Below are 56,299 nucleotides of genomic sequence, written 5' to 3' on the forward strand. Positions count from 1 at the left end.
CGCCCGCATCGAGCGGGTGAGCATGGCCACGGCCGGCGTCGGCATCGGGCCGAGCAGCAGCACGTCCATCCCGACCGAGGTGAAGCCCGCCACCATCGCGGTCTCGATCATGTAGCCCGACAACCGGGTGTCCTTGCCGATCACCACCCGGTGGCGGTGATCCCCGCGCTGGAACACGAGCCCGGCGGCCTGTCCCACCTTGAGCGCGAGTTCCGGCGTGATCACGCCGTTGGCCCGGCCCCGGATGCCGTCGGTCCCGAAATACTTGCGCACCGCGTCTCTCTCCCTGTCCCGTTTCGGGCCGACCGGCACCGGCCCGCCTCCCTCCCCGCAAGCCCGGTGCCGGCGCCGCGCCGTACCGGCGGGGGCCGGGTGCCATCCGCGCGAACGATCGTGCTTCGGCAGCCCCGCGGCCGGCCCCCGGGCCGGGGACCGACCATCCGGCCCCCGCGCCCGGGCGTCGTCAAACGAAGAGGGCGGCAGGATCGCTGCCGCCCTCCCGGGAACGTCGTCGGCCGTGGGCCTCAGGCCTGCGGCTGCGGCTCGTAGCCGCCGTCATTCTCCCGGGGCCGGCCGCGGCCGGCGGAGGGGACCGGCGAGCCGCGGGCCGGGCTCGGCGGGAAGTCGCCCGCGTCGCGCACCGGCGGCTTGCCGTCGAGCAGGTCCCGGATCTCGTCGCCCGACAGGGTCTCGTACTCCAGGAGCCCCCGGGCCAGGGCCTCGAGGTCGCCCTTGCGGTCCTCGAGGATGCGGCGGGCGTCCTTGAGGCCGGCCTCCACCAGGCGGCGGACCTCGGCGTCGATCTTCTGGGCGGTCGCCTCGGACACGTTCTGCTGCCGGTTGACCTGCATGCCGAGGAAGACCTCGTCGTTGTTCTCGCCGTACGCCACGGTGCCGAGCTCGGGGCTGAAGCCCCAGCGGGTCACCATCATGCGGGCGAGGCGGGTCGCCTGCTCGATGTCGGACTGCGCGCCCGACGTCACCTTGTCGTGCCCGAAGATCATCTCCTCGGCCACCCGGCCGCCCATCATGATGGCGAGCCGCGACGTCATCTGCTCGAAGGACATCGAGAGCTTGTCGCGCTCGGGCAGCTGCATGACCATGCCGAGGGCGCGCCCGCGCGGGATGATCGTCGCCTTGTGGACGGGATCGGTCGCCGGCACGTTCAGGGCCACGATGGCGTGCCCGCCCTCGTGGTAGGCGGTCAGGCGCTTCTCGTCGTCGGTCATCACCAGGGTGCGCCGCTCGGCGCCCATCATCACCTTGTCCTTCGAGTCCTCGAACTCGTGCATGGTGACGATGCGCTTGCCGCGCCGCGCCGCCAGCAGGGCCGCCTCGTTGACGAGGTTCATCAGGTCGGCGCCCGAGAAGCCGGGGGTGCCGCGGGCGATCACCTTCAGGTCGACGTCGGGGGCGAGGGGCACCTTGCGGACATGGACCCGCAGGATGCGCTCGCGGCCGATCACGTCCGGGTTCGGCACGATGATCTGGCGGTCGAAGCGGCCGGGACGCAGCAGGGCCGGGTCGAGCACGTCGGGCCGGTTCGTGGCCGCGATGATGATGATGCCCTCGTTGGCCTCGAAGCCGTCCATCTCCACGAGGAGCTGGTTGAGGGTCTGCTCGCGCTCGTCGTTGCCGCCTCCCAGGCCCGCGCCGCGGTGGCGGCCGACCGCGTCGATCTCGTCGATGAAGATGATGCAGGGGGCGTTCTTCTTGGCCTGGTCGAACATGTCGCGGACGCGCGACGCGCCGACGCCGACGAACATCTCGACGAAGTCCGAGCCCGAGATGGTGAAGAAGGGCACGTTCGCCTCGCCGGCGACCGCGCGGGCGATCAGCGTCTTGCCCGTGCCGGGCGGGCCGACGAGGAGCACGCCGCGGGGGATGCGCCCGCCGAGGCGCTGGAACTTCTGGGGATCGCGCAGGAACTCGACGATCTCCTGGAGGTCCTCCTTGGCCTCGTCGACGCCCGCCACGTCCTCGAAGGTGACGCGCCCGTGCGCCTCGGTGAGGAGCTTGGCCTTCGACTTGCCGAATCCCATGGCGCGGCCGGCGCCGGACTGCATCTGGCGCGACAGGAAGATCCAGGCGCCGATGAAGACGAGGATCGGCAGCCAGTTGACGAGGAGCGCGATGAACCACGGGGTGTTGTCGGAGGGCGGCCGGGCCGTGATGGTCACGCCCTTGCCCTGCAGCTTCGACACCAGCGAGGGGTCGCTCGGCGCGTAGGTCGTGAACGTGCCGCCGCCCGTGTAGGTGCCGCTCACCTCCTGGCCCGAGATCACGACGCTCTGGATGCGGCCCGCATCGGCGTCGTTCAGGAGCTGGCTGTAGGCGATCTCCCCGCCGCCCGACCGGTGACCCGGGTTCTGGAACAGGGTCACGAGGGCCAGCACCAGCAGGAAGATGACGACCCACAGGGCGAAATTGCGGAAATTGGGGTTCATCTGAAGAGTCAATCCCTGAGGAGCGCCGCGCCGTGCGGGCGTGCTGGAAGGGCACCGGCACTCAGGCCCCAATGTAGGCACGCACCCCACCCTTGCCAAGTAAATCGGCGGGACGTGCGGCGTCGGCTCCGGGGCGCCCCGGCATCACGATCCCGCGCTCCGCCCCGGGCCCCGGGCCGGCTCGGGCGCGAGGCGCAGCATCCCGTCGCGCCGGGCCTCCAGGAGGACGCCGCCGAGGGTGCGCCGGAGGGCCTCGCCCCGGGCGAGGGCGGGGCGGATCTGCCCCAGCAACGCCTCCTCGAGGCGCTCGAGCCGGAGCGGGCGGCTGCGGCATCCTGCCACCGCCGCGATGGCGCCGGCGGCGACCCGGAGGGCCACGGCCTCCGGCAGGGCCAGGAACCCGGCGCCGTCGAGGAGGAGCCCCCCCTCCCCGCCGCCGTCCCGCCTCAGCTCGCGCAGGGCGCTCCCGGCCGCCGCCTCGATGGCGTCCTGCGTCCGGCGCGCCCGGGCGGCGAGGCGCCCGAGGCGCTCCGGGGTCAGCCCCTCGGGCGCCAGCAGCGGCAGCAGGCTGCGCATGCGCGCCCGGCCGAAGCGGGCCTCGTCGTTGGCCGGGTCGCGCACGAAGGCCCAAGCCCGGGCCTCGCAGGTGGCGACGAGGCGGGCCTTCGGCAGGTCGAGGAACGGGCGCGCCAGGACGACGTCCCGGAGCGGCCGGGCCGGCGCCATGCCGGCGAGGCCCGCCGGGCCGCTGCCGGCGCAGAGGCGCATCAGCACGGTCTCGGCCTGGTCGTCGAGGGTGTGGGCCGTGAGGATCACCCCGGCGCCGACCTCGCGGGCCAGGGCGGCGAGCAGGGCGTAGCGGGCCTCCCGGGCCGCCGCCTGGAGGCGGGTCGCGGGCTTCGGCCCGGGCCAGGCGAGGGTGCGGTGCGGGAGCCCCAGGGCGCCGGCGACCCGCGCCACGCCCTCGGCCTCCGCCGCGGAGGCGGGCCTGAGCCCGTGGTCGACCGTGGCGACGACGACCGGGCGCGCCGGCGGCAGGAGGGCGGCGCACCCCATGAGCGCGGTCGAGTCCGGCCCGCCGGAGACGGCCAGCACGGCGCCCCGCGGCGACGCGCCCGGGCCGATCCAGGGGGCGAGGCGCGCCGCGATCTCGGCGGGTTCGAGGGGCCGCGCCCCCTCGGTCACGCCGCGCAGCGCGCGCGCCGCTGCTCCCGGTCGACGCCCTGCTTCACGGTGGCCGAGGCCTGCGGGAACTTGCGCTCGAGTTCGGCCAGGGTGGCGCAGGCCTGCTCGCGGGCCCCCAGGGCGTTGAGGGAGGCGCCGAGCTTCAGCATCGCGTCGGGCGCCTTGCGCGAGCGGGCGTAGTCCGTCGAGACCTTCAGGAACTGCTCGGCCGCCTCGCGGGTGCGGTTGCGCTGGAGGTAGCTCTCGCCGAGCCAGTAGGTCGCGTCCGGCACCAGGGCGTCGCGGGGGTGCGACTGGATGAACTGGCGCAGGCTCATCTCGGCCTGCTCGTACTGGCGCTGCAGCACGTACGCGTAGGCGGTCTCGTAGTCGGCCCTGGGGTCGCCGCTGCCGGTGGCGGCGACGCTCTGGGGCGGCCGGGCCGCGGGCGCCACCACGGCCGGCGGCCGGGGCGGGGCCTTGAGGTCGACGGGCTCGCCGTACTCGGGCGCGTCGTCCTCCTCGATGGCGGCCGGCGGGGGGGCGAGGGCCGCGCCGGCGGCCGGCGTCGCCGGCGTCGCCGCGACGGCGCGCGGCGTGGCGGACGGCGCGGTCCCGAGGGGCTGCGGCGCGCCGGGGGCGGCGGGGTTCTGGCCCGGGTCGAAGGCGTCGCTGCGCTTCTGGGGCTTGGCCGGCGGCGTGCCGGCGGCGGGGCGGCCGCCCTTCGCGTCCTGGAAGCGGAACTCGACGTCCTCCTGGAACTTGCGCAGCTGCTCCTTGAGCTGCCGGTTCTCGTACTGGAGGGACTCGATCTGCCCGGCCATCTGGCGCGACTGGTTCTCGAGCCGGTTGAGCCGCACGACGAACTCGGCGGCGTCCTGGGCCCGGACCGGGAGCGTGGCGGCGAGGACGAGACCGGAGACGAGGAGCAGGCGGCGGAGCATGGCGGGGCGCTTCACGGCTTGGGGCGGCGGTGGCCACGGGGCCCGGCGCGGTTAGCAGATGCCGCGCCTGCGGGCAAAAGTGGGGCGGCGGCGCGCCGGTTCCGGCCGCCGCCGCCGGAGGTCACGAGCCGGCGCTGCCGTCCAGCACCGTGACGGCGCGGCGGTTCTGCGACCAGCACGAGATGTCGTTGCAGACCGCGACCGGGCGCTCCTTGCCGTACGAGACGGTGCGCATCCGGCTGCCCGGGATCCCGCGCGAGGCCAGGTAGTCGCGCACGGCCTGGGAGCGGCGGGCGCCGAGGGAGAAGTTGTACTCGCGGGTGCCGCGCTCGTCGGCGTGGCCCTCGATCAGGAACGTGTAGCGCCCGTAGCGCGACAGCCACTGCGCCTGCTTGTCGAGCGTCGCGGTCGCGGTCGGGGTAAGGTCCGTCGAGTCGCTCTCGAAGAACACCCGGTCGCCGACATTGACCACGAAGTCCTGGCTGCTGCCCGGGGTGGCGGCGCCCCCGCCCGCCCCGTACGCGGAGGCGTCCGCGAGATCCTTGTTGGACGCGCAGGCCGCCATGGACAGGGCGAGCCCCAGGGCGGCGGCGAGCTTGAGCGCGCGCAGCGGCGCGGGCGACAGCGACATCGATCGTGGACTCCTCTGGCGGCGCGCCGAGGCGCATCACCGCCCGGGCGCCGTCCTGGACACTGGTATCCTCTCGGATCCCGGTTCCTCTTAGGGCCGGGCCGGTTAAGCGAAGGTTCCGTCAACCTTGACGGCGCCTCGCCGCCGGCCGGCGCGAGGGGCCGGACATCGCGGGACGGAGCCACCTCACCGCCGAATTACGGCCACGCTGCGGCGCCGGCCCCGGGCCGGCCGCGCGCCCGCCCGGTGTTGCGCCGGCGCAACGCACGCGGGGGGCTGCCGCCGGCGCCGGCCGGGTGCGCGCCGGCCCCCGGGGGCACGGCGGGACCGGGCATCGGGCCTCGGCCGCACCTCTCCTTTCGGGGGATGTCTTTCAGGGTTTGTTAACCGTTTCGGCAGACCGTCGCCCAGAACCGGCGAGTCCTCCGCGATGCCCATTCCCGAGAAGAAGACCGCCAGTGTCCTGATCGTCGAGGACAATTACCTGCTCCTCGAAGTGCTGGTGACGCTGTGCGAGCAGGAAGGCCTGCGCACCCACACGGTCTCGAGCGGCGAGGCCGCGCTCACGCTCCTGCGGCAGCGCGGGCCGGAGATCGACTGGCTCTTCACCGACATCCGCCTGCCCGGCCTGATCGACGGCTGGGCCGTCGCCGAAGCCTACCGCCTCGTCCACCCGCACCGGCCGGTGATCTACTCCTCGACCACCGTGAACCTGCGGCGGCAGCGGGTGCCGGGCAGCATCTTCGTGCAGAAGCCCTTCGTGATCGCGGACGTGGTCGGCCTCGCCCGGATGATGGCGCGCGAGCTCACGGTCGAGGCCACCTGAGGCGTGCCGCGCGCCCGGGCGGGGCCGCGCCCCGCGGGCTCACAGGCGCAACGCCACGGGGCCCTCCGCGAGCCGGACGGCGCCGGGCCGGCGGTCGGTCTCGACGCTGGCGTCGTGGAGCGCGTCGCCCCGGCTGCGGAAGCTGCTCCCGCCGAGGCCGCGGGTCTCGACGGCGAGCCAGCGGCCCTGCGCGTCCTGGCCGACCAGGAAGCTCGGGGGCGCGAGCGGCGGGCTCGTGCTGTGCGGGGACGGGATCCGTCATGGCGGCGGGTCGGGGTTCGCGCGGCCCATCCTGGGGACCGCCCCCGAGACTTGCGCCGACCCCCGTGAAGGATCGAGAGGCCTGCCCGCCCCGGTTCGTGAAAATCGCGTATGGATCGGGCGCCTGCGTGGTCTGCCACCCCACGCACCCCGCGCGCACGGGCCCGCGGTGTCGCAGCGTCAGTCGGCCTTGGCGGACGCCTCCCGGGCCCGCGCCGGGCGCGCGCCGCCGAGGAACCGGGCGCGCAGGCGGGCGGCCGCGTCGGGCCGTCCGAGCGCGTCGGCGAGGCCCCGGCGCAGGCCCGCGCAATCGCGCTCCCGCCCGGCGCGCGCGATCCGGCGCGGCCTCGCGTCGGGCGCCGCGGCGTGCCCCGGCCGGGCCCGCTCGAGGAGCGCCCTCGCCTTTCCCGGCGCGTCCGAGTCCCGCCGCTCCAGGATGGCGACCGCGCGCAGCAGGTCGCCGTCGCGCCCCACCGCGACGCACTCCTCCTCGTCCTCCTCGCCTCCCGCCGCGAGGGCGGCCGCGAGGAAGCGGCCGAACTCCGCCACCGTGTCGTCCTCCGCCTCCGCGAGGGCGGCCAGCATGGCCCGGGCCGAGGCGGTCCGGATGAGGTCGAGGCCGTCCGCCTCGCTCGCCTCCCGGCGGTAGGAATCGAGGTAGCGGGCCGCGATGTCGTCGATCACCCAGGGGGCCGCGCCCTCGAGGGCGCCGAGGAGGCCCACGGCGCGCAGGACCGCCCCCCTCGCGCCCCCGGAGGTCGGGTCGTCGTCGAGGGTCGAGTCGGGCAGACGGTCGGGCCCGACCGTGCCGGTGATGACCCCGGCCGCGCGCAGGCGGGCCGCCCCGGGCGTCCAGAGCGCGCGCGAGGGCGTCGCCAGGGCCTCGTCGACAAAATCGGCCGCGATCCCGGCGGCGAGGTAGCGGCCGCGCTCCGCGCTCGCGTCCACGGCGAACATCTCGCCGAACGCGCCGGGCTCGTAGGGCGCGTGGAAGCCGATCCGCCCGTCCTCCATCATCAGCCGCTCGCGTCCGCGCACGAAGGCGAGCGTGCAGGCGGAGACGCAGTAATCCGGCACGTAGGTGACGAGGCCCCGGGCCGCCACGAGGTCGCCCACCGCCACGCCCTCCTCCACCAGCCCGCCCTCGCTCGTGAGGTGCAGGCGCACGATCCCGGGATGGGCGTCGAGGAGGCGGGCGAGGCGGGCCGCGGCCCCGGCGGTCAGCTCGCCCGAGAGCCGCACGTCGTGGCCGCGCGGCCCGAGCGCGACGCGCGTCTCGGGGCCGTCGCCGTCGGGATGCAGCGCCTCCTCGAGGCTGCGCGACAGGGCGCCGTAGGCGGGCGCCAGGGCGGCGATGCCGGCGCCCCCCAGGGCGGCCGCGATGCCCCCGACCATGAGGCCCACGGCCGCGCGTCGCAGGATCCCGTGCCGCTCCGCTCCGCCCGCCATCGCCGACCCCCGCCACCCGGAAGACCTCAGTCAGCCACGCCGCCGGACCGATGAGAAGTGAGAAGACGGGAAGCTGCCGGGAGTGTTCAGCAAGATCCGGGCCGGACCCGGACCGGGCGAGGACCGCCGCGCCGCCCGCCCTTCTCGGCGAAGATTGGTCTTCGGCGGGGCCGCGGCGGGAGAGGATTGTTCCGGGTCCTGCGCCACCGTGTCGCCGTGCCGGGCGGGCCGGCATCGCGGGCGGCGCGCTCAGTCCTTGAGCGGGTCGTGGCCCCAGTTCATCAGCGAGTAGCGCCAGCGCGACTCCGCCTTGCCCGCCTCCGGGCCCCCCTGCGCGAGGTGGCGGCGGACGTAGCCGACGACCTTCCGCATGTGGGCGTAGTCGTCGTCCGTGAGCGCGGCCTTCCGGGCGTGCTTGATCTCGACGATCCGCCGCCCCTCGCGGTGGCCGACCGACTCCCCCTTGCCGTCCGGGGTCCAGCCGACCGACCGGCTCTCCTCGGTGGCGAGCCAGGCCTCCAGCTCCGCCGGGCTCATGTTGACGGCCTCGCGGAAGGCCGCCCAGGTGCTCTCCCGGTCGTCGTCCCGCTCCTCGGCCCGCCCCTCTGCGCTCATCCCCGTGTCCCTCCGTCGAACCCGCCGCCTCAACGCGGACGGAGCGGGCGCGGGAGCCGCGCCGGGGGCGCGACGGATGGCCTCGCCGGATGGCGCTCCGGCCGGAGCGCCGTCCGGCCGCGGCTCCTGGCGGGCCACACGCCCCGCGGGCGTCGCTTGCCGGGTGTGTCTTGGCGGGCGTCTCTTGCCGAGCGTCTCTTGGCGAGCGCCGCTCTCGCCTGCACCATGCGCCCGCGGCGCCGGTCCAGCGACGCGCCGGCGGCCGCGGAGCGAGGGCACCATGACGCAGCGTACGATCGAGGGTCGGTCCGGCCCGCTCGCGGGCATGAAGGTGGTCGAGCTCGCCCACATCATGGCGGGCCCGGTCTGCGGCCTGATGCTCGGCGACATGGGCGCCGAGGTCATCAAGGTCGAGAAGAGCGACGGCGGGGACGACACCCGCCGCATGGTCCCGCCGGCCATCGCGGGCGAGAGCGCCGCCTACATGATGATGAACCGGGGCAAGCGCGGCCTCGCCCTCGACCTCAAGAGCCCGGACGGCAAGTCCGTGCTGCGCCGGCTGCTGCGGGACGCCGACGTGCTGATCGAGAACTACCGCGCCGGCACCATGGAGCGCCTCGGCTTCGGCTACGCGGCCCTGCGGGAGACGAACCCGGGCCTGATCTACTGCTCGCTCTCGGGCTTCGGCCGCACCGGGCCCTATGCCGGGCGCGCGGGCTTCGACCTCGTGGCGCAGGGGATGAGCGGGCTCATGAGCATCACCGGCGAGGGTCCGGGCCGGCCGCCGGTGAAGAGCGGCGCGCCCGTGACCGACATCACCGCCGGCATCCTCGCCGCCATGGGGGTGCTGGCGGCCTACGCCCACCGGCTGAAGACGGGCGCCGGCCAGGAGGTCGACACCTCGCTGTTCGAGGCCGGGATCGTGCAGACCTACTGGCAATCGGCGATCGCCCTCGCCACCGGCACGCCGCCCGGCCCCATGGGCTCGGCCCACCCGCTCAACGCGCCCTACGAGGCCTTCGAGACCGCGGACGGCTGGATCACCGTCGGGGCGGCGAACCAGACCAACTGGGGCCGGCTGCTCGAGGTGCTCGGCGCGCCCGAGCTCGCCGCCGACCCGCGCTTCGCGGACAATCGCGGCCGGATGGCGAACCGGCTCGACCTGGCCGCCGCGCTCGCGCCGCACTTCCGCCGGGCCGGCTCGGCGGTGTGGCTGGCGCGGCTCGAGGCCGGCGGCGTCCCGGCGGGCCCGGTGCTCGATGTCGCCGCGATGCACCGCGATCCGCAGGCGATCGCCCGCGGCATGGTGGTCGAGGTGGACCACCCGCGGGCGGGCGCGACGACGACCCTCGGCCTGCCGGTGAAGTTCTCGGCGACCCCCGGCCGGGTGCACGGCCCCGCGCCGCTCCTCGGGGAGCACAGCCGGGCGATCCTCGCGGCCCACGGCTACGCCGCCGCCGAGATCGACGACCTCATCGCCCGCGGCGTCGTCCGCGAGACCGCGGCGTAGGACGGTCGCGGGGCCGCCCACGGCCGGCGCCCCGGAGCGAGGCGCCGGCCTAAACCCCGGGAGGCGGGCGCTCATTCCGCCGGCTCGCCGCGCGGGAACCGGTGCGCCGGCCGCGAAATCATGCTCAGTGTCCGACCGGGCCGGGCGGTGCCGGCGCGGCCCGGATGACGCAGAGGCATCGGCCGGCGCCCCGCGCCGGACCGGGCCGAGCCCGGCAGGAGGTCGCTCATGATCCGCGGAACCACGACCCTGATCGCGCATCTCGGTTACCCGACCGAGTCGTTCAAGGCGCCGATGATCTACAACCCGTACTTCGAGAAGCACGGGATCGACGCGGTCGTGGTGCCGATGGGCGTCAAGGCCGAGGAGTACCCCGACGTCTTCCGGTCGCTGTTCCGGCTGACGAACATCCGCGGCGCCCTCGTCACCATGCCGCACAAGATCACGACCGTCTCCCTCCTCGACGAGGTGAGCACCACCGCCAAGATCGCCGGATCCTGCAACGCGGTGCTGCGGCGCCCGGACGGCAGCCTTCTCGGCGACATGTTCGACGGCGCCGGCTTCGTGCGCGGGATCCAGCGCAAGGGGCGCGCCCTCGAGGGCGCCCGGGTGCTCGTCGTAGGCAGCGGCGGCGTCGGCTCGGCCATTGCGGCCTCGCTCGCGGCGGCGGGCGTCGCGCATCTCGGGGTCCACGACAACTTCCCGGACTCCGCCGCGGCGCTGGCCGGCCGCCTGCGCGAGCACTACCCCGCGCTCGGGATCACGACCGGCTCGAAGGATCCGGCGGGGTACGACGTGGTGGTCAACGCGACGCCGCTCGGCATGAAGGAGGGCGATCCCCTGCCCGTCGACGTCGCGCGCATCGACCCCGGCACCTTCGTGGGCGAGGTGGTGATGAAGCAGGAATTCACGCCCTTCCTGCGCGCCGCGCAGGAGAAGGGCTGCCCTATCCAGGTCGGCACCGACATGCTGTTCGAGCAGATCCCGGCCTACCTCGAGTTCTTCGGCTTCGGCACCACCACGGCCGACGAGCTGCGGGCGGTGGCCCGCGTGTCCTACTGAGCGTCCCGCCGCGAAAGGCCCCGCCATGAGCCGCCTCGTCTACGTGCTGAACGGCCCCAACCTGAACCTGCTCGGCAAGCGCCAGCCCCACATCTACGGCCACGAGACCCTCGCCGACGTCGAGGCGCAGTGCCGGGTCCTGGCGGGCGAGCTCAACCTGGAGCTGCGCTTCCACCAATCGAACCGCGAGTACGAGATCATCGACTGGATCCACGAGGCCCGCGCGCACGCCGCCGGCCTCGCCATCAATCCGGCGGCCTTCACGCACACCTCGGTGGCGATCCTGGACGCGCTCAACGCCTTCGAGGGGCCGGTGCTCGAGGTGCACATCTCGAACGTGCACAAGCGCGAGGCCTTCCGGCACCATTCCTACGTTTCGCTGCGGGCCGACGGCGTCATCGCGGGCTTCGGCACCCAGGGCTACGGGCTGGCGCTGCGCCGCCTCGCCGCCCTCATCGACCAGGCGGCGGGGTGAGGCCGCCCGCGGCGTCGCGTCAGGTCCCGGGCCGGTCGTGCACCGCCGGGAAGAAGAACTCCTTCCAGTCCTTGGGGCGCGACTTCAGCACGCCGGCCTTCGCGAGGTGCTCGGCCTGCAGCATGGTGCCGTAGGGCGTGGTGGAGAAGACGACGCCGGGCTGCTTCATCATCGCCACGAGCTCGTCCGCCGTGAGCTTCTCCCGGGTGGCCGCGAGGTAGAGCTCGGCGGCTCGCTTCGGGTCGTCGCGGATCAGCGCGTCGGCCTCCTCCAGGGCCGCCAGGATCGCCGCGGCGGTCCTCGGGTTCTGCTCGACGAAGCTGCGGCGCCCGAACACCACGGCGTTGCTCAGGGGCCCCCCGGCCACGTCGTAGGAGTTGAGCACCACGTGGACGCGCGGGTCCCTCAGCTCGATCTGCTGGTAGGGCGGCAGCGAGAAGTGGCTGTTGATCTCGTTGTTGGTGCTCAGCACGGCGCCCACCGCGTCCGGGTGGCCGAGCTGCACGGTGATCGGATCGAGCTTGTTGCGGCCGCCGTCGCCGAGCTGGCGCTCCGCCGCGATCTGGAGCAGCACCGCCTGGGTCGAGACCTTCACGGTCGGCACCGCGATCCTGTCCTTCGACGAGAAGTCGGCCAGGGTCTTCACCGCCGGGTTGCGGGTGACGAGCATCATGGGGGCGCCGGCCGACGCCGCGAGGCCCTTCACCTCGCCGCGCGTGCGGTCCCAGGCCAGGAGCAGGTTGGTGGCGCCGCTCGTGACGAAATCGACGTTGCCGGAGATCAGGGCGTCGACCGAGGCGCCGCCGCTCGTCAGGGTGATCCAGCTCACCCGCACGTCGCCGAGCCCGGCGGCCGCGATCTGCTTCTCGACCAGCTTCTGCTGCTCGGCCAGGATCAGCGGCATGTAGATCAGGCCGGGCTGGTGGGTGAAGCGGACCTCCTTGACCTCGGCGCGCGCCGGGGCCGCGAGGCCGAGCGCCAGGAGAAGCGCGCCGGCCGCCCGCGTGAGACACCTCATCGAACGTACTCCCTCGATCTCCGGCGCCGCCCGGGCGGGCGGCCGGCCCGCGCTCGCCGGCGCGTTCTGCCGCGAGGCTCCCCGGAAAGCCGGGGCCCCGTCAACCCGGGCCCGAGGGTCCGGCGGGCGTCAGGCGGCGGGCGGCGGCGCGAAGGCGCCCGCCTCGCCGCCCGCGCCGCGGTGGCGCGCGGCACGGGCGCGGTGCACCACCATGCGCTCGTGCAGGCGCAGGATCGTCCGCGAGCCCGTGCTGGTGAAGGCGAACGGCAGCAGCCCGTGCACCAGGCAGGCGCAGCCGCCGGCGATCATGCTCAGGCCGAACCCCGCCGCGGTGCCCATGTGCTGGAAGTAGGTCTCCCCGACCGCGGCCGGATGCTCGGAGAAGGACAGCTTCGTCATGATCGCGCTCCGATTCGTCTGACGCACGAGAGTGGCACGGGCCGCCCGGGAGCGGATTGCGATTTCGGCCGGCGATGCCTAGGTTGCGGCAATCGGCTTGCGCGATGCGGCCGGAACGTGGAAAATTTTTGCGTGGACGAGTTCGACCGGAAAATCCTGTTGTGCCTGCAGGAGGATGCGAGCGAACCGCTCGAGGCGATCGCCCGGCGGGTGGGCCTGTCGGCCTCGCCGTGCTGGCGCCGCATCCAGAAGCTCGAGGCGCAGGGCGTCATCGGGCGCCGGGTCGCGCTCCTCGACCCCGACAAGATGCGGGTCGGCGTCACGGTGTTCGTGTCGGTGCGGACGAACCGGCACACCGCCGAGTGGGCCGAGCGCTTCTGCGCCGCCGTCGTCACCATCCCGGAGGTGGTCGAGTTCTACCGGATGAGCGGCGAGACCGATTACCTGCTGCGCATCGTCGTGCCCGACATCGCCGCCTACGACAGGGTCTACAAGCGCCTGATCCAGTCCGTGGACCTCTACGACGTCAGCTCCGCCTTCGCGATGGAGCGGATCAAGTACACCACGGCGCTCCCGGTGACTTACGCCGATTGATGCCGCGGGGCAGGAATGCGCGCCGGGTGCTTGCCTTCCCGCGCAATCGGTTTAGCTGCCCGGGCGGTGGGCCGTCCGGCCCGTCCGCACCCGTACGGGCCCCCCATCCATGCCGACACCCCGGACGACGCGCCGTCCCCTCGTGATCGCCGCCGTGATGGCCGCGATGGCGATGGTCGCCATCGAGGCCACCATCATCTCGACGGCCATGCCGCAGATCGTCGGCGACCTCGGCGGGCTGCCGCTCTACGCCTGGGTCTTCTCCGGTTTCCTCCTGACCCAGACCGCCGCCACGATCGTGTTCGGCAAGCTCGCGGACGTCTACGGGCGCAAGCCCGTCCTGCTCGCCGGGATCGGCCTGTTCCTGGCCGCCTCGCTGCTCTGCGGCCTCGCCTGGTCGATGCCCGCCATGATCGCCTTCCGGCTGCTCCAGGGCATCGGCGCTGGCGCGATCCAGCCGGTCTCCCTCACCATCGTGGGCGACCTCTACAGCGTGCAGGAGCGCGGCCGCATCCAGGGCTTCCTCGCCAGCGTCTGGGCGGTCTCGGCGGTGGTGGGGCCGATGGCGGGCGGCCTCATCATCCAGCACGCCTCGTGGTCGTGGATCTTCTGGATCAACCTGCCGGTGGGGCTCGTGGCCTCGGGCCTGTTCGTGGCCTACCTGCACGAGGACGTGAGGCGCGAGCGCCGCCCGATCGATGCGCCCGGCGCGGCCCTGTTCACCGTCGCGGTCGCCGCCCTGATGGTCGCGCTGACGGAGGCCGGGCGGGCGGGCTGGACGACCTCGCTCATCGCCGCCGGCCTCGGGGCGGTCGCGGTCGGCCTCCTCGTGGTGCAGGAGCGGCGGGCGCCCGAGCCCCTCATCGCGTTCTCGCTCTGGAGCCAGCGGCCGATCGCCGCCGCCAACGGGACCTCGCTCCTCGCCGGCATGGCGCTGATCGGCCTCACCACCTTCCTGCCGATGTTCGTCCAGGGCGTGCTGCGGCAATCCCCCGTCGTGGCCGGCCTCGCCCTCACCGTGATGGTGCTGGGCTGGCCCATCGGCGCGACGCTGGCGGCCCGCAGCGTCATGCGGTTCGGCCTCCGGCCGATCCTCGTCTGCGGCAGCCTGCTGCTCCCGGTCGGCGCCGTCGCGTTCGTGGTTCTCGGCCCCGACAGCCCGCCGGCGCTCGCCGGCGCCGGCTCCCTGGTGATGGGCTTCGGCATGGGGCTCCTCAGCAACGCCGCCCTGATGCTGATCCAGGAGATCGTGCCCTGGACGCAGCGCGGCAGCGCCACGGCCTCGAACGTGTTCTCGCGCAACCTCGGCAGCACGCTCGGGGCGACGCTGTTCGGCGCCGTCCTGAACCACGGACTGTCGAGCGCGGGCGGGGGCCCCGCCATCACGGCGGAGCGGCTCCAGCAGGTGCTCGCCAGCGGGGGCGCGCCGGGCGAGGTCGCGGGCGTGCGCCTCGTGCTCCAGCACGCCCTGCACCAGACCTTCTGGGCCGTGTTCCTGATCTCGCTCGCCGCGGTCGCGGTCGCGAGCCTCGTGCCGCACGTGCCGCTCGGGCGCACCCGCGAGGCGCCGGCGGAGTGATCCGCCGCCCCGCGCCACACCGCGCCGGACATCCCGCGATGAAGCTCCTCCTCACCCACACGCCCCGGATGCGGGACCAGTACTACGGGTCCCGGGCGCTCGCGGCCCTGCGGGCGGTGGGCGAGGTCCGGCTCCACGAGGCGGACGACCCGCTGGATCCGGCGGCGCTGGCGCGGGCCGCCGGCGGCGTCGACCTCGTCGTGGCCGACCGGGCGACGGCGGTCCCGGCCGAGGTCCTGGCGGCGCTGCCCGATCTGCGGGCCGTCCTGCGGGTCGCCGTCGACATCAGCACCATCGACGTCGCGGCCGCGAGCGCGGCCGGCATCCTGGTGACGCGGGCGCGGCCGGGCTTCGTCGCCGCGGTGACGGAGCTCGCCCTCGGGTTCCTGGTCGACCTCTCCCGGGGCATCTCCCGGACCACGGCCGACTACCAGGCCGGCCGCCGCCCGGAGGCCCTGATGGGACGCCAGCTCGCCGGCAGCACCGCCGGGATCATCGGCTACGGCGCCATCGGGCGGAACCTCGGCCCGCTCCTCGCCCGCCTCGGCATGACCGTGCTGGTGAGCGATCCGCACGTGCGCGTGACGGAGCCGGGGTTGAGCCAGGTCGGGTTCGGGGAGCTGCTGGCGCGCGCCGACTACGTCATCTGCCTCGCCGTGGCGACCGAGGCGACCGAGAACCTCATCGACGCGGCCGCCATCGCCCACATGCGGCCCGACGCCGTGCTCCTCAACCTGGCGCGGGGCAACCTCGTCGACGAGGCCGCCCTGGCGGCGGCCCTGCGCGAGGGCCGCCTCGCCGGGGCCGCCCTCGACGTCGGCCGGGCGCCGGACCAGATGCCCTCGCGGCTCCTCGCGGCGCTGCCGCAGGTCGTGGCCACGCCCCACGTCGGCGGCCTCACCCCGCCGGCAATCGAGGCCCAGGCCATGGAGACCGCGGCGCAGGCCGCGGCCCTGGCCCGGGGCGAGGTGCCGGACGGCGCCGTCAACCCGGAGCACTGGACCCGCCGGCCGCCGGCCTGAGCGCCGTCCTCCCGGGCCCGCTCCGCCGCACCGCTCCCTCCCCGCAACCCGCGTGGTGCCGTCCGGCACGGCCGTCCGCGCCTGCGTGGCGGCGGGCGGCCTCGTGCTCACCCTGTCCGGCACCGCGACCCCGCCGGTCCTCGCGGCGGGCATCCCGCGGGCGGGCCGCCGTCGCGCCTGAGGCCGGCCCTCGGGCGTGGCGCCGCCGCTACGCCGCCGGCCGATTGAGCCGCGAGCCGCCTTCGATCCGCTTGATCACCCGGGCTCCGGGTGCGTAGGTGCTCAAGGCGTGGCGAGAGGATCCGGCAGGATGGGCGGCAGGATTGCGAGTGAGGGCCGGCGGCCAACCGGGCCGGGCCGCCCGTCATGAGCGCGGCACCGAAGGCCGCGCTCCCGGCCGTCCTCGTGGTGATGGGCGTGTCGGGCTCCGGCAAGACCACGGTGGCGAGCCTGCTCGCCGGCCGGCTCGGCTGGGAGTTCGAGGACGGCGACGACTTCCATCCCCCGGCGAACGTCGAGAAGATGCAGGCCGGCACGCCCCTCACCGACGAGGACCGGGGGCCCTGGCTCGCCGCCATCGCGGCCTGGATCGACGGGATCCGGGCGGGCGGCGGCCACGGCGTCGTGACCTGCTCGGCCCTGAAGCGGGCCTACCGCGACGTGCTGATCGGCGCGCGCGCGGACGTGCGCCTCGTCTACCTCGAGGGCGACCGCGCGCTGATCGGCCGGCGGATGGCGGCCCGCCACGGCCACTTCATGCCGACGAGCCTGCTCGACAGTCAGTTCCGGACGCTGGAGGTGCCCACGCCCGACGAGAACCCGCTGGTGGTCTCGGTCGCCCGGGCGCCGAAGGCCATCGTGACCGCCATCGCGGCGGCGCTCCAGCACGCCGCGGCGGCGCCCGGGCACGCCGCGGCGGCGCCCGGGCACGCCGCGCCGGCGCCCAAGGATGGCTCGCCGCCCTGAGGGCCGCGACCCTCCGGACCCCCGGCGGCTTCACTGCACCCGGCGGCTTCACTGCACCCGGCGGCTTCACTGCACCCGGCGGCTTGGCATTTCTCCCGCCTGCATCATCTCTCCCAGGGCCCGCCGGTCCCCGGCCACCCGCCGTGTCCCCCGTCCGAACGGAGAACGGCCTCCGCGCCTACAGGACAGTTTCGAGCCCGGTCCGCCCCCATGATTGCTAGACCGTTCGCGTCGGCCGACAGCATGTTTCCCGGTGGCGGGGAGATGGGCGCGCGCCTGCGGGCCCGGGACTGGGCCGCGACCTCCCTCGGGCCGGTCGAGGCCTGGCCGCAATCGCTCTGCACCGCGGTCCGGATCATGCTCGGCTCGCGCTTCGCCATGTGGATGGCGTGGGGGCCCGAGCTCACGTTCTTCTGCAACGACGCCTACAAGCCCACCCTCGGCGTCAAGGAGGTCTGGGCGCTCGGCTCGCGCTCGGACACGGTCTGGGCCGAGATCTGGCCCGACATCGGCCCGCGCATCGCGCAGGTGCTCGGCACCGGCGAGGCGACCTGGGACGAGGGGCTGCTGCTCTTCCTCGAGCGGCGCGGCTTCCCCGAGGAGACCTACCACACCTTCTCGTACAGCCCGCTCGCCGACGATTCCGGCACCATCACCGGGATGCTCTGCGTCGTCTCCGAGGAGACCGAGCGCGTCATCGGCGAGCGCCGCCTGCGCATCCTGCGCGACCTCGGCGCCCGGATGGCGGCGGCGCGCACGGTCCGGGAGGTCGGCGCGGTGGTGGCGGGCTGCCTCGGGGCGGGCACGCACGACCTGCCGGTCGCCCTCGCCTACCTCGACGGCGAGGGATCCGGCGGCCCGGCGCTCCTCGCCCGGGGCGGCATCGCGGCCGGCCACCCGGCGGAGCGCGAGGTGGCGCGGGCGGCCGAGGCCGCGCTCGGGCGCCTCGATCCGAGCGCCCCCGAGATCGCCCTGGCGGAGCTCGGGCCGCTCTTCGCCGGGATGCCCGCCGGTCCCTGGGACCGCCCGCCCGCCCACGCCCTCGTGCTGCCGATCGCCCAGCAGGGGCAGAGCCGGCCGGCGGGGGCGTTCGTCGCCGGGCTCAACCCCTATCGTCCCCTCGACGAGGCGTATCGCGGCTTCCTCGACCTGTTCGTCGGGCAGATCGCGACGGGGCTCGCCAACGCCAACGCGTACGAGCAGGAGCGGCTGCGGGCCGAGGCCTTCGCGGAGATCGACCGCCAGAAGACGGTCTTCTTCTCCAACGTCTCGCACGAGTTCCGCACGCCCCTGACGCTGATGCTGGGGCCCCTCGAGGAGATTCTCGCCAAGCCCGCGGCGGCGGTCGCGCCGGACGAGCGCCGCCTCGTCGGACTCGCCCACCGCAACGGGCTGCGGCTCCTCAAGCTCGTCAACGCGCTCCTCGACTTCTCGCGGATCGAGGCCGGGCGGGCGCAGGCGGCCTTCGAGCCGACGGACCTCGCCCGCTTCACGGCCGAGCTCGCCTCGAGCTTCCAGTCGGCGACCGACAAGGCCGGCCTCGCCCTGGCGGTGACGTGCGAGCCCCTGCCCGAGCCGGCCTTCGTCGACCGGGAGATGTGGGAGAAGATCGTCCTCAACCTGATCTCCAACGCCTTCAAGTTCACCCTCGCGGGAGAGATCGCCGTCTCCCTGCGGGGCGCGGGCGGGACGGTCCGCCTCGTGGTCGCCGACACGGGCGTCGGCATCCCCGAGGCCGAGCTGCCGCGGCTGTTCGAGCGCTTCCACCGGGTCGAGGGCGCCCAGGGGCGCAGCTTCGAGGGCTCCGGCATCGGCCTCGCCCTGGTGCAGGAGCTGACGCGGCTGCACGGCGGCACGGTCGCCGTCGAGAGCCGGCTCGGCCGCGGCAGCACGTTCACGGTGACGCTGCCGCTCGGCAGCGCCCACCTGCCCGCCGACCGCGTCCGCGCCGAGCGCCGGCGAGACTCGACCGCGACGCGCGCCGAGGCGTTCGTGGCGGAGGCCTCGCGCTGGCTGCGCGACGACGCCCCGGAGCCGGCGGAGGCGGGCCTGGGCGATGCGGGCCTGGGCGACGCGGGCTTGGGCGACCAGGGCTTGGGCGACGCGGGCCTGGACGATCTGGATCTGCCGGCGCCGGGCGTCGCCGACGCGGCGGCCGGGACGGCGCTCCCGGCGCGCCTTCCCGGGCGCGTGCTCCTCGCCGACGACAACAGCGACATGCGCGGTTACGTCCGGCGCCTCCTCGTCGACCGCGGCTACCTCGTCGAGGCGGTGGCGGACGGGCGGGCGGCCCTCGCGGCGGCGCGCCGGGAGCTGCCGGACCTCGTCCTGTCCGACGTGATGATGCCGCGCCTCGACGGCTTCGGGCTGCTCGCGGCCCTCCGGGAGGACCCGGCCCTGCGCGGCATCCCGGTGATCCTGCTCTCGGCCCGGGCCGGCGAGGAGGCGCGCATCGAGGGCCTCGGCGCCGGGGCCGACGACTACCTGATCAAGCCGTTCTCGGCCCGCGAGCTGCTCGCCCGGGTCGAGACCAACCTGCGGCTCGCCCGGGTGCGGCAGGAATCGGCCGACATCCTGCGCGGGGTCAACGAGACCCTGGAGATCCAGGTCGCGGAGCGCACCCGCGAGCGCGACCGGATGTGGCGCCTCTCGAAGGACGTCATGATCATCGCCCGCTTCGACGGGATCATCACGGCGGTGAACCCCGCCTGGACCGACGTCCTCGGCTGGAGCGCCGAGGAGCTCGTCGGCGCCGAGCTCGTCGACTTCGTGCATCCGGCCGACCGGGACAGCACGGCCGCGGAGGTCGGGCGCCTGGAGCAGGGCCTCACGACCCTGCGCTTCGAGAACCGCTACCGGCACCGGGACGGCTCCTACCGCATCCTGTCCTGGACGGCGGTGCCGGCGGAGGAGCACCTGCACGCCGTCGGGCGCGACGTCACCGACCAGCGGGAGCTGGAGGAGGCCTTCCGGCAGTCGCAGAAGATGGAGGCGGTGGGCCAGCTCACGGGCGGCATCGCCCACGACTTCAACAACCTCCTCACCGGCATCGTCGGCTCCCTCGACATGCTCGGCACCCGCCTGAAGCAGGGGCGGATCGAGGTCGCCGACCGCTACATCACCGCCGCCCTCACCTCGGCCCACCGGGCCGCGGCCCTGACCCACCGGCTCCTCGCCTTCGCGCGCCGCCAGCCCCTCGACCCGCGTCCCGTGGACGCCAACGCCCTCGTGCGCTCGCTGGAGGACCTGATCCGGCGCACCATCGGGGAGCGGGTCACCCTGGAGGTCGGGCTCGCCGAGGGGCTCTGGCCCACGCTGTGCGACCCCAACCAGCTCGAGAGCGCGATCCTCAACCTCGTCATCAACGCCCGCGACGCGATGCCGGACGGCGGCCGGCTCACGGTCGAGACCTGCAACACCCGGCTGGACGAGGCCTACGCGGCCGCCCACGGCGACGTCGAGCCCGGCGCCTACGTCTGCGTCGCCGTCACCGATACCGGGACCGGCATGCCGGCCGAGGTGATGCGCCGGGCCTTCGACCCGTTCTTCACCACGAAGCCTCTCGGCCAGGGGACGGGCCTCGGCCTGTCCATGATCTACGGCTTCGCGCGCCAGTCGGAGGGCCACGCCCGCATCCTCTCGGAGGTCGGCCGCGGCACCACCGTGAGGGTCTACCTGCCGCGCCACCGCGGCGAGGCCCCGGCCGCCGCCCCGGCGGCCGAGCCCGCCGAGGCGCTGCTCGCGGGCAGCGGCGAGACCGTGCTGGTGGTCGAGGACGAGCCGGCGGTGCGCGGCCTGATCGTCGACGTGCTGCGCGACCTCGGCTACCGCGCCCTCGAGGCGCGGGACGGCCCCGCCGGCCTCCGGATCCTCAAGTCGCGCGCGCGCGTCGACCTCCTCGTCACCGACGTGGGCCTGCCCGGCCTCAACGGACGCCAGCTCGCCGACGAGGCGCGGGAGCGCCGGCCTGACCTGAAGGTGCTGTTCATCACCGGCTACGCCGAGAACGCCGCCATGGCGGGCTTCCTCGAGACCGGCATGCAGATGATCACGAAGCCGTTCCCGGTCGACCTCCTGGCGCAGAAGATCCGGGCGATGATCGAGGCGTGAGCGCCCGCAAGGCCCCCCGCGGCCGCGCGGGCCGCGCCCCGCGGGCCCCTCAGGAACCGGCCTCGCGGCTGCTCACGAGCCGCGGCCCGGCGGGACGCTGCCCGCTGCGCAGCGCCGCCTTCACCTTGCGGCCGAGCTCGCCGTCCTGGAACGGCTTCTGGACGATCCGGTCGGCGCCGGCCTGGCCGGTCTGCATCAGCGCCGCGGTGTCGGCGTACCCGGTGACGAACAGGATCGGCAGGGCCGGCCGGCGCCGCCTCGCCTCGTGCGCCACCTCGGCGCCGTTCATGCCCGGCATGGCGAAGTCGACCACCATCAGGTCGATCTCGGGGTCGCGGTCGAGGGCCGCCAGGGCGGCGTGCCCGGACCCGGCCTCCCGCACCGCGTAGCCGAGCTCGGCCAGCAGCGTCGCGGTGATCTCGCGGACCGCGCTGTCGTCGTCGACCACGAGCACGACGGGGTGGCCGTCGGCCTGCTGCGACACGGGGCAGTCGGCCCGCGCGGCGAGGCCGGCGCCGAGGGCCGCGGCGCTCGCCCGGGGCAGGTAGACCCGCACCGAGGTGCCCTGCCCCATCTGCGTGTCGATGCGTACGCCGCCGCCCGACTGCTTGGCGAAGCCGTAGACCTGGGCGAGGCCGAGGCCCGATCCCCTGCCGACCTCCTTCGTCGTGAAGAAGGGCTCGAACACCCGCTCCAGCACCGCCGGCGGGATGCCGGTGCCGGTGTCGTTGACCGAGACCATGACGTACTCGCCGGCCTGCGGCTCCTCGGGCGTCCGGGGGCTGCCGAGCCCGACATTGGCGGTCTCGATCGTGAGGGCGCCGCCGACCTCCATGGCGTCGCGGGCGTTGATGGCGAGGTTCAGGATCACGAGCTCGATCTGGGTCGGGTCGACCATGGCGGGCCACAGGTCCCGCTGGTGCACGGTCTCGATCCGCACGGCGCCGCCCATCGAGCTCTGGAGGAGGTCGCGCATCGACGCCACCGTCTCGTTCAGGTCGACGGGCTTGGGGTCGAGGCGCTGGCGGCGGGAGAAGGCGAGGAGCTGCGCCGTGAGGCGGGCGCCGCGCTCGGCCGCGCTCCGCATCATGTCGAGGCGGCGCCGGCCCGTCGCGTCCGTCACCGTGCGCTCGAGGAAGCCGATATTGCCGGAGATCACCGTGAGGAGGTTGTTGAAGTCGTGGGCGACGCCGCTGGTGAGCTGGCCCACCGCCTCGAGGCGCTGCGCCTGCCGCAGGGCGACCTCGACGCGCTCGCGCTCGGCAACCTGGCGGCGCAGCTCCGTGTTCGCCTCGGCGAGCTCGCGGGTGCGCTCCTCGATGCGCGTCTCGAGCGTCTCGTTGAGCGCCCGCAGGGCCTGGTCGGCCGTCTCGCGCTCCGCCCGCGCCCGCGCCTCGGCGAGGGCCCGCACGATCGTGCGCGGGAGCCGGTCGAGCCGCTGCTTGACGACGTAGTCCGTGGCGCCGCCCTTGAGCGCCTCCACGGCGACGTCCTCGCCCAGGGTGCCCGAGACGAACACGAAGGGGATCCCGGGGCAGTGCTCGCGCGCGACCGCGAGGGCGCTCAGGCCGTCGAAGGTCGGCAGGACGTAGTCGGCCAGGATGAGGTCGTGGCAGCGGGAGGCGGCCGCGGCCCGGAAACCCTCGCGGGTCATCACCCGCTCGATGGCGTGCGGGAGGCCGATGCGGGCGACGAACTCGGCCACCAGCTCGGCGTCGAGGTCGCTGTCCTCGAGCAGCAGGATGCGCACGGGCGCCGCCTCGGAGGCGGCCCCGCCGCGTCCGGCGGGCCGGGTCTCGGTCACGCGTTCGATGGCCAGTCCCCCCGGTGCGGCGGCGGCTCGTTCAGCACGGCCCAGAACACCCCGAGGTCCTGGATCGCCTCGAAGAACTCCTTGAAGCCGACGGGCTTCACCACGAAGGCGTTCACCCCGAGATCGTAGGAGCGCACGAGGTCGGCCTCCTCGCGCGAGGAGGTCAGCATCACGACCGGGATCGCCCGGGTCTGGGCGTCGCCCTTGACCTTGGCCAGCACCTCGAGCCCGTCGACCTTCGGCAGCTTGAGGTCGAGCAGCACCACGGCCGGGTCGCGGGCGTCGCGGCTCTCGTGGGGGCCGCGCCGGTACAGGAAGTCGAGCGCCTCGGCACCGTCGCGGCAGATGATGATCTCGTTGGCGAGCTGGCTCCTCTCCAGCGCCGCGAGGGTCAGCTCGATGTCGTTCGGGTTGTCCTCGACGAGGAGGATCGGCTTCAGATCCGCCATCTCACTTGGCCTCCTCTCGGCTCGGCAGCGTGAAGTAGAACGTGGCCCCCTGGCCGGTCTCGCCCTCGGCCCAGGTCTGGCCGCCGTGCCGCTCGACGATGCGCCGGACGTTGGCGAGCCCGATCCCGGTGCCCTCGAACTCCTCGACGCGGTGCAGGCGCTGGAACACGCCGAACAGCTTGCCGACGTAGGCCATGTCGAAGCCGACGCCGTTGTCGCGCACGAAGAAGGTCGGGGGCTGCCCGGGCTCGTCGCGGCGCCCGACCTCGATCACCGCCTCGTCCCGGGCGCGCGTGTACTTGATGGCGTTCGACAGGAGGTTCTCGATCACGAGGCGCAGCATCACCGGGTCGGCGTAGGCCCGGCCGAGGGCGCCGATCTCCCACCGGATCGCGCGGTCCGGGGGCACCTCGCGCAGCGCCTTGCGGCGCACTTCCTCGACCAGGGCGTTCATGTCGCCGGTGATCCGGTTGAGGGAATTGCGCCCCATCTGGGAGAACGACAGCAGGTTGTCGACGAGCGTCCCGGCCGAGAAGGCCGCCTCGATGATGGTGTCGACGTAGTGGCGGCCCTTGTCGGAGAGCCGGTCGCCCTCCCGCGCGCGCAGGAGCTCCGAGTAGCCGACGATGTGGCGGAAGGGCGCCCGCAGGTCGTGGCTCACCGAGTAGGAGAAGGCCTCGAGCTCCTTGTTGGAGCGCTGCAACTCCTCCGTGAGGGCCGCCAGTTCCTCGGCGCGCCGCAGCACGATGCCGAGCACGGCGCCGCGCAGCTCCTTGGCGGCATCGACCTCGACCGGCGACCACGGCGTGGAGCGGCCCTTCAGGGTCTCGCGCCAGATCTCGAACGACTTGCGGGGATGCAGGCGGCTCGGGCCGCCCGAGGGATCGGGCGTCGCCGGCTTGTTGGGGTTGCCGCCCCAGCGCACGGTCTGGACGACCTCGGGCCTGAACCAGAGCACGTAGCTCGCGTACTTCTTCGAGATGCCGATCGCCAGGAGGCCGCTCGCGCGGTCCGCGAAGGCCGCGGCCGGCGGGAACACCTCGCCCAGGGCATCGGTGGCGAACACCTCCTCGCCGTCATGCTGGGCCGCGAGCCAGCCGTAGACCCGGCGCACCTCCGACCGCGACGGCGTCGCGCCGAGGAGCCAGCACTGCTCCTTCGTCACCACGGCGGCGCCCGCGGAGCGGGTCACCGCGAGGACGTCGTCGGGATGCTTCAGGAGCCCGTCGAGGAAGCGCTCCTCCTGCGCCATGAAGGCGAGCAGGCGGCTCTGGACCGCGCCGAGGCGCAGGCGCAGGTCGGACCGGGCGCCGCGCTCCTTCGCGGCGAGCTGGAGCGCGAAGATGCGGGTGAGGAAGTCGCAGGCGTTGCGGGCCTGGAGCGGGACGCGGCGCGGTGCCCCGTTGTGGCAGGAGATCAGGCCCCAGAGCGCGCCGTCGACGAGGATCGAGACGGACATCGAGGCCATGGTCTCCATGTTGCGCATGTACTCCACGTGAACCGGGGAGACGCTGCGCAGGATCGACTGGCTGAGGTCGAGCGGCCGCCCGCTCGACGGCGTCAGCGCCGGCTCGATGGGCACCGGCGCGTAGCCGGCGTCCGGGATGATGCGCAGGCGGTTGCGCCGGTAGAGCTCGCGCGCCTGCGCGGGGATGTCGGAGGCCGGGAAGCGCAGGTCGAGGTAGGAGGGCAGGACGCCGTTGCCGTCCTCCGCCACCACGGTGCCGTGCCCGTCCCGGTCGAAGCGGTAGACGAGCGCCCGGTCGAAGCCGGTGACGTGCCGGATGTCGCGCGCGACGAGGGCGCAGAGCTCCGCCACCGACGGGGCCGCGTGCAGCCCCTCGACGAAGGCGCTCAGGCGCGGGTAGAGCGCGTCGAGGCTCGCGCCCGCGCTGTCCTCGCCGCTGGCCTCCTCGAGCTCGAGCAGCGTGAGGTCGCCCGAGCCGTGGGCCGCGACGTCGAAGGCGCGCACGCCCTCGTCGGTCGGGAGGCTCACGGTGCGCAGGTAGGCCGCGCCGTCCCGGGGCGCCTCGGCGCGCGCGGCCGGCGCGAGCAGGTCCGCGAGCGCGGGAAAGACCTCGCCGAGGGGCCGCCCGAGCACCGGGACGGACCGCCCGCGCGCCATGGCGGCGGCGTTCGCGCTCGCCTGCACGATGCGGTGCTCGGGCCCCTCCAGCGCGAGCAGGAACCCGTGCGGCTGGATGCTGCCGAGGATGTGGATCGGCTCCCGGTCGCAGGCCGAGAGATCGGCCGACTGCCGTGCCCGTGCCGTCTCGCTCACGTGGGGTCGCCTCCCGCTCCCGCCTGGGCGCCGGCTCTCGAGCTGCGCCGCGCGGGCAGGCTCCTCCGCCGGCATGCCGGGTGGCCCCGCGGCCTCTCAGGTCCCGGACGGGGTCTACGCCGGCGGCCGCTCGTCCCGCAACCGAACCGATGGCCGCACACGTGCACCGTCGCGCTCCACCGACCCGGCTCCCGGGTTCCCGACATCCCCTACGGTCATCTAACCGTCAAGGCTCGATCCTGTTCCTCGCCCGGACGGCGTTCCGGGGCGGGCCGCGCGGGCGGGCCGACCCGGCGGGCCGCGGCCGTCAGGCACGCCAGCGCGGCGGCTCCTCGTAGCCGAGCGACGCGACGATCTCCCGGTAGGCGGCCTCCGGAAACGCCTTCAGGGTCTGGGTGCGGATCGCGCCCAGCATGCCGAGCTGCAGGTTGAACCGGGCCGCGACCGCGTCGTCGGGCGCCTCGTAGACCGCCACGCAGTCGTAGGTGCCCATCGTGAGGAAGAAGTGCTGGAAGCGGCCGCCCATCTCGGCGAGCAGCGCCTTGGCGGCGTCGAGCCGGCGCGGCGAATCCGACGCCGAGCGGGCGCCCTGGTCCGTCCAGTTCGCCAGCATGATGTAGGTCGTCATGTGAGAGCCTCCCGTGCAGAGGGCGACCGGGGCCGAGTGTCCCATGGCCGCCGCCGGGCGTCCAGCCGGAGGCCGCGCCCCAAGCCGCCGGTCCGCGGCCTCGCGCGGGGCGTCGCGGCCCGTCCAAGTCGTCCCGCACGCCGGCAGAGTCCTGCCCTCACCGTTCGATGTCGTGGCCCGCCGATCATCCTCTAAAGGCGGTATCCCGCTCGCCATCGGGCTCGATTAATCTGAGAGTGCGGAGACTTCTGCGCAGCAGCAGTCAGAAAACACCAGGAGATAGAGCGTGCCCGATGCGAGCAAAACCTCACCCACATACCTCGTCGAGCTGTCGACGGAGATCGTCGCGACCTACGTAGCCCACAACTCTCTTCCGGCCTCCGAAGTCCCGAGCTTCCTCATCCGGGTCCACGAGGCTTTCACCAGCATCAGCAAGACGCCTGAACCCGAAGCGCCGGTTCTCACACCGGCCGTGTCGATCAAGAAGACCATCACGCCGGACCGGATCATCAGCCTCGAGGACGGCAAGGGCTACAAGACGTTGAAGCGACATCTCGGCAAGCTCGGTCTGACGCCGGCGACCTATCGCCAGAAGTGGGGCTTACCTCACGATTACCCGATGGTGGCCGCCAACTATGCCGCGGAACGGTCCGCCCTGGCGCGCGCCTCCGGCCTCGGCACCCACAGGGCGGCCGCCAAGGCCGCGACCAAGGACGACACGGTGAGCGAGCCGAAGCCGCGAGGCTGAAGGCGGAGCGCCGGGAGAGCCGCGCCGCAAGGGGCGGTTCCCCTGCCCCGGGCCTGCGCCCCCGCGCCGGCGCCGCCGGTCCCGGCTCCCCGCGGGATCCAGGGACGCGCGCCTCCAGGCGGGTCGCCGCTCGACCACGGCCACGTCCGGCAGCGGCCGACCGCGGCGCAGAGGGCGTCCCGGGCGAACGGCGCGCCGACGTGATCGTTCCTGCCGGCCGCGCGGATCGCCCGGGTCGCCGCGGGACCGCCCGCCCCGCCATCCGCCCGCGCGCACGGGCGGTTGTCTCCCGCCCGCGCGTCCCCCGGGCCCCGGCGACGGCCTCAGTTCATCCGGCTGCGGCGGTCGGCCCGGATCCGCATGGCGAGGTGCCGGCCGAGTTCGAGCAGCACCAGGTCGATCAGCCGGCGCAGGAAGGGCTGCGCGGCCTCGTCGATCGCCGCCCGGGCGGCGAGGCAGCAATCGGCTGCGCGCTCGAGCGGGTGGGCGGCCGGGGGCTGGGTCTCCCGGGCGTAGACGCGGCCGCCGAGGGGGCTGCCGGTCATGTCCAGCATGATGCCGCGACCAATCAGGGGCCGGCCGGCCGCGTCGAGGGCGAAGCGGCCGCGGGCGAGCACCCACCGGACCGCGCCGTCCGGCAGCCGGATGCGGTACTCGGCCACGTAGGACGTGCCCGCGGCGGCGCACTGCTCCCGGCGCCGCGCCACCTCGGGCCGGTCCTCCGGATGGATCCGGTCGAGGAACGCGGCGATCGGCACGCCCGTCTCGGCGCCCGCGGGGTCGAGGCCGAAGAGGCTGAGGATGGTCGCGTCGGCGAAGATCAGGTCCTCCCGAGGCTGCCACGTCCAGGCGCCGAGGAGGTCCGGCTCCGCGAGTGCCGCCTGCAGCACGGCTTGGAGCGGCCGCGCCCGATCGTTCGTATCCCGCCTCACCGTCGCCTCCGCGCCGCGCCGCCCCGTGCCGGACGCCCGCCGCGACCCGGCGGGGCGTCCTGACGCAAACGCGCGAACGGCCCACTCGGGGCCGGGAAGCCGTGCGGTTTCAGGAGGATGGGTCGGGCATCCCGCGCGATGGTTAGACGATGGTGAAGCGTCGATCGCCGGTCCGGCGGCCGGCGGCGGCCCGCCGGCCGCGTCGCCTGGCCTTCCGGGCGGCGGGCGCGTGCCGCCGCAGGGCCGGCATCCGGGCCTACGGCCGCTGGCGCACCCGGTCGGTCCGGATCCAGTCGCCCTGCGGCTTCGTCAGCGCGCCCACCAGGATCGGCAGCTTGACCAGCATGAACGAGGGCAGAGCCAGGACGTCGCGCCACGACACCAGGCCCTGGCCCCAGCGCCAGGCGGCGAGCACGATGGCGAGGCAGAGGAGCCCGACGGTGCCGCCGGCAACCAGCATCGGATGCTCGGCGCCGCCCAGCCCGGCCCAGCCGGCGGTGAGCAGCAGGACGAGCCCGCTCATGAGCGCGAGGCCGACCAGGGGCGGCAGGCACAGGTCGAGGGCCACGGCGAGGAGCCGGAGGTCCCGGCCGCGGAAAGCCTCCCGGAACAGGCGCGGCGCGTAGGCCTTGATCAGCGCGATGTGGCCGTGCTCCCAGCGGGTCTGCTGCCTGTGGCGGGCGGCCTCGCCCAGCGGCAGCGGGCTCTCCACCTCGGCCTCCGGGCAGAAATGCGGCGCGAAGCCCGCCAGGGCGAGATCGAGGCCGAGCTTCTTGTCCTCGGCCAGGTGGCCGCTCGCGAAGCTGACCTTGGACAGGCAGGTCGCCGGCAGGGCGAAGCCCGATCCCATGATCGGGCAGGGCACCCCGAGCCGGCGCGCTCCCAAGGGACGCGCGATCGTCCTCACGCGCGCCGCGAACGCCCCGATCCGATGGGCCGGCGACCCGCCGAGCACGGGGGTGAAGAGGTACGACGCCTGGACGGGGCGCCCGAGCGCGACGCTCGCGGCCGCGAGCCGGTCGATGGCGCCGGGCCGCAGGCGGCAATCGGCGTCGACGACGACGACCACCTCGGGCAGGCCGGTCCGGGCGAGGAAGCGCAGGCCCGCGTCGAGCGCGAAGCCCTTGCCGCGCCGGTCGGGATCGTGCCGCACGACGACCTCGGCGCCGCCGGCCTCGGCGATCAGCGCCGTGTCGTCGCGGCAATTGTCGGCGACGACGACGAGACGGTCGCCGTCGACGAGCTGTCCGCGCACCGACGTCATCGTGGCGTCGAGGTCCTCGCGCTCGTCGTGGGCCGGGATCAGGACCGCCACCGAGGGCCGCCGGCCCGCCAGGTGTCCGGGCCGCAGGGACGGGAGCGAGGCCAGGATCTCGGCGAGCAGCGTCAGAACGGGAATCGCGCAGAGACAGGCGACGAGCGACAGAGTGACTTCAGCGAACGACATCATGGTGTCCTCCCGGCCGCATCGCGTTCTTTGATACTGTTGGAGGGTATGGTGGAGGCGGCGGCCTGGGAGCGGCGCAATCCGGAGGCGGGCGAGGCGAAGAACGGATGAGGCGGCGGCGGCGCCTACCTCTTCCGGGCGGCCCGCCTCATCCCTTCTGACCTGTCCGCGACCGCGGACGTCCGGCGACCCCGGGAGCGTTCCGCCCCGCGCCCGCGCCCGCGCCCGCGCCCGCGACCCGAACGCGGCCGTGGCGCCCCTCTCCGCACCCGGGCCCGGAACGGAGCGGCGGGAGCACCGGTTGATCCTCGGAGACAAGAACAGGAGGAAGCCATGAGGATGAGCATGATACTGGCCGCCGGCACCGCGGCCCTGCTGCTCTCGGGCGCCGCGGCGACCGCGGGTCCGTGCGAGTCGGGCAAGCAGGCGAACAGCACCACGACGTCGAACGCCAACCCGCCGCCGCCCACCGGCAAGGTCGCGCCCGGCACGACGGCCGAGTCGACGGGATCCGTCGGGGACACGATGACGGTCGGCGGCAAGACGGCCGTCCCGGGCGACACGTCGAAGATGTCGGACCAGGACAAGGCCGCGAAGGCGCGCGCCGACAACTGCTAGCGCGCGCCGCGCCGCCGCGCGGGTCCCTGCGCGGTGCCTGCACACGCCCGCGTGCGCCTCTGCGCGCGCGGGCTCTGCGCGCGCGGAGCCCGCGACGCGACACTGCGTGCGCCGACGCGTTCTTCCCGCTTCCCGGCACGCGCGGACAACGATGGACCGGGCCGCGACCCGGACGGGGAGGCACCGATGCTGTCACGCAGGCAAGGGCTGAAACTCTCCGCCTCGGCCGCGGCCGCCGCCGTCAGCGGCGCGCCCGCATGGTCCGGGGGCGGGGCGGATCCGGCCGCCCCGACGGTCGGGACGCCGGTGAGCATCCAGGTTCCGGAGGGCGCCTGCGACTGCCACGTCCATGTCTTCCCGGACCCGGCGGCGTTCCCGTTCTGGGAGGGACGCGCCTACACGCCCCCGGTCGCGACCGCCGCCGAGCTGCTCGCGCTGCAACGCGCCCTGCACCTCGACCGCGTCGTGATCGTCACGCCCAGCGTCTACGGCACGGACAACGGCGCGACCCTCGACGGCCTGCGACAGCTCGGCCCGCAGCGGGCCCGCGGCGTCGCGGTGATCGGCGACGCCACCACGGAGGCCGACCTCGACGCCATGGCGAAGGCGGGCATCCGGGGCGTCCGGGTCAACCTGGAGCAGGCCGGCGTGTTCGATCCGGCCGCCTCCGCCAAGGCCCTCGACGCGGCCGTGCGGCGCATCGGGCAGCGGCCGTGGCACCTCCAGGTGTATTCCCGGCTCTCGGTGATCGCGCCCCTCAAGGCGCAACTCGCCGCGGTGCCGGTCCCGATCGTGTTCGACCACTTCGCCGGCGCCCAGGCGGCGCTCGGTCCCCAGCAGCCGGGCTTCGAGGCGGTGCTCGACCTCGTGCGCTCGGGCAACGCCTGGGTGAAGCTGTCCGGGGCCTACCGGGCGTCCACCCGGGCGCCCGATTACCCCGACGTCGCGCCGCTGGCCCGCGCGCTCGTCGCCGCCAACCCGGAGCGCCTCGTCTGGGGCAGCGACTGGCCCCACCCGGACAGCGGCGCGGTGCCCGGCCGCAAGCCGACGGACCTGGCGCCGGCCCAGCCGATCGATGACGGGCGCGTGCTGAACCTGCTGGCCGAGTGGGTCCCGGATGCCGCGCTCCGCAAGGCCGTCCTGGTCGACAACCCGGCGCGCCTCTACGGCTTCTGAGGCGGCGCGGACCGCGCGGGGCGGGCGCGGTCCGACCCCCGCCACCCGCGCGCTCAGCGCGCGAGGAAGTCCGGCACGCGCCGCAGCGCGTCGGCGCGGGCCGCCGGATCGGTGCCCACGTGCGCGACACCGTCCCGGTTCACCGTGTAGGCGAGGCCGCGCCGCTCCCGCAGCGCCAGGGACGGGTGGTCGAAATCGTGGTGGGCGCCCGGGTAGACCACGACCTCGACGGGCTCGCCGCGGGCTGCGGCGTCCTGCGCCATGGCGCGGCAAGGCTCGGCGCCGGTCCAGTCGTCGGCGGCGCCGACCAGGATCAGGAGCGGGACGCCGTCGCGCCAGCCGCGCTCGGCGGGCGCGCGGCAGCCCGGATAGAAGGCGACGGCGCGGGCGAACGGCGCGCCGCCGTCGTCCCGCACGCCCGGCTGCACCGCGTAGAGCACGCTCGAGCCGCCGTTCGACCAGCCGAGGAGCGAGATCGCCCGCGGCTTCACGTCCGGCCGGCCCTGCAGGTAGGCCTTGGCCGCGAGGGCGTCGGCGACGCGCTCGCGACCCGGCCGGATCTCGCGGCCGGCCCGCCCGCACTGCGCGCCGAGGCCGCGCGACCCGAAGCTGTCGGGGAGGAGCACCAGGAAACCCTGCGCGGCGAGCCGCTCGCCCCAATCGGCGTGGCGCGGGTTCAGCCCCCCGCGGCCGTAGAGGCCGCCGCAGCCGTGCAGCGCCACGACGGCCGGGAACGGACCGGGCCCCGCCGGCCGGTAGACCTCGCCCTGGAGGAGCACGCCGTCCGCGCCCGGGAACGCGACCGCGGCGGGCTGCGCCCGGGCGGGCCGGGCCGGCGCCGCCGCGGCGAGGAGGGCGAGCAGGAGGAGCGCGGCGCCCGATCGCGCGCGCGGGCGCCGCTCCGGGTCCTCGCCTCGCTGCGCGCCCTCGCGCCGGACCGGCGTCCACGTCGGCGGGGAGCGCCCCGGCGCCCCGAAGCCACGCAGGCTCACCGCACCACCCTCAGGCATCGCCGATCATCCCCCGGTCTCCCGCGAAGGCCGGATCCCGGCCGGGCCCGCCCCGTCACCGGAGCCGGAACCCGCCCATGCCACCATAGCCGCCCCGGCCGAACCCGCCCATCGGCCCGCCGGGCCCCCGCATCGACGGCGAGCCCAGGCCCGAGGGCACGTAGCCGCCCATGGGCCCCATGCGGGACGGGATGCCGGCCGGTCGCCCGAGGGGGCCGGAAGGGAACCGGGGCCGCGACCCGCCGGTCTCCGGGTAGGGACGCGGCTCGGGGTAGGGACGCGGCTCCGGATAGGGCCGTGGCCCCGGATAGGGACGCTGCGGGAACGGCCGCGGGACCCGGGGGAACGGCCCGATCCCGACGGGGATGCGGGGCGGGCCGGGATCGATCTCGTCGTCGTCGATCTCGACCGCCTGCACCGGGGGGCGCTCGGGCAGCGCGCGGGCGGGCGGGGGGCGGCGCTCCTCCCGGGCGGCCACGGGCCGCTCGGGCGGGCGGGCCGGCGCCTTCGGCGGCACGCGCTCGGCCTTCTGGAGCCGCGGCCTCGGGGCGGGCAGGGGCGCGGGCGGGAGCGTCCCGATCGTCCGCGGCGGGCTCAGGCAGAGCGTCGCGACGCGCTCGCCCCGACGGCTCGTCGCGCGCGCCGCGAGCCCGCGCGCCTCGCCGGCATGGAGCGAGTCCGGATAGAGGGCGAGGAAGAGCCGGAGATCCTCGCTGGCGCCGTTGCGGACGACGGCCGCCCAGGCGAGCTCCTCCTGGCGCAGGGTCAGGACGCGATGGATGCGCAGCGCGTGCTCGTCGTCCGGGTAGATCTCGAGGAAGTTCCTGTAGATCGCGGGCTCGTCCCACAGGATCGCGGTCCGGTAGGCGTCGGCGGGCGCGGCCTCGCGCAGGCTCGCGTAGGTCGGCCGGTTCCGCGCCGTCAGCACCTTCTGGCTCATATCGGCGGCCTTGCCGCCCGCTGAGTTCAGGTCGGCGGCCTTGCCGCCCGTGGGATTCAGGTCGGCGGCCTTGCCGCCTGCCTGGCTCGTATCGGCGGCCTTGGCGCCCGCGGCCGGACCCGTCGCGTCGAAGAAGCTGAAGGGCCGGGTGAGCGAGGACGCCTCCCAGGGCAGCTGGAACCCGCCGGTGCTGGCGTCGACGGCGAGCCGCACCTGCCGGAACAGCTGCTCGACCGGCAGGCCGGGCTCGCGCACGTGCTTCAGGAACGCCTCCGTGTAGGGGCTGTGCCGGCCCGCCCCGTCGAACGCGACGGCGCCCGGCGAGGTCGAGAAGGCGACGAGCGTCCCCCCCTTCGAGGCGACCCGGGCGAGCCCGGCCTCCGAGGCGGCCGCCCGCTCGGCGCCGGCATCCGCGCCGGCCGGGGCCCCGTCGAGGAGCGTCGCCGCGAGGCCGCGGGCGCGCTGGCTCCCGGTGAACGGGTTGTTGCGGCAGGCGTCCAGGATGACGATCTTGGTCTTCGCGCGGGTGGCGTCGAGGCGCTTGAGGATCTCGTCCAGGGACACCGCCTGCCCCACGATCTCGGCCTCGGACGGTCTGAGGTCCACGGGCAGCAGGTAGTTCGACCCGTTCACCTGCATGGCGTGGCCGGCGAAGTAGACGACGACCTCGCTGGCGTCGGCGGCGCGCCGCACGAAGCTCTCGAGCTGGCCGCGCAGGCCGCCGAGGTCGGCGTTGGTCGCCTGCACCACCTCGAACTTCGCCTCCTCGAGCACCTGCCGCATGGCCTCGGCGTCGCGGGCCGTGTTCGGGAGGGCCGGCACCATCTGGTAGGCCGAGTTGCCGATGACGAGGGCGACCCTGCTGGCGGCACGGGCCTCGGCGCCGGCGACGGCGAGCAGGAGCGTCAGGGTCGCCCGCGCGAGCCAGGGCGGCCCGCGCCTGGCGAGACGAGATTCCGTCATTGCAGCCACTCCCATCCCGGATGGCACACGGCTGCGGCCAGCGGAGCCCTGCGGAACCGGCGCGGCGGCCGGTCGCTCAGGCGCGTGCGCCCGCCTGCACCGTGGGGACGAGTGTCGCCGAGAAACGTGCCGGCGCGCGTGCCGTGAGGCACACGGCCGCCGCCGTGGCGTGCGGGCACGCGCGCACGCCGCGGCGGCGGGCCGCCTCGGGCGCCCTGGCGCCGCGTCCCGGTCCCGGTCCCGGTCCCCGGGGCGGCGCGCCTACTCGACGAAGACCTCGTCCCGCCCCTTGCGGATCGTCGGCAGCAGCGCGACGGCGAGGAGACAAGCGGCCACCAGCAGGAGGCCGGCCGAGACCGGCCGCTCCACGAAGGTGCTCATCTCGCCCCGCGAGATGATGAGGGCCCGGCGCAGGTTCTCCTCCATCAGCTTGCCGAGCACGAAGCCGAGCAGCAGCGGCGCCGGCTCGAAGCTGAACTTGATCAGGACGTAGCCGACCACGCCGAACAGCCCGATGAACATGATGTCGGTCGGCAGCGAGTTGATGGAGTAGATGCCGATGCAGCAGAACAGCAGGATCGCCGGGAACATCAGGCGGTAGGGCACCTTCAGCAGCCGCACCCAGACGCCGACCAGGGGCAGGTTGATCACGAGCAGCATGACGTTGCCGACCCACATCGACGCGATCATGCCCCAGAACAGGCTGGCGTTCTTCGTCATCACCTGCGGGCCCGGCACGATGCCGTGGATGGTCATGGCGCCGACCATCAGCGCCATCACGGCGTTGGGCGGGATGCCGAGCGTGAGGAGCGGGATGAACGAGGTCTGCGCGCCGGCGTTGTTGGCGCTCTCCGGGCCGGCGACGCCCTCGATGGCGCCCCGCCCGAAGCGGCCCGGATCCCGCGCGATGCGCTTCTCGACCGTGTAGGAGGCGAAGGGCCCGAGCACCGCCCCGTTGCCCGGCAGGATGCCGAGGATCGCCCCGATCGCGGTGCCGCGCACGATCGGCAGGGCCGACTGGCGCAGGTCCTCCCGGCCCGGCAGCAGGCGCCCGATCGCCTGCCGCACCACGTCCCGGCTCTCGGAATGGTCGAGGTTGCGCAGGATCTCGGCGACGCCGAACAGCCCCATCGCCAGCACCGCGAAGTCGATGCCGTCGGAGAGGAACTGCAGGCCGAACGTCATGCGCTCCCGGCCGGTCTCGAGGTCGGCGCCCACCGTCGAGAGCAGGATCCCGAGCAGGATCATGGCGACCGCCTTCAGGATCGAGCCCCGCGCCAGCACGACCGCGAAGACGAGCCCCATCACCATGAGGGAGAAGTACTCGGCGGGCCCGAAGACCAGGGCGAGGCGGGTGAGCGGCGCGCCGAGCGCCGCGATCACCACGGTGGCGACGCAGCCGGCGAAGAACGACCCGATGGCGGCGATCCCGAGGGCGACGCCGGCCCGGCCCTGGCGCGCCATCGCGTGGCCGTCGAGCGTCGTGACCACGGACGTCGCCTCGCCCGGGATGTTGACGAGGATCGCCGTGGTGGAGCCCCCGTACTGGGCGCCGTAGTAGATGCCCGCCAGCATGATCAGGGCGCCGGTCGGATCGAACCGGAACGTGATCGGCAGGAGCATCGCGATGGTGGCGACGGGCCCGACGCCCGGCAGCACCCCGATCAGCGTCCCCACGAGGCAGCCGACGAAGCACAGGAGGACGTTCATCGGCAGCGGCACCATCCCGAGGACCGGAACCTCCACGGGCACGATCTGCAGCACGGTGCCGAAGCCGAGGGCGAGGTTCGCCAGGAGGTCGCCCATCAGGGCCTCCCGGCCGGGCCGGGGACGTCGGTCCGGTCCGCGGCGCGCCGCCCCCGCGTCCCGGCGAGGTGCGCGGCGAGACCGGCCGCCGCCATGAGGGCGGCGGTCACCCGCAGGCGGGCGTCGCTCGACCAGCCCGACGGGAAGGCGTCCGCGAGCGCCTGCGGGAACAGCGGGATCGGCAGGTTGAGGAGGTCCCCGAACAGCACCATGCAGCCCGCCGTCAGGGTGAGCCCCAGGGCGACGAGCTCGCGCAGGCGCGCGTCCGGCGCGGCGAGCCCGCCGATCACGACGGTCAGGGGCCCGGCGCCGATCAGGCCGAGGCCCGGGATCGTGACCGGGCCGAGGCCGAAGGGCCGGATCGTGACCGCGAAGGTCAGGACCGCGAGGACCACCAGGGCGGGTCCGCGCAGGGACCAGGGCTCGAGGGCGTGCCCGGCCCGCACGAGGCCCGCGACGACGAGGGCGAGCCCGCAGAGGCCGACCCCGACGGCGAGCCAGCGCGGCAGCATCGCCGGTCCCATGGCCCGGAGCGTGCCCTGCGGCAGGTCGCCCGTGAGGAACAGCGCGAGGGCGGAGAGCGCGAGCAGCGCCGCGCCGGACGCGAGGCTCTGGGGCCCGACGACTCGCAGCCTCCTGCGACGGGCGGCATCGGCCTCGGCCCGCATGGCGTTCCCCCCTGGCGCTCGCACCGGCGCCGCTCGCGTCGCCGGCCGCATGTTGTGCACGATGGCGCGCGGGCCGATCAAGCCGGCGCGTGGCCGCCCGCGCCTCGCTATGGCGCCGATCTTCCGCCTATGATGGGGCCTCGGCAACGGGCCGCGACAGCGACGGCCGGCCGGAGGGAGGATCGTCTCATGCCGGCCAGCCTGTCACGACGTTCGGTGCTCGGCGCGGGCGCGCTCGCGGCGCTCGGAAGCCGGGCCGCCTTCGCGCAGGGCTACCCGGCGCGCCCGATCCGCTGGGTGGTGGGCTATCCCCCCGGGGGCACGACCGACGTGCTGGCGCGCCTCATCGCCGAGCCGCTGAGCCGGCGCCTCGGCCAGCAGGTCTACATCGAGAACCGGCCGGGGGCGGGCAACAACATCGGGACCGAGGCGGTGGTCCGGGCCGAGCCGGACGGCTACACCATCCTGCTGGTCAACCCGGCCAACGGCATCAACGCCACGCTCTACAAGAAGCTGAGCTTCAGCTTCGTGCAGGACATCGCGCCGGTGGCCGGCATCACGCGCTCCCCGAACATCATGGAGGTCACGCCCTCGCTCCCGGTCAAGACCGTGGGGGAGTTCATCGCCTACTGCAAGGCGCATCCCGGCACGGTGAACATGGCCTCCTCGGGCCTCGGGACCTCGGTGCACATGTCGGGGGAGCTGTTCAAGGCGATGGCGGGCGTCGACATGGTCCACGTGCCCTACCGCGGCGCGGGCCCGGCGCTGACCGACATGCTCTCGGGGCAGGCCCACGTCCTGTTCGACAACCTGCCCTCCTCGATCGAGCACGTCCGCTCGGGCGGCCTGCGCGCCCTCGCCGTCACCACGGCGGAGCGCTCGCCGGCCCTGCCCGACGTGCCGACGGTGGCCGAGACGCTGCCGGGCTACGAGGCGAGCGCCTGGTTCGGGATCGGGGCCCCGAGGCGCACCCCGCCCGAGCTGGTCGAGCGCCTCAACCAGGAGGTCAACGCGATCCTGGACGATCCCGCCATGGTGAGGAAGCTCGCCGGCCTCGGGGGCACGCCCCTGCGCCTCACGCCCGCGCAGTTCGGCAAGGTCATCGCCGACGAGACGGAGAAGTGGCGCAAGGTCGTGGAGTTCTCGGGGGCGAAGCTCGACTGAGGAGCCCGCATCCGGGCCCGGCGCGCCGGCTGGCACGGGGCTTGCCGGGGCGCGGCGGGGCCGCGGGACGGGGCCGGGACGTGACGCAGGGGTCCGGGGGTTCAATGGCGCGGCTGTCGGTCGATATCGGGGGCACCTTCACGGACATCGTCCTCGAGGCGGGGGGACGGCGCCGGACGACGAAGCTCCTGACGACCCCGCGGGCGCCCGAGGAGGCGGTGCTCGCCGGCACGCGGGCGCTCCTGGCCGAGGCCTCGCTGGGCTTTCGCGACCTCGCGCTCTTCGTCCACGGCACCACGCTCGCCACCAACGCCCTGATCGAGCGCAGGGGCGCCCGGGTCGCGCTGATCGCGACCGAGGGGTTCCGCGACGTCGTCGAGATCGGCGACGAGGGCCGCTACGACCAGTACGACCTCGACATCGACAAGCCGGTCCCGCTGGTGCCGCGCCGCCTGCGCTTCACGGTGCCCGAGCGGATCGACGTCCACGGCGTCGTCCGGCTTCCCCTCGACGAGGCCGCCGTCGTGGCGGTCGCCGCGGCCCTGCGCCGCGAGGCGGTCGAGGCGGTCGCCGTGGCGTTCCTGCACGCCTACGCCGACGCCGGCCACGAGCGCCGGGTGCGCGAGATCCTGTCGGATTCCTGCCCGGGCCTCTGGGTGACCCTCGCCTCGGACGTCGCCCCCGAGATCCGGGAGTACGAGCGCACCTCGACGGCGATCGCCAACGCCTACGTGCAGCCGATGATGGCGCGCTACCTCGGGCGCCTGCGCGACGCCTTCGCGGCGGAGGGCGCGACGGCGCCGATCCACCTGATGACGTCGGGCGGCTCGCTCGCGAGCCTCGACACCGCGAGCCGCTTCCCGATCCGCCTCGTCGAGTCCGGTCCCGCCGGCGGGGCGATCCTCGCGGCCCGGGTCGCGGCCGAGCGCGGCGAGACCCGCGTGCTCTCCTTCGACATGGGCGGCACGACGGCCAAGATCTGCCTGATCGAGCGCTTCGAGCCCCTCAAGTCGCGCAGCTTCGAGGTCGACCGGGCGGCGCGCTTCCTGAAGGGCAGCGGGCTCCCGGTGCGCATCCCGGTGATCGAGATGATCGAGATCGGCGCCGGCGGCGGCTCGCTCGCCCGCGTCGACGCCCTGCGGCGGATCACCGTGGGGCCCGACAGCGCCGGCTCGGAGCCGGGCCCGGCCTGCTACGGGCGCGGCGGCACCGTGCCGGCCGTCACCGACGCCGACCTCGTCCTCGGCCGCATCGACCCCGCGCGCTTCGCCGGCGGCACCATCGCGCTCTCGCCCGACGCCGCCGCGCGGGCGCTCGATGCGGCGGTGGGAGCCCCGCTCGCGCTCGCGACCGGGACGGCCGCCTACGGCGTCGTCGAGATCGTCGACGAGAACATGGCGAACGCCGCCCGCGTCCACGCGGTCGAGCGCGGGCTCTCGGTGCGGGAGCACACGCTGATCGCCTTCGGGGGCGCGGCGCCGCTCCACGCCGCGCGCCTCGCCGAGAAGCTCGGGATCGACCGCATCATCGTGCCGCCGGACGCCGGCGTCGGCTCGGCCGTGGGGTTCCTGCGGGCGCCCGCGGCCTACGAGGTGGTGCGCTCCCGCTACATGCGCCTCGACGGCTTCGACCCGGAGGCCGCCAACGATCTCCTCGGCGCCATGGGCGAGGAGGCCGAGGCCCTGACCCGCAGCGCCGCGGGCGACCGTCCGCTCACCGCCGCCCGCACGGCCTTCATGCGCTACCTCGGGCAGGGGCACGAGATCGCCGTGACGCTGCCGGCGCGCGAACTCGCCCCGGGGGACGCCGAGGGCCTGCGGGAGGCCTTCGAGGCGGCCTACCGGCGCCTGTTCTCGCGCCACATCCCGGGCGCCGTGATCGAGATCCTGACCTGGGCGGTCGCCATCGGCACCGACGAGCCGGCCCCGCCCCGCCTGCCCGACGCCCCACCGGCCGCGGGCCCCCGGCCGGTGGGCGCGCGCGCGACGCTCATGGGCGCCGACGCCGCGCCGGTCGCGATCCCGGTCTACGCCCGCGACGACTTCTCGCCCGGCGCCACCGTCGAGGGGCCGGCGATCGTCGTGGAGGCCGGCACCTCCACCTTCGTGAGCCCGGCCTTCCGGGTCTCGCTCGATTGCGGGGGAGCCCTCGTGCTCCAGCGCAAGGCCACACGCTGACCGGGACGGCAACCATGCGCGCGCAGCCAGGCGAGATCGAGTGGCAGGTGATGTGGAACCGCCTGATCGCCGTGGTGGAGGAGCAGGCGCAGGTCCTGCTCCGCACCGCCTTCAGCCCGATCGTGCGCGAGGCGGGCGACCTCTCGGCCGGCCTCTTCGACCGGCGCGGCCGCATGCTGGCCCAGGCCGTCACCGGGACGCCCGGCCACGTCAACTCGATGGCCGAGGCGGTCAAGCACTTCATCGCGCGGTTTCCCCTCGAGACGATGAGGGCCGGCGACATCTACATCACGAACGATCCCTGGATGGGGACGGGCCACCTCAACGACTTCGTGCTGACGACCCCGTGCTTCCACCGGGGCCGGCTCGTCGGCCTGTTCTCGTGCACGAGCCACCTCATGGACATCGGCGGCCTCGGCGTCGGGCCGGACGCGACGGACGTGTTCATGGAGGGCCTCTACATCCCCCACCTCAAGCTCGCCGAGGAGGGCCGCCTCAACGCGACGCTCATGGCGATGATCGAGGCGAACACCCGCCTGCCGATCGACACCGTGGGCGACACCTACTCGCTCGCCGCCTGCAACGACGTCGGCTGCCGCCGGCTCGTCGAGATGATGGAGGAGTTCGGCCTCGCGGACCTCGACGCCCTCGCCGACCACGTCTGCGACCGCTCGGAGGCCGCCGTGCTGGAGCAGGTCGCCGCGCTGCCGCCGGGCGCCTGGTCCTACGCCATGACGGTCGACGGCTACGACGCGCCCGTGACCCTGAGGGCGACCACGACCGTGTCGGGCGAGGGCATCCACGTCGACTTCTCGGGCACCGGGCCCGCCTCCGGGCGCGGCATCAACGTGCCCCTCGCCTACACGACGGCCTACACGGTGTTCGGCCTCGGCTGCGCCGTCGCGCCCCGCATCCCGAACAACGCGGGCTCGCTCGCGCGCCTCACCGTCTCGGCGCCCGAAGGCTCGATCCTCAACGCCCGGAAGCCCGCCCCGGTCTCGTCCCGCCACATCATCGGGCAGATGCTGCCCGACATGGTGTTCGGCTGCCTGCGGCAGGCGATTCCCGACCGGGTGCCGGCGGAGGGCACCTCCTGCCTCTGGAACATCAACCTGCGGGGCCGCGCGCAGGACGCCAACGGCAACCACGGCTTCAGCATGGCGGTGACGTCGAACGGCGGCACGGGGGCGCGGCCCCGCAAGGACGGCCTCTCGGCCACCGCCTACCCGTCGGGCGTGAAGGGCACCCCGGTCGAGATCGCCGAGGCGCTGACGCCGACGCTGTTCTGGCGCAAGGAGCTGCGGCCGGATTCGGGCGGGGCCGGCCGCCAGCGCGGCGGCCACGGGCAGGTGATCGAGATCGCCAGCGCCACCGGCGAGCCGTTCGAGATCCTGGCCGCCTTCGACCGCATCCACCATCCCCCGCGGGGCCGCGACGGCGGCCGGGACGGCGCGGCCGGCGCGATCCGGCTGGCCTCGGGGGCGACGCTGCAGGGCAAGGGGCTCCAGACCGTCCCGGCCGGCGACCGGCTCGTCCTCCTCACGCCCGGCGGCGGCGGCCTCGGCGACCCGGGCGAGCGCGCCGCCGACGCGCTCGCCCGGGAGGTCGCGGACGGGCTCGTGACGCCTCCCGGCGCCCCGGGCGCGCGCTAGCCCGGGCCGGACGCCGCGCGACGACCGGCGCGAGCCCGGGCGGTCCGCCGTCTGGCACGCTCCTTGTATGACGATGTTCCGAAGCGCAGCATCGCTCCGGCGACAGCTCCAGGTTGGCGTGCCGTTGGTCTGTTGAGGTGCGGGATGACCGGCCCTTCACGACAGCTCCGGCGCGGACCGGGAGGTTCGCGTCCCCGCGCCGCCCCGAGCCCCCGCCCCGTGCGCACGCCCCCGCCCCGCGCTGCGGCGCGCCGCGGCGGCCGCAACCGCGGCGCGCCGGAACCCCACGCGGGCGCAATCTCCATCGGACCGGACACCCTGGCGACCCAAACCCAAGGAGAGCGGACATGTGCGACCGTCACGGCAGCTACACCGTCCCCGATCTCTCGCGGCTGCGGCCGAGCCGGCGGCGCTTCGTCGCCTCGGCGGCGGCCTCGCTCACCCTCGCGGTCGCGCCGGGCGGCATCGGCCGCGCCCTGGCGGGCACCAGCATCAAGGCGACCCACGGGACCGGCTTCTGCAACCTGAACTTCTTCCTCGCCGAGGCGATGCAACTCGCCAAGGACGACGGGCTGACCATCGACTTCGTCAACACGCCGACCTTCTCTGACCAGGTCACGTTCCTGGGCATGGGGCAGGTCGATGCGGGCGTGATGCCCTACACGAGCTTCATGGCGCTCTACGACGCCGGCGCGCCCGTGAAGATCGTGGCCGGGGGCGGCATCGAGGGCTGCGTGATCGTGGCCCGGCCCGGCCTCGACAGTCCCGAGAAGCTCAAGGGCAAGACGCTCGGCACCTTCCAGCTCGATACGCTCGAGGTGCTGCCCTACGACTGGCTGAAGAAGAACAACGTCAGCTTCAAGGACATCACTGTGCGCTACATGGGCTCGACGCCCGAGGCGGTCGAGGCGTTCAAGGCCGGTGCCCTCGACATCATCTCGACGATCGAGCCCTACGGCACGGCGCTCCTCAACGACGTCAAGGGGGCGGTCAAGCTCTCGGACGGCACCGACATCTACGGCAAGGGCTACACCGACTGCGTGCTGGCGACGCGCACCGACCTGATCGCGAAGAGCCCGGCGGCCGTGAAGGCCCTGATCAAGGGCATGATGAAGGCGCAGCTCATGGCCGAGACCCGGCCCCAGGAGGCCCTGAACACGCTCGTCGGCTCCTACTACAAGACCTCGATGGAGAACGCCCAGCTGGCGATGGGCCGCCAGCCCTCGGTCGTGGACGCCCGCAACCAGACGCAGTTCATCCTCGACCGCACCGACTCGGTCGCCGAGATGGGCTACATCAAGAAGAAGCCCGGGCGCGACGCCATCGACTGGACGCTCCTCGAGCAGGTCATCGCGGAGAATCCGGACCTCTACGGCAAGCTCAAGCTGAAGTCGGCCTGAGCCCATGGCCATCGACGTCGCGCGCCCTCCCCTCGCGGCGGCCGAGCGGGGCGAGCCGCCCCTCGCCGCCGCGCCCGCCCGCCGGTTCACCCCGTCGCCGGCCTGGCGGCAGGCCGCGAGCCGGATCGGCTGGACCCTCGTCTCCGTCGGCTGCTTCGCGGGCCTGTGGGAGCTCCTGTGGGCCTTCGGGATCGCCGATCCGAAGCTGCTCCCGCCGCCCCACGTCTTCCTCGGCAGCCTCGCCGACCAGGCGCGGTTCTTCAACACCGCGCAGCGCTGGCAGATCGGCGTCGGCATGAACAGCGGGCCGAGTCCCGCCATGGCGGTGCTGATCACCGTCCTGTCCTCCACCGGCCGGGTGCTGGCCGGGCTGCTCCTCGCCGCCATCCTGTCGATCGGCGTCGGGGTGGCGATCCGCTACGTCGCGATCATCGAGAAGCTGACCCTGCCCACCATCACCCTGCTGGCGCCGGTCTCCCCGATCGCCTGGCTGCCGGTGGCGATCTTCCTGTTCGGGATCGGCAACGCGCCCGCGATCTTCATGGTCTTCATCGCGCTGTTCTTCACCATGGTGCTCTCCACCATCAACCAGATCGACGGCGTCAACCGCAACTTCCTGAACGTCGCCCGCACCATGGGGGCGACGAAGCGCCAGATCTACGCCCGGGTGATCATCCCGGCGATCCTGCCGGGCCTGCTCGTGGTGCTGCGCCTCAACCTGTTCGGGGCCTGGATGGTGGTGCTGGTGGCGGAGGCGACCGGCGTCGGGTACGGGCTTGGCCAGGTCATCATGCTGGCCCGCAACACCTTCAACCCGTCGCTGGTCTTCTTCACCATCACGCTGATCGGCCTCCTCGGCTTCGGGTTCGACCTCGTGTTCCGAATGGTGCAGCGGCGCCTCCTGTACTGGGTGCCCCAGACCGCGGGGGTGCTGCGTGGCCTCTGAGCGGCGCGAGCCGCACTCGTCCCGGGACGCGGTGGTGTGCCGGCGCGTGTCGAAGGTCTGGGCCGCCGGCACGGCCCGGGCGCACGAGGCCCTGCGTGACATCGACCTCGACGTGGCCCCCGGCGAGTTCGTGGTCTTCCTCGGCCCCTCCGGCTGCGGGAAGAGCACGCTCCTCTACCTCATCGCCGGCCTGGAGCCGGCGACCGGCGGCGAGATCTGGTCGTTCCACGACCGGATCGCCGCGCCCTCGCCGGAGCGCAGCCTGATCTTCCAGGAGACCTCGCTGTTTCCCTGGCTGGCGGTGTGGCAGAACGTCAGCTTCGGCCTGTCCCTGAAAGGCGTGCCGGACGGCGAGCGCCGCAGCATCGCCCGGGCCGCGCTCCAGCGGGTCGGGCTCGCGGAGGCCTTCGACAAGCGGCCCGACGAGCTCTCGGGCGGCATGCGCCAGCGGGTGGCGGTCGCCCGGGCGCTGGCGATGCGCCCCAAGGTGCTGCTGATGGACGAGCCGTTCGCGGCCCTCGACGTGCAGACGCGCCAGAAGATGCAGGATTTCCTGCTCGACGTCTGGCGCGACAGCGGCGCCTCGGTGCTGTTCGTGACCCACCACATCGACGAGGCGGTGGCGCTCGCCGACCGCATCGTGGTGTTCACGGCGCGGCCGGGACGGATCAAGACCGTCGTCCGCAACGACCTGCCGCGGCCCCGCGACCCGTTCTCGCCCGGCAGCGAGCGGCTCCGGCGCGAGCTCACCGAACTCCTGCGCGACGAGGTCGACCGCGCCTTCGCCGAGCAGGAGGCGCTCGCCTGACGAGCGCAGGCGGCCACCGACACCGATCGACCCCCACAGGAGGACGGCGCATGGGCACGTCTCTGATCCGCAGCCGGCGGATGATCACCCGCACCCTCGGCCACGACGCCTGGGAGGAGATCGCCGACGGCGCCGTGCTGCAGGAGGACGGCCGCATCGCGGCCGTCGGGTCCTACGACGACCTGAGCCGTCGCTACCGGGACGCCCCGGTCGTCGGCACCGGCAACGAGATCCTGCTTCCGGGCTTCGTCAACGGCCACCACCATGTCGGCCTGACGCCGGTGCAGCTCGGCTCGCCCGACATGCCGCTCGAGCTGTGGTTCGTCACCCGGATGGTCGCCCGCAACCTCGACCTCTACCTCGACACGCTCTACTCGGCGTTCGAGATGATCGGCTCGGGCATCACCACCGTGCAGCACATCCACGGCTGGCTGCCCGGCACGCTCGCGGACGTCGAGGCGCGCTCCGCCGAGGTCATCCGCGCCTATCGCGACGTCGGCATGCGGGTGTCGTACTGCTTCGCGGTGCGCGACCAGAACCGCCTCGTTTACCAGGCCGACGCGGACTTCGTGGCGAGCCTGCCGGCCCCGCTGCAGGACCCGATGAAGCGCTGGTTCGAGCGCTTCAAAATGTCCCTCGACGACAACCTCGCGCTGTTCCGCAACCTCCACTCGGCCCAGGCCGGCCAGGAGCGGGTGCGCATCCAGCTCGCCCCCGCGAACCTGCACTGGTGCTCCGACGCGGCCCTGGAGCGCCTGGCGGGCCTGTCGGAATCCCACGACGTGCCGATGCACATGCACCTCGTCGAGACCGCCTACCAGAAAGCGTACGCCGAGCGGCGCGGCGGCGGCACGGCGGTGGAGTACCTCGACCGCTTCGGGATGCTCGGGCCGCGCCTGACGCTCGGGCACGGGGTCTGGCTGAACGAGGCCGACATCGACCGGCTCGCCGAGACCGGCAGCTGCATCTGCCACAATTGCTCGTCGAACTTCCGGCTGCGCTCCGGCGTCGCCGCGCTCAACCGGTTCGAGGCCCGGGGCATCAACACGGCGATCGGCCTCGACGAGGCCGGCATCAACGACGACCGCGACATGCTCCAGGAGATGCGCCTCGTCCTGCGCGCCCACCGGGTGCCCGGCATGGGCGACGACGAGGTGCCGGGCATGGCGCAGGTGCTCCGGATGGCCACCGTCGGCGGCGCGCGCACCACCGCGTTCGGCGACCGCCTCGGGACGCTCGAGGTCGGCAAGGCCGCCGACCTCGTGCTCCTCGACTGGAACCAGATCGCCTACCCCTACCTCGACGACGAGACGCCCCTCCTCGACGCCGTGATCCAGCGCGCCAAGACCGGCGGCGTTACCACGGTCATGTGCGCCGGCGAGGTGATCTATCGCGACGGCCGCTTCACCCGGGTCGACCGCGACGCGGCGCTGAAGGCCCTGCACGACGACCTCTCGAAGGCCCTCGCCGACGACGAGGTCGAGCGCCGGGCGCTCTCGAAGGCGCTCCTGCCCCACGCGCGCCGCTTCTACGCCGACTACATCGACCCCTCCCGCCACGAGCCGTTCTACCGGCCGAGCTCACGGACCTGAGGCGCGGCGGGCGGCCCCGTCGCGCGCCCGGGGCCGGCACCGACGCGCCGGCGCCCGCCGGGCGAGAGCCCTGGGCGGACCGCAGGCCACCGCGGTCGCCCAGGGCCTCAGCGTCCGAACGGGAGGGCCGCTGATCACCGGAAGAACCCGCCCTGGTGCGACCGGGCAGTGGTCGGCGGGTCCCCGGAGGCGACGGTGTTACCGCATGCTTGCGCGCAGCACGTCGTCCATTTGCAGGAGGCGGCCGGCGCCGCTTCCCCGGCCTTGCCCCGTCGCGCGGACGCCCGGTCCCCTGGGGCGGACCCCGCCGGGGCGGTGCCGGGGCGGGGCTCCCTCGGACGCCGCGGACGCGTGCGGCAGTCTGTCCGGGCGGCGGGCGCCCGCCGCCGGACCCGCGCAGCCGATCCGGCGTTGACCCGCGGGTCGATGCCCGAGGCGAGCGACGGAGCCCGATGCATATTCATCTCGACGCGGTCGGGGGCGTGGCCGGGGACATGGTCGTCGCGGCGCTCCTCGACGCCTTCCCCGAGCACGAGGACGCCGTGCGCGCGAGCGTGCGGGCGGCGAGCCGCGAGGGCGTCAGCTGCACGGTCCCGGCCCACAACGACGGCATCCTCCAGGGCCGCCGCTTCTCGGTCGCGGGACCCCGCGACGACCACGGCGCCTCCCACGGGACCCACCGCCACGCGTCGTCCGGCGACGGCCAGGCGGACCACGGGCAAGGGCACGAGCACGGGCAAGAGCACGAGCACGGGCATCGGCCCTGGGCCGAGATCCGGGACGGGCTCGCGCGCAGCGCGCTCGCGCCGGCCGTGCGCGCCCACGCCCTCGCGATCTTCGAGCACCTCGCGCGGGCCGAGGCCCGGGTCCACGGCATCGCCGTCGAGGCGGTGGCCTTCCACGAGGTCGGGGCCTGGGACTCGATCGCCGACATCGTCGCGGTCAGCCAGCTCGTCGCCGCCCTGGAGGCGCGGAGCTGGAGCGTGTCGGCCCTGCCGCTCGGGTCGGGCCGCGTGCGCACCCAGCACGGGTTCCTGCCGGTCCCGGCGCCGGCGACCGCGATCCTGCTCGAGGGCTTCGCGACCCTGGACGACGGCATCCCGGGCGAGCGCGTGACCCCGACCGGCGCGGCGATCCTGCGCCACCTCTGCACGACGCCCCGGGATCCGGGACCCCGGGTCCTCGGGCGCACCGGCATCGGCTTCGGCGCCCGGACGCTGCCGGGGCTGAGCAACTGCCTGCGGGTGCTCGCCTTCGGCCCGGCCCCGGCCGAGGCGCCGGGCCACCGCGCCCTCGGCGTCATCGAGTTCGAGGTCGACGACCAGTCGGCCGAGGACCTGGCGATGGGCCTCGAGCGCCTGCGCGGGCACCCCGACATCCTCGACGTCGTCCAGATGCCGGTCTTCGGCAAGAAGGGCCGGATGATGACCTACGTGCGCGCCCTCGCGCGGGCCGATGCCCTCGAGGCGGCGGCGGCCGCGTGCTTCCGCGAGACCACCACGATCGGCCTGCGCCACCACGTCGTCTCGGGCGCGGCCCTCGCCCGCAGCCTCGCCACCGTCGAGGTGGACGGGCGGCCGGTGCGCGTGAAGACCGTCGAGCGGCCCGGCGGGCGCACCGCGAAGGCCGAGGCCGACGACGCCCTGGCGCAGGAGGGGCACGCGGCCCGCGCGGCCCTGCGCCGCGAGGCCGAGCGCCTCGCCCTCGCGGCCGGGCGCGGCGCCACCGCGGAGCCGGATCGGTGAGAACCGCCCTCGAGGCCGTCCTGGCGGGCGCCGGCCCGCTCGCCGTCGCGGTGAGCGGCGGGGTCGACAGCCTCACCCTGGCGACGCTCGCCCACCGGCGCGGCGGCGCGCCGCCCCTCGTCGTGCACGCGGTCTCCCCGGCGGTGCCCGGCGAGGCGACCGCGCGGGTGCGGGCCGAGGCGGCCCGGGAGGGCTGGCGCCTGCGCGTCATCGAGGCCGGCGAGTTCGCCGACCCGGCCTACCGGGCGAACCCCGTCAACCGCTGCTTCTTCTGCAAGACGAACCTCTACGGGGCGATCCGGCGGGTCACGGAGCGCCAGATCGTGTCGGGCGCCAACCTCGACGACCTCGGCGAGTACCGGCCCGGCCTCGACGCCGCCCGCGACCACGGCGTGCGCCACCCCTACGTCGAGGCCGGCCTCGGCAAGGCGGACGTGCGCGCGCTCGCCCGCGCCCTCGGCCTTCCGGCCGTGGCGGAGCTGCCGGCCGCGCCCTGCCTGTCGAGCCGGGTCGAGACCGGCATCCGGATCGAGCCCGAGGTCCTGGCGTTCATCCACGCCGTCGAGGGCCTGGTCGGGGCCGCCCTCGAGCGGGCCGCGACGGCCCGGCAGGCCGTGCGCTGCCGGGTGCGGGCCGCCGGGATCGTCGTCGAGCTCGACCCCGAGAGCCTCGCATCCCTGCCTCCCGACCGGCGGGACGACCTCGGCCGCCGCATCGCCGCGCAGGCCCCGCCCCGCCTCGCCGCCGCGCCGGTGCGGTTCGCACCCTACCGCACCGGCAGCGCCTTCCTCACTGGGAGCGCCGCGTGAGCGTCGCCGAGGAGTTCACCCTCGATTTCGGCCGGCCCGAGCGGATCGGGCTCGAGGAGGCGGTCTACGCCGCCGGCAAGTCGCCGGCGCAGATCGACGCCATCCTGGAGGCCGCGAAGGCCCGGGGCGCGAGCCTGCTGCTCACGCGCCTCGACGCCGACCGCTTCGCGGCCCTCGACCCGCGCCACCGCGACCGCATCGACCATTGCGCCGTCTCCCGCACCGGCATCTTCGGGAACCGGCGCCCCGTGACCGGACCGCCCCGGGTGGCGATCGTCGCCGCCGGCACCTCGGACGTGCCGGTGGCGCGGGAGGCGGAGCGCACCCTCACCTACCAGGGCCGCGCCGCGACGCTGTTCGCCGACGTCGGCGTGGCCGGGCTGTGGCGCCTGACGCGGCGCATCGAGGAGATCCGGGCCCACCCGGTGGTGATCGTCGCGGCCGGGATGGACGCGGCCCTGCCGAGCGTCGTCGGCGGCCTCGTGGCTGGGGCGATCGTCGCGGTGCCGACCTCCGTGGGCTACGGCGTCGCCGAGGGCGGGCGGGCCGCGCTCGACGCCGTCCTGGCGAGCTGCGCCCCGGGCATCACGGTCGTCAACATCGACAACGGCTACGGCGCGGCCTGCGCGGCGCTGCGCCTGCTGCACGCCGCGCAGCGCCTCGCCGAGGCCCCCTGAGATGGCGCGCCAGCCCCTCCGTCCCGGGCACCGCGCCCCAACCCCCCGCCAGCGTGGAGATCCGCCATGGAACGTCGCAGCTTCCTCCAAGGGGCCGCCCTCGGCGCAGGGCTCACCGCGTCCGGCAGCGCGGCGGCCGTGACCGCGCCGGGCCTGCCCGCCTCCCGCCCGGCGGACCCCGCCGACCTGCCCCTCGTGGCGGATCCGGGCGAGCGCCGGGGCGAGATGCTCTACCGGCCCTTCGGGCGCTCCGGCGAGACGATCTCGGCCATCGGCATGGGCGGCTTCCACCTCGGCAAGAGCGCCGTGACGGACGCCGAGGCGACCCGGCTCCTCCACCAGGGCGTCGACCGCGGCATCACCTTCATGGACAATTGCTGGGACTACAACGAGGGCCGCTCGGAGCAGCGCATGGGCGCCGCCCTGGCGCAGGGCGGCTACCGCGACAAGGTCTTCCTGATGTCCAAGATGGACGGGCGCACGAAACAGGAGGCGCTGAAGCAGATCGACGAGTCGCTCAGGCGCCTGCGCACCGACCGCATCGACCTCGTGCAGCACCACGAGATCCTCCGCTACGACGACCCCGACCGCGTCTTCGCGGAGGGCGGCGCCATGGAGGGATTCCTCGAGGCCAAGCGGGCCGGCAAGCTGCGCTACATCGGCTTCACGGGCCACAAGGACCCGCGCATCCACCTGCAGATGCTGGAGGTCGCGGCCGAGCGCGGCTTCCACTTCGACGCCGTGCAGATGCCGCTCAACGTCATGGACGCGCATTTCCGCAGCTTCGGGCACCTCGTGCTGCCGATCCTCGTGCAGAGCGGGATCGCGGTCCTCGGGATGAAGACGTTCGGCGACGGGGTGATCCTGAAGAGCGACGCGCCGATCCGGCCCCTCGAGTACCTGCACTTCTCCCTCGCCCTGCCGACCTCCGTGGTGATCACCGGGATCCAGAACCAGCGCGACCTCGACCAGGCCTTCGAGGCGGTGCGGACCTTCGCGCCCATGGACAAGCCGGCGCTCGCCGAACTCCTCGCCCGCAGCCGGCCCTACGCCCTCGAGGGCAAGTACGAGCTGTTCAAGACGAGCGCGACCTTCGACGGCACGGCCAAGAACGCCGCCTGGCTCGGGGAGGACGTCCCGGGCGTCAAGACGCTCGCGCCGACGATGGAGTAGGGGGACGGGCGCCAGGGACGTCCTCCCCGCGCGCCTTCAGGTCAGCCAGTGGTCCCGCCGGATCACCAGCGCCACCACGGCGGTCGCCAGGATCGCCGAGCCCGCCCCGTCCCGGAGGGCCCGGGCGGGGTCGTTGGGCATCGCGATCAGCCAGACGGCGATCGTCGCCGTCACGGCGATCACGGCGGCGCAGGCGATCATCCGATTGACCATGGGCTCGGCTCCTTCGACGGGCGGGCGCAGCCTACAAGGATCGGGCCGGTCGGTATCGGGGCAATCCCGATGCGCCGGTCCGCAGGCCGGCACGGGCGTCGGAGGGCGCGGACATCGAGGCCGCCGGAACCCCGTCGCGCAGGATCGTGCGGGCGCTCGGCCTCGCGGCGGTCGGGCTTCGGTGGCGCCTTGAACTTACAGTTGGACTTACGCTGCGGCAGATCAACTTTGCTCTGCTGGTCGGGTAAAGCTTGCTTAACGCTCCGTCTGCAAATTGAGCGGGTTGCGGCCGGCGTTGTTCCGAGGTGGACGGCTGCTCTCAAGAGGTTGCCGTGTCACTCCAGAGCTTCTCCATCCGCGCCAAGCTGGTCGCGGCGTTCTCCGTGCTGACCCTGTTCGTCGTCGGCCTGGGCCTGCTCGGCCTGCTGAGCACCCAGCGGATGCGCGAGCAGGCCCTCGCCATCGAGACCAACTGGCTCCCCAGCATCCGGGTGCTCGGCGAGATCGACACGCTGACCGCACGCACGAGCGCCCTGCTGCTGCGGCACACCCAGGCCGCCGATCCGGCGCTCGTCGCGAGCATCGAGCGGGACATGGTGCGCTTCGCCGGGAAGCTGGACGAGAAGCGCGCCGCCTACGAGGCGATGATCGGCTCGGCCGAGGAGCGCGCCCTCTACGACGCCTACGTCCGGGAGATGCGGAACTTCGAGGCCCAGCGCCGGCCGATCCTCGACCTGTCGCGCGACGGCCAGAAGGCGCAGGCCTTCGCGCTCTACGAGACCAGGGGCATCGTGCCGCGCCGGGCCGCCTCCGAGGCCCTCGACCGCCTGATCCTGCACAACAACGAGGGCGCCGACCGGGCGCAGGCGAGCAGCCGGGCCGTCTACGAGAGCACCCGGACGGCGGCGATCGCGGCGATCCTCGCCGCCCTCGTCCTCTCGGGCCTCCTCGCCGCGGCGATCATCCGCGGCGTGTCGCGCGGGATCGCGTCGGTGGTGCGGCCGATGCAGGCGCTGGCGGGGGGCGATCTCGCGGCGAGCATCCCCCAGCACGGCGGCCGCACGGAGATCGGTCAGATCGCCGCCGCCGTGCAGGTGTTCAAGGACGCCCTGATCCGGATGCGGGCGCTCGAGGAGGAGACGGCCCTCGCCCGGGCCGGCGCCGAGGCGCAGCGCAAGCGGGCGATGCGCGAGCTCGCCGACGGCTTCGAGCGGGCTGTCGGCGGGATCGTGGACCTGGTCACGGCGGCGGCGACCGAGTTGCAGGCGACCGCGCAGGGCATGGCCGGCACGGCGACGCAGACGGCGGACCAGTCGACCGCCGTCGCGGCCGCCGCCGAGGAGGCGGCCGCGAACGTCAACACCGTGGCGGCCGCCGCGGAGGAACTGGGCGCGTCCGTGCAGGAGATCGGCCGGCAGGTGAGCGGCTCGGCCTCCCTGGCGCAGGCGGCCGTCGGCGAGGCGGCGCGGACCGCGACCTTCGTGCAGGAACTGAGCGGGGCGGTCACCAAGATCGGCGACGTGGTGGGGATGATCACCACCATCGCCGGGCAGACGAACCTGCTCGCCCTCAACGCCACCATCGAGGCGGCGCGCGCCGGCGAGGCCGGGCGCGGCTTCGCGGTGGTGGCCGCCGAGGTCAAGGAGCTCGCCAACCAGACCGCGCGGGCGACCGAGGAGATCAGCGACCAGATCGGCCGGATCCAGGCCTCCACCGGGCACGCGGTCTCGGCCATCGGCGGCATCACCGGGCGCATCCGGGAGATCAGCGGCGTCGCCACGACGATCGCGGCCGCGGTCGAGCAGCAGGGGGCGGCGACCCAGGAGATCGTCCGCAACGTCGCCCAGGCGGCGGCCGGCACCGGCGAGGTGACGAGCAACATCGCGAGCGTGGCGGGCGCGGCCGAGGAATCCGGGGCCGCGGCGAGCCAGGTGCTGGCGGCCTCCTCCGAGCTCTCGCGCCAGTCCGAGCACCTGAGCGCCGAGGTGGCGCGCTTCCTCGCCACGATCCGGGCGGCCTGAGCGGTCGCCGCCGGGCTGACCCGCCGGGCACCCGCCCGGGCTCGCCCGGGGAGACGCGGCCGGTCAGGCGCGGGGCGGGCGGTGCGGCCGGTTCAGGCGGGTCGGCTCGCCGGCCTCCGGATAGGCGATCTGGATGGCGCGCGGCGCCCGTCCGTTGACCGTGATGGCATCGGCGACGCACAGCAGGGCGAGGAGGCTGAGAAGGCGGGGCGACATGATCCGATCCGAAGTCCGGATCGATCCATGCCGTGCTGCGGCCCGCGTGCCTGTGACGTCGCGCACGCGGCCGCACGCCGCCCCCCGCGCCGCGGACAGACGCCCGCGCTGCCGCCGTGCCGCCGCAATCCCGTCAGCTCTGGTTCAGATCGGGAGGCGCAGACATGAAAAACCCACTTATGTCCCTCAATGGAACATGAGAACTCGGTGATCGGATTGCATGACGCCGCCGTCATCGTGCGAAGGCGCTCACCCATGACACGTCTCTATTTCCACTGTGGCTCTGCCGGCGGGATCCTCCTCGACTACCGCGGCGCGGAGATCTCGGATCTCGCGGAGGCGCGGGACCACGCCCTCGACGTGGCCCGCAAGGTGATGCGGGACGCCTACGGGGTCGCCGACTTCTCGGACTGGTTCGTCTGCGTCGGCGACGACCAGGACGAGGAGATCCTGCGCGTGCCGTTCACCTGCGCGCTGCCTACCCTGCACTGAGGCCGGGCCCGATCGGGCGCGACAGGCGACCCGCGATGTGGTCTCGTGCGGCGGCACACCGGAGGCGCCCATGGTCGAGATCCGACACCTCAAGGCCGGCGAGGGTATCCCGGCCGACGTGGACGGCATCGTCCTCGTGTATCGCCGGGCCGCCGGTTCCTCGGCCTAGGTCGGCAGCCCCGTCGAGCTGATCCGGCGCGCCCAGGCCTTCGTCGTCGGTCCGGACGCAGCCCCCGACGCCCTGGAGCGGCAGATCGAGAAGGCGCGGGCCTTCGCGGCGGAGCGGGGCTTCACGACGGTCTACGTCAAGGAAGAGGCGGACCGGCCCGCCGGCGCCGCTCCGGCCGCCTGAGAGCCGGGTGCCGCTCCGGCTGTCTGAGAGCCGGAGCCGGGCCGGTGCGGACGGCGCGGGACCGGCGGCGCCGAAGTGTCCGCAACAGGACAATGCGCCCCGCGGAGTGTTGCGCCGTGTCCCCGCGGGTCGAGCCCGGTCCCGGTCGCGCCGGCGGGAAGCTGAGCCGGCACGCTGGCCGGGGCTGCCGCGGCGCCTGATCTGACTCGGCACTGCGGCACGGGATGTGCTAAAGCCGCATGTCACTCCGACATCGCCCCCGCGATCCGGTGCGACAGGCAGGCCGGGCCGGCGCAGTCTGAACACCTCCACCGTCACCCGGCCTGCCACCGCACGGGCACGCGCCGCGGGCGCCCCGGTGTGCGGAAGCGCACATCCCGGCCGGAACCGATCCCGTGCGGCGGGGCTTACCCCGATGCGGCTTGCCTGCTGACGGGCGGTCGCGTCCCCCTACCGCGCCACGGCTGGAGGTCGAGATGACGGAGCTCTTCATCAGCAGCATCCGCACGCAGGTCGGGTACCGGCCGCCGGTGACCGTTCGCGCCGCCTCGAAATCCGAGGCGCTCTCGTTTCTCCGGGCGCGCTACCCGGCCGACACGGTGGAGGCCGTACTCCCGACGCTGTCCTGGCCGGCCGGTTCCGACACCGGGCGCGTGGCGGGCGACATCCGCGAGCATCGGGGCTGACCGGACCCCGCCGGAGGGGCGGGCCCGGATCCGGCGCGCCTCAATCCTCCTGCGACGGCCCCACGGTGTCGGCCGCGTAGGCGTCCCGCGCGCCGAGCGGCTTTGCGTGCCCGGCGGTGCTGTCCCGCGCGGTCTGCCGCTCCAGCTCGGAATTGAACTCGGCCCCGAGAAGCACGATCACGATCGACAGCCACATCCAGGTCATGAAGCCGACGCCGGCCCCGAGGGACCCGTAGGTCCGGTTGTAGCTGTCGAAGCTCGCCACGTACCAGGAGAACAGCACCGAGGTGATGACCCAGAGCAGGGCCGCGACGGACCCGCCCCAGGTCACCCAGCGCCACTTCGCCTCCCGGCGGCTCGGGCCGTAGCGGTACACGAGGGAGAGGCTCGCGCCGACGACGGCGAGGAGCGCCGGCCAGCGCGCCACCCGCAGGAACGCGTCGGCGGCCGTGCCGAGCCCCAGGCCGCCGAGGACGACCGGCAGCACGACGACGATGCCGATGGCGCCCAGGACGAAGATGATCCCGCTGATCGTGAACAGCAGGGTCGTGCAGTAGAACTGGAACAGCGTGCGCTTCTCCCGCTCCTTGTAGATGACGTTGAGCGAGTCGAAGAGGTAGCTCACGCCCGAATTCGCGCTCCAGACCGCGATCGCGAGGCTGATGGCCGAGGCGGAGCTGAGCGTGCCGGAGCTCTTCTGGGCGATCCGGGTCATCTCGTCGGTGAGGAGCACGAGGACGCCCGCCGGCAGGATGCCGGCCAGGAGGCCGACGTGCTGGCTGATGACCCGCGGGTCGGACAGGAGCCCGTAGAGCGACACGATCGTCGCCATGCCGGGGAACACGGCGAGCAGGGTGAAGAAGGCGACGCCGCCGGCCGTCGCGAGGACGCGGTCCCGGGGCAGCGCCAGGGCCACGCGCCAGAGGATGTCCCTCCAGCCGCGCGGGGGGATCTGGGTCGGCCGCGAGGCCTGCCGGCCGCGGTCGGGCTCGCGGGCCCGGCGCAGGGACTGGCCCAGGGAGGCATGGTCGTGGCTGCGCGTGCTGACGGAGCGCCAGTCCGCACCCTCCTCGTCCTCCGCCATCGCGAGGCTCCCTGCGGGCCGGGCAGGCCTGCCGGCCTCGGCCCCTGCCGGACATAGCGTGGCGGCCCGCCCTCCGGCAATCGCCGCGAGCGGCCGCCCCGGCCCCGGGGCCGCCGCTCAGCCCCAGTCCCCGCTCGTGAGCTCGCAGCTCCCCTTCATGTGGGTCGCGATCGCCGACATGGCCTTGTCGAGCGATTCGTGGCCGAGGCCGACGCCCTCCAGCCCGGACCGGGCCTCGGGAACGATCCGGAACAGGTTGTCGGCCGACTTGATCACCCCGATCTGCCGGCCGAGCCGGTCCGTCAAGGTCCAGGTCTTACCCTTCGTGCCCGCGGGTGTCAGGACCACGTCCATGGCGCACCTCCCTCGTTATGCCGGCCGTCGCGGCGGACCGCCGGTCCCGTGCGGCCTCCGCGCCTCGCCTCACGCGGCGTCCGGCTCGGCGGGCCTCCTCCCGATCACTTCCAGCGTGCGGACGATGGCGGCCCCGATCAGGTTGGCGTCGAACCGGCCGTCCACGGTGTAGGGCTCAATCGCGACC

The 56,299-nt window shown here is 74.3% G+C and carries 50 protein-coding genes and 1 pseudogene (1 of these 51 cut by a window edge); 27 read left to right on the forward strand and 24 right to left on the reverse strand.

Features of this window, described 5'->3' with window-relative positions:
- The 5 genes and pseudogenes from glmM to pal all read right to left on the reverse strand — a co-directional run.
- Positions 1 to 273, reverse strand: a pseudogene (gene glmM / locus DT057_RS12900) (phosphoglucosamine mutase); the annotation flags it as partial.
- Positions 274 to 524: 251 nt separating this feature from the next.
- Positions 525 to 2,447 carry an ATP-dependent zinc metalloprotease FtsH gene (gene ftsH / locus DT057_RS12905; RefSeq protein WP_128562513.1) on the reverse strand — a complete coding sequence of 641 codons (1,923 nt, stop codon included), beginning with the start codon at positions 2,445 to 2,447 and terminating at the stop codon, positions 525 to 527.
- Positions 2,448 to 2,591: 144 nt separating this feature from the next.
- Positions 2,592 to 3,632: a tRNA lysidine(34) synthetase TilS gene (gene tilS, locus DT057_RS12910; protein WP_128562514.1), complete on the reverse strand. Its 1,041-nt coding sequence runs from the start codon at positions 3,630 to 3,632 to the stop codon at positions 2,592 to 2,594.
- Positions 3,629 to 4,555 (reverse strand): tol-pal system protein YbgF, encoded by a 927-nt coding sequence (gene ybgF, locus DT057_RS12915; protein ID WP_128562515.1) that lies wholly within the window; start codon positions 4,553 to 4,555, stop codon positions 3,629 to 3,631. The genes tilS and ybgF overlap by 4 nt, the downstream gene beginning before the upstream one ends.
- Positions 4,556 to 4,676: 121 nt before the next feature.
- Entirely contained in the window at positions 4,677 to 5,186 is a 510-nt protein-coding gene (gene pal / locus DT057_RS12920) for a peptidoglycan-associated lipoprotein Pal (RefSeq protein ID WP_128562516.1), read from the reverse strand.
- Between the two features lie 430 nt (positions 5,187 to 5,616).
- On the opposite strand from pal, the gene DT057_RS12925 reads away from it, so the two are divergent.
- Entirely contained in the window at positions 5,617 to 6,012 is a 396-nt protein-coding gene (locus DT057_RS12925) for a response regulator (RefSeq protein WP_128562517.1), read from the forward strand.
- A gap of 441 nt (positions 6,013 to 6,453) precedes the next feature.
- Here DT057_RS12925 and DT057_RS12935 read toward each other — a convergent pair whose 3' ends face one another.
- Both DT057_RS12935 and DT057_RS12940 read right to left on the reverse strand, forming a co-directional pair.
- On the reverse strand, positions 6,454 to 7,722 hold the full coding sequence (locus DT057_RS12935; RefSeq protein ID WP_128562518.1) for a hypothetical protein: 1,269 nt from the start codon (positions 7,720 to 7,722) through the stop codon (positions 6,454 to 6,456).
- A gap of 249 nt (positions 7,723 to 7,971) precedes the next feature.
- Entirely contained in the window at positions 7,972 to 8,337 is a 366-nt protein-coding gene (locus tag DT057_RS12940) for a DUF3140 domain-containing protein (RefSeq protein WP_128562519.1), read from the reverse strand.
- A gap of 280 nt (positions 8,338 to 8,617) precedes the next feature.
- Between DT057_RS12940 and DT057_RS12945 the strand changes: the two genes are divergently transcribed.
- From DT057_RS12945 to aroQ, 3 genes are all read left to right on the forward strand, one after another.
- Positions 8,618 to 9,847 (forward strand): CaiB/BaiF CoA transferase family protein, encoded by a 1,230-nt coding sequence (locus DT057_RS12945; RefSeq protein ID WP_128562520.1) that lies wholly within the window; start codon positions 8,618 to 8,620, stop codon positions 9,845 to 9,847.
- A 228-nt stretch (positions 9,848 to 10,075) separates the two neighbouring features.
- On the forward strand, positions 10,076 to 10,909 hold the full coding sequence (locus DT057_RS12950) for a shikimate dehydrogenase family protein (protein WP_128562521.1): 834 nt from the start codon (positions 10,076 to 10,078) through the stop codon (positions 10,907 to 10,909).
- 25 nt (positions 10,910 to 10,934) lie between these two features.
- Positions 10,935 to 11,384 (forward strand): type II 3-dehydroquinate dehydratase, encoded by a 450-nt coding sequence (gene aroQ, locus DT057_RS12955; RefSeq protein ID WP_128562522.1) that lies wholly within the window; start codon positions 10,935 to 10,937, stop codon positions 11,382 to 11,384.
- Between the two features lie 19 nt (positions 11,385 to 11,403).
- On the opposite strand, the gene DT057_RS12960 is transcribed toward aroQ, so the two are convergent.
- Both DT057_RS12960 and DT057_RS12965 read right to left on the reverse strand, forming a co-directional pair.
- Positions 11,404 to 12,402, reverse strand: coding sequence for an ABC transporter substrate-binding protein (locus DT057_RS12960; RefSeq protein ID WP_128562523.1), 999 nt, complete (start codon positions 12,400 to 12,402; stop codon positions 11,404 to 11,406).
- Between the two features lie 129 nt (positions 12,403 to 12,531).
- Positions 12,532 to 12,801, reverse strand: coding sequence for a DUF6356 family protein (locus DT057_RS12965; RefSeq protein ID WP_128562524.1), 270 nt, complete (start codon positions 12,799 to 12,801; stop codon positions 12,532 to 12,534).
- A gap of 132 nt (positions 12,802 to 12,933) precedes the next feature.
- On the opposite strand from DT057_RS12965, the gene DT057_RS12970 reads away from it, so the two are divergent.
- The 6 genes from DT057_RS12970 to DT057_RS12990 all read left to right on the forward strand — a co-directional run bounded on the left by DT057_RS12970 (position 12,934) and on the right by DT057_RS12990 (position 21,072).
- Positions 12,934 to 13,395, forward strand: a complete 462-nt coding sequence (locus DT057_RS12970; protein ID WP_128562525.1) for an Lrp/AsnC family transcriptional regulator — start codon at positions 12,934 to 12,936, stop codon at positions 13,393 to 13,395.
- A 109-nt stretch (positions 13,396 to 13,504) separates the two neighbouring features.
- Positions 13,505 to 14,974, forward strand: a complete 1,470-nt coding sequence (locus tag DT057_RS12975; protein ID WP_128562526.1) for an MDR family MFS transporter — start codon at positions 13,505 to 13,507, stop codon at positions 14,972 to 14,974.
- Between the two features lie 38 nt (positions 14,975 to 15,012).
- Complete coding sequence (locus DT057_RS12980) at positions 15,013 to 15,996, forward strand: NAD(P)-dependent oxidoreductase (protein WP_128562527.1); 984 nt, start codon at positions 15,013 to 15,015, stop codon at positions 15,994 to 15,996.
- A 55-nt stretch (positions 15,997 to 16,051) separates the two neighbouring features.
- Positions 16,052 to 16,177, forward strand: coding sequence for a hypothetical protein (locus tag DT057_RS37230; protein ID WP_269153003.1), 126 nt, complete (start codon positions 16,052 to 16,054; stop codon positions 16,175 to 16,177).
- A 185-nt stretch (positions 16,178 to 16,362) separates the two neighbouring features.
- Positions 16,363 to 16,962, forward strand: coding sequence for a gluconokinase (locus DT057_RS12985; RefSeq protein WP_128562528.1), 600 nt, complete (start codon positions 16,363 to 16,365; stop codon positions 16,960 to 16,962).
- 264 nt (positions 16,963 to 17,226) lie between these two features.
- Positions 17,227 to 21,072 carry an ATP-binding protein gene (locus DT057_RS12990; protein WP_203236261.1) on the forward strand — a complete coding sequence of 1,282 codons (3,846 nt, stop codon included), beginning with the start codon at positions 17,227 to 17,229 and terminating at the stop codon, positions 21,070 to 21,072.
- 49 nt (positions 21,073 to 21,121) lie between these two features.
- On the opposite strand, the gene DT057_RS12995 is transcribed toward DT057_RS12990, so the two are convergent.
- From DT057_RS12995 to DT057_RS13010, 4 genes are all read right to left on the reverse strand, one after another.
- Positions 21,122 to 22,876 (reverse strand): hybrid sensor histidine kinase/response regulator, encoded by a 1,755-nt coding sequence (locus tag DT057_RS12995; protein WP_238313242.1) that lies wholly within the window; start codon positions 22,874 to 22,876, stop codon positions 21,122 to 21,124.
- Complete coding sequence (locus DT057_RS13000) at positions 22,873 to 23,334, reverse strand: response regulator (protein WP_128562531.1); 462 nt, start codon at positions 23,332 to 23,334, stop codon at positions 22,873 to 22,875. Before DT057_RS13000 ends, DT057_RS12995 begins: the two co-directional genes overlap by 4 nt.
- Position 23,335: 1 nt before the next feature.
- Positions 23,336 to 25,615: an ATP-binding protein gene (locus DT057_RS13005; protein ID WP_238313244.1), complete on the reverse strand. Its 2,280-nt coding sequence runs from the start codon at positions 25,613 to 25,615 to the stop codon at positions 23,336 to 23,338.
- Positions 25,616 to 25,922: 307 nt separating this feature from the next.
- Positions 25,923 to 26,243 carry a GYD domain-containing protein gene (locus DT057_RS13010; protein WP_128562533.1) on the reverse strand — a complete coding sequence of 107 codons (321 nt, stop codon included), beginning with the start codon at positions 26,241 to 26,243 and terminating at the stop codon, positions 25,923 to 25,925.
- Positions 26,244 to 26,529: 286 nt separating this feature from the next.
- Between DT057_RS13010 and DT057_RS13015 the strand changes: the two genes are divergently transcribed.
- Complete coding sequence (locus tag DT057_RS13015; protein ID WP_128562534.1) at positions 26,530 to 26,991, forward strand: Ros/MucR family transcriptional regulator; 462 nt, start codon at positions 26,530 to 26,532, stop codon at positions 26,989 to 26,991.
- A 323-nt stretch (positions 26,992 to 27,314) separates the two neighbouring features.
- Here the strand turns inward: DT057_RS13015 and DT057_RS13020 are convergent, their stop codons facing one another.
- Both DT057_RS13020 and DT057_RS13025 read right to left on the reverse strand, forming a co-directional pair.
- Positions 27,315 to 27,923 (reverse strand): PAS domain-containing protein, encoded by a 609-nt coding sequence (locus DT057_RS13020; RefSeq protein WP_162501390.1) that lies wholly within the window; start codon positions 27,921 to 27,923, stop codon positions 27,315 to 27,317.
- A gap of 256 nt (positions 27,924 to 28,179) precedes the next feature.
- On the reverse strand, positions 28,180 to 29,373 hold the full coding sequence (locus DT057_RS13025; protein ID WP_128562536.1) for a glycosyltransferase family 2 protein: 1,194 nt from the start codon (positions 29,371 to 29,373) through the stop codon (positions 28,180 to 28,182).
- A gap of 330 nt (positions 29,374 to 29,703) precedes the next feature.
- On the opposite strand from DT057_RS13025, the gene DT057_RS13030 reads away from it, so the two are divergent.
- Entirely contained in the window at positions 29,704 to 29,988 is a 285-nt protein-coding gene (locus DT057_RS13030; protein ID WP_128562537.1) for a hypothetical protein, read from the forward strand.
- A 186-nt stretch (positions 29,989 to 30,174) separates the two neighbouring features.
- Positions 30,175 to 31,164 carry an amidohydrolase family protein gene (locus DT057_RS13035; RefSeq protein WP_128562538.1) on the forward strand — a complete coding sequence of 330 codons (990 nt, stop codon included), beginning with the start codon at positions 30,175 to 30,177 and terminating at the stop codon, positions 31,162 to 31,164.
- Positions 31,165 to 31,217: 53 nt separating this feature from the next.
- On the opposite strand, the gene DT057_RS13040 is transcribed toward DT057_RS13035, so the two are convergent.
- The 4 genes from DT057_RS13040 to DT057_RS13055 form a co-directional block, all read right to left on the reverse strand.
- Positions 31,218 to 32,174, reverse strand: a complete 957-nt coding sequence (locus DT057_RS13040; RefSeq protein WP_128562539.1) for a dienelactone hydrolase family protein — start codon at positions 32,172 to 32,174, stop codon at positions 31,218 to 31,220.
- 55 nt (positions 32,175 to 32,229) lie between these two features.
- Positions 32,230 to 34,077 (reverse strand): caspase family protein, encoded by a 1,848-nt coding sequence (locus DT057_RS13045; RefSeq protein ID WP_162501392.1) that lies wholly within the window; start codon positions 34,075 to 34,077, stop codon positions 32,230 to 32,232.
- 261 nt (positions 34,078 to 34,338) lie between these two features.
- On the reverse strand, positions 34,339 to 35,883 hold the full coding sequence (locus tag DT057_RS13050) for a tripartite tricarboxylate transporter permease (RefSeq protein WP_128562541.1): 1,545 nt from the start codon (positions 35,881 to 35,883) through the stop codon (positions 34,339 to 34,341).
- Positions 35,883 to 36,551: a tripartite tricarboxylate transporter TctB family protein gene (locus DT057_RS13055; protein ID WP_128562542.1), complete on the reverse strand. Its 669-nt coding sequence runs from the start codon at positions 36,549 to 36,551 to the stop codon at positions 35,883 to 35,885. Before DT057_RS13055 ends, DT057_RS13050 begins: the two co-directional genes overlap by 1 nt.
- A 189-nt stretch (positions 36,552 to 36,740) precedes the next feature.
- On the opposite strand from DT057_RS13055, the gene DT057_RS13060 reads away from it, so the two are divergent.
- The 11 genes from DT057_RS13060 (at position 36,741) to DT057_RS13110 (ending at position 50,694) form a co-directional block, all read left to right on the forward strand.
- The gene (locus DT057_RS13060) at positions 36,741 to 37,715 is read left to right on the forward strand and encodes a Bug family tripartite tricarboxylate transporter substrate binding protein (protein WP_128562543.1); all 975 of its coding nucleotides are present in this window, start codon (positions 36,741 to 36,743) and stop codon (positions 37,713 to 37,715) included.
- A 104-nt stretch (positions 37,716 to 37,819) separates the two neighbouring features.
- A complete protein-coding gene (locus DT057_RS13065) occupies positions 37,820 to 39,892 on the forward strand; it encodes a hydantoinase/oxoprolinase family protein (RefSeq protein WP_128562544.1) in 2,073 nt (690 codons plus the stop codon).
- A gap of 14 nt (positions 39,893 to 39,906) precedes the next feature.
- Positions 39,907 to 41,544 (forward strand): hydantoinase B/oxoprolinase family protein, encoded by a 1,638-nt coding sequence (locus tag DT057_RS13070; RefSeq protein ID WP_128562545.1) that lies wholly within the window; start codon positions 39,907 to 39,909, stop codon positions 41,542 to 41,544.
- A gap of 347 nt (positions 41,545 to 41,891) precedes the next feature.
- Complete coding sequence (locus DT057_RS13075; RefSeq protein ID WP_128562546.1) at positions 41,892 to 42,944, forward strand: ABC transporter substrate-binding protein; 1,053 nt, start codon at positions 41,892 to 41,894, stop codon at positions 42,942 to 42,944.
- A gap of 4 nt (positions 42,945 to 42,948) precedes the next feature.
- Entirely contained in the window at positions 42,949 to 43,890 is a 942-nt protein-coding gene (locus tag DT057_RS13080; protein WP_128562547.1) for an ABC transporter permease, read from the forward strand.
- Positions 43,880 to 44,698, forward strand: coding sequence for an ABC transporter ATP-binding protein (locus DT057_RS13085; protein WP_128562548.1), 819 nt, complete (start codon positions 43,880 to 43,882; stop codon positions 44,696 to 44,698). The genes DT057_RS13080 and DT057_RS13085 overlap by 11 nt, the downstream gene beginning before the upstream one ends.
- A gap of 50 nt (positions 44,699 to 44,748) precedes the next feature.
- The gene (locus DT057_RS13090; RefSeq protein ID WP_128562549.1) at positions 44,749 to 46,290 is read left to right on the forward strand and encodes an amidohydrolase family protein; all 1,542 of its coding nucleotides are present in this window, start codon (positions 44,749 to 44,751) and stop codon (positions 46,288 to 46,290) included.
- 452 nt (positions 46,291 to 46,742) lie between these two features.
- Positions 46,743 to 48,035, forward strand: a complete 1,293-nt coding sequence (gene larC, locus DT057_RS13095) for a nickel pincer cofactor biosynthesis protein LarC (RefSeq protein WP_128562550.1) — start codon at positions 46,743 to 46,745, stop codon at positions 48,033 to 48,035.
- Positions 48,032 to 48,844, forward strand: coding sequence for an ATP-dependent sacrificial sulfur transferase LarE (gene larE, locus DT057_RS13100; protein WP_128562551.1), 813 nt, complete (start codon positions 48,032 to 48,034; stop codon positions 48,842 to 48,844). The genes larC and larE overlap by 4 nt, the downstream gene beginning before the upstream one ends.
- On the forward strand, positions 48,841 to 49,521 hold the full coding sequence (larB, locus tag DT057_RS13105) for a nickel pincer cofactor biosynthesis protein LarB (RefSeq protein ID WP_128562552.1): 681 nt from the start codon (positions 48,841 to 48,843) through the stop codon (positions 49,519 to 49,521). Before larE ends, larB begins: the two co-directional genes overlap by 4 nt.
- A 66-nt stretch (positions 49,522 to 49,587) precedes the next feature.
- Positions 49,588 to 50,694, forward strand: coding sequence for an aldo/keto reductase (locus DT057_RS13110; RefSeq protein ID WP_128562553.1), 1,107 nt, complete (start codon positions 49,588 to 49,590; stop codon positions 50,692 to 50,694).
- A 36-nt stretch (positions 50,695 to 50,730) separates the two neighbouring features.
- Here the strand turns inward: DT057_RS13110 and DT057_RS36135 are convergent, their stop codons facing one another.
- Positions 50,731 to 50,907, reverse strand: a complete 177-nt coding sequence (locus DT057_RS36135) for a hypothetical protein (RefSeq protein ID WP_203236262.1) — start codon at positions 50,905 to 50,907, stop codon at positions 50,731 to 50,733.
- A gap of 332 nt (positions 50,908 to 51,239) precedes the next feature.
- On the opposite strand from DT057_RS36135, the gene DT057_RS13115 reads away from it, so the two are divergent.
- Positions 51,240 to 52,928, forward strand: coding sequence for a methyl-accepting chemotaxis protein (locus DT057_RS13115; protein ID WP_128562554.1), 1,689 nt, complete (start codon positions 51,240 to 51,242; stop codon positions 52,926 to 52,928).
- Positions 52,929 to 52,991: 63 nt separating this feature from the next.
- Here the strand turns inward: DT057_RS13115 and DT057_RS35480 are convergent, their stop codons facing one another.
- Positions 52,992 to 53,144: a hypothetical protein gene (locus tag DT057_RS35480; protein WP_162501393.1), complete on the reverse strand. Its 153-nt coding sequence runs from the start codon at positions 53,142 to 53,144 to the stop codon at positions 52,992 to 52,994.
- 255 nt (positions 53,145 to 53,399) lie between these two features.
- Here DT057_RS35480 and DT057_RS13120 point away from each other — a divergent pair, with 255 nt between their 5' ends.
- Together DT057_RS13120 and DT057_RS13125 are read left to right on the forward strand one after the other, a co-directional pair.
- Positions 53,400 to 53,636, forward strand: coding sequence for a DUF6894 family protein (locus DT057_RS13120; protein WP_128562555.1), 237 nt, complete (start codon positions 53,400 to 53,402; stop codon positions 53,634 to 53,636).
- 828 nt (positions 53,637 to 54,464) lie between these two features.
- Positions 54,465 to 54,674: a hypothetical protein gene (locus tag DT057_RS13125; RefSeq protein WP_128562556.1), complete on the forward strand. Its 210-nt coding sequence runs from the start codon at positions 54,465 to 54,467 to the stop codon at positions 54,672 to 54,674.
- Between the two features lie 40 nt (positions 54,675 to 54,714).
- Here the strand turns inward: DT057_RS13125 and DT057_RS13130 are convergent, their stop codons facing one another.
- The 3 genes from DT057_RS13130 to DT057_RS13140 all read right to left on the reverse strand — a co-directional run.
- The gene (locus tag DT057_RS13130) at positions 54,715 to 55,758 is read right to left on the reverse strand and encodes a YihY/virulence factor BrkB family protein (RefSeq protein WP_128562557.1); all 1,044 of its coding nucleotides are present in this window, start codon (positions 55,756 to 55,758) and stop codon (positions 54,715 to 54,717) included.
- A 117-nt stretch (positions 55,759 to 55,875) separates the two neighbouring features.
- Positions 55,876 to 56,112 carry a hypothetical protein gene (locus tag DT057_RS13135; protein WP_128562558.1) on the reverse strand — a complete coding sequence of 79 codons (237 nt, stop codon included), beginning with the start codon at positions 56,110 to 56,112 and terminating at the stop codon, positions 55,876 to 55,878.
- A 69-nt stretch (positions 56,113 to 56,181) separates the two neighbouring features.
- A protein-coding gene (locus tag DT057_RS13140) for a hypothetical protein (protein ID WP_128562559.1) crosses the window boundary here: on the reverse strand, positions 56,182 to 56,299 show its 3' portion. The gene runs 188 nt beyond the window's last position; the window shows 118 of its 306 coding nt (coding positions 189-306); the start codon falls outside the window, past its right edge — the gene reads right to left on this strand; its stop codon occupies positions 56,182 to 56,184.

It is taken from the genome of Methylobacterium crusticola, from assembly GCF_003574465.1.
GTDB classification, from domain to species: Bacteria; Pseudomonadota; Alphaproteobacteria; order Rhizobiales; family Beijerinckiaceae; genus Methylobacterium; species Methylobacterium crusticola.

Bases quoted from the DNA above. Each gene is read 5' to 3' on its own strand.
- DT057_RS36135 (WP_203236262.1), bottom strand. From the start codon at position 50,907: ATGGTCAATCGGATGATCGCCTGCGCCGCCGTGATCGCCGTGACGGCG.
- DT057_RS12975 (WP_128562526.1), top strand. From the start codon at position 13,505: ATGCCGACACCCCGGACGACGCGCCGTCCCCTCGTGATCGCCGCCGTG.
- DT057_RS13045 (WP_162501392.1), bottom strand. From the start codon at position 34,077: ATGACGGAATCTCGTCTCGCCAGGCGCGGGCCGCCCTGGCTCGCGCGG.
- DT057_RS13070 (WP_128562545.1), top strand. From the start codon at position 39,907: ATGCGCGCGCAGCCAGGCGAGATCGAGTGGCAGGTGATGTGGAACCGC.
- DT057_RS12950 (WP_128562521.1), top strand. From the start codon at position 10,076: ATGATCCGCGGAACCACGACCCTGATCGCGCATCTCGGTTACCCGACC.
- DT057_RS13010 (WP_128562533.1), bottom strand. From the start codon at position 26,243: ATGACGACCTACATCATGCTGGCGAACTGGACGGACCAGGGCGCCCGC.
- DT057_RS12945 (WP_128562520.1), top strand. From the start codon at position 8,618: ATGACGCAGCGTACGATCGAGGGTCGGTCCGGCCCGCTCGCGGGCATG.
- DT057_RS12965 (WP_128562524.1), bottom strand. From the start codon at position 12,801: ATGACGAAGCTGTCCTTCTCCGAGCATCCGGCCGCGGTCGGGGAGACC.
- DT057_RS13090 (WP_128562549.1), top strand. From the start codon at position 44,749: ATGGGCACGTCTCTGATCCGCAGCCGGCGGATGATCACCCGCACCCTC.
- DT057_RS13060 (WP_128562543.1), top strand. From the start codon at position 36,741: ATGCCGGCCAGCCTGTCACGACGTTCGGTGCTCGGCGCGGGCGCGCTC.
- DT057_RS13000 (WP_128562531.1), bottom strand. From the start codon at position 23,334: ATGGCGGATCTGAAGCCGATCCTCCTCGTCGAGGACAACCCGAACGAC.
- DT057_RS13135 (WP_128562558.1), bottom strand. From the start codon at position 56,112: ATGGACGTGGTCCTGACACCCGCGGGCACGAAGGGTAAGACCTGGACC.
- DT057_RS13025 (WP_128562536.1), bottom strand. From the start codon at position 29,373: ATGATGTCGTTCGCTGAAGTCACTCTGTCGCTCGTCGCCTGTCTCTGC.
- pal (WP_128562516.1), bottom strand. From the start codon at position 5,186: ATGTCGCTGTCGCCCGCGCCGCTGCGCGCGCTCAAGCTCGCCGCCGCC.
- aroQ (WP_128562522.1), top strand. From the start codon at position 10,935: ATGAGCCGCCTCGTCTACGTGCTGAACGGCCCCAACCTGAACCTGCTC.
- DT057_RS12925 (WP_128562517.1), top strand. From the start codon at position 5,617: ATGCCCATTCCCGAGAAGAAGACCGCCAGTGTCCTGATCGTCGAGGAC.
- DT057_RS35480 (WP_162501393.1), bottom strand. From the start codon at position 53,144: ATGTCGCCCCGCCTTCTCAGCCTCCTCGCCCTGCTGTGCGTCGCCGAT.
- DT057_RS13040 (WP_128562539.1), bottom strand. From the start codon at position 32,174: ATGCCTGAGGGTGGTGCGGTGAGCCTGCGTGGCTTCGGGGCGCCGGGG.
- DT057_RS13075 (WP_128562546.1), top strand. From the start codon at position 41,892: ATGTGCGACCGTCACGGCAGCTACACCGTCCCCGATCTCTCGCGGCTG.
- DT057_RS13110 (WP_128562553.1), top strand. From the start codon at position 49,588: ATGGAACGTCGCAGCTTCCTCCAAGGGGCCGCCCTCGGCGCAGGGCTC.
- DT057_RS13035 (WP_128562538.1), top strand. From the start codon at position 30,175: ATGCTGTCACGCAGGCAAGGGCTGAAACTCTCCGCCTCGGCCGCGGCC.
- DT057_RS13125 (WP_128562556.1), top strand. From the start codon at position 54,465: ATGACGGAGCTCTTCATCAGCAGCATCCGCACGCAGGTCGGGTACCGG.
- DT057_RS13065 (WP_128562544.1), top strand. From the start codon at position 37,820: ATGGCGCGGCTGTCGGTCGATATCGGGGGCACCTTCACGGACATCGTC.
- DT057_RS13130 (WP_128562557.1), bottom strand. From the start codon at position 55,758: ATGGCGGAGGACGAGGAGGGTGCGGACTGGCGCTCCGTCAGCACGCGC.
- DT057_RS12985 (WP_128562528.1), top strand. From the start codon at position 16,363: ATGAGCGCGGCACCGAAGGCCGCGCTCCCGGCCGTCCTCGTGGTGATG.
- DT057_RS13055 (WP_128562542.1), bottom strand. From the start codon at position 36,551: ATGCGGGCCGAGGCCGATGCCGCCCGTCGCAGGAGGCTGCGAGTCGTC.
- DT057_RS13080 (WP_128562547.1), top strand. From the start codon at position 42,949: ATGGCCATCGACGTCGCGCGCCCTCCCCTCGCGGCGGCCGAGCGGGGC.
- ybgF (WP_128562515.1), bottom strand. From the start codon at position 4,555: ATGCTCCGCCGCCTGCTCCTCGTCTCCGGTCTCGTCCTCGCCGCCACG.
- DT057_RS12990 (WP_203236261.1), top strand. From the start codon at position 17,227: ATGGGCGCGCGCCTGCGGGCCCGGGACTGGGCCGCGACCTCCCTCGGG.
- DT057_RS12960 (WP_128562523.1), bottom strand. From the start codon at position 12,402: ATGAGGTGTCTCACGCGGGCGGCCGGCGCGCTTCTCCTGGCGCTCGGC.
- larC (WP_128562550.1), top strand. From the start codon at position 46,743: ATGCATATTCATCTCGACGCGGTCGGGGGCGTGGCCGGGGACATGGTC.
- DT057_RS13050 (WP_128562541.1), bottom strand. From the start codon at position 35,883: ATGGGCGACCTCCTGGCGAACCTCGCCCTCGGCTTCGGCACCGTGCTG.
- DT057_RS12935 (WP_128562518.1), bottom strand. From the start codon at position 7,722: ATGGCGGGCGGAGCGGAGCGGCACGGGATCCTGCGACGCGCGGCCGTG.
- DT057_RS13120 (WP_128562555.1), top strand. From the start codon at position 53,400: ATGACACGTCTCTATTTCCACTGTGGCTCTGCCGGCGGGATCCTCCTC.
- DT057_RS12940 (WP_128562519.1), bottom strand. From the start codon at position 8,337: ATGAGCGCAGAGGGGCGGGCCGAGGAGCGGGACGACGACCGGGAGAGC.
- ftsH (WP_128562513.1), bottom strand. From the start codon at position 2,447: ATGAACCCCAATTTCCGCAATTTCGCCCTGTGGGTCGTCATCTTCCTG.
- DT057_RS12980 (WP_128562527.1), top strand. From the start codon at position 15,013: ATGAAGCTCCTCCTCACCCACACGCCCCGGATGCGGGACCAGTACTAC.
- DT057_RS13030 (WP_128562537.1), top strand. From the start codon at position 29,704: ATGAGGATGAGCATGATACTGGCCGCCGGCACCGCGGCCCTGCTGCTC.